Annotated in this window: 44 protein-coding genes, 1 tRNA gene and 2 pseudogenes (2 of these 47 only partly in view); 15 read left to right on the top strand and 32 right to left on the bottom strand. The window is 71.8% G+C overall.

Going from position 1 to position 57,671, the window contains the following annotated elements; translation table 11 throughout:
- Window positions 1-1,938 carry the 3' portion of a helix-hairpin-helix domain-containing protein gene (locus StrepF001_RS04750; RefSeq protein ID WP_129796991.1) on the top strand. 174 nt of this gene lie to the left of the window's left edge, so only the last 1,938 of its 2,112 coding nucleotides appear in the window; its start codon lies beyond the left edge, outside the window; the stop codon is at window positions 1,936-1,938.
- Between the two features lie 247 nt (window positions 1,939-2,185).
- Here the strand turns inward: StrepF001_RS04750 and StrepF001_RS04755 are convergent, their stop codons facing one another.
- A complete protein-coding gene (locus tag StrepF001_RS04755) occupies window positions 2,186-2,917 on the bottom strand; it encodes a hypothetical protein (RefSeq protein ID WP_129796992.1) in 732 nt (243 codons plus the stop codon).
- Window positions 2,918-2,964: 47 nt separating this feature from the next.
- On the opposite strand from StrepF001_RS04755, the gene StrepF001_RS04760 reads away from it, so the two are divergent.
- Window positions 2,965-3,153, top strand: a complete 189-nt coding sequence (locus StrepF001_RS04760; protein ID WP_129796993.1) for a DUF5703 family protein — start codon at window positions 2,965-2,967, stop codon at window positions 3,151-3,153.
- Between the two features lie 62 nt (window positions 3,154-3,215).
- On the opposite strand, the gene StrepF001_RS04765 is transcribed toward StrepF001_RS04760, so the two are convergent.
- From StrepF001_RS04765 to StrepF001_RS04775, 3 genes are all read right to left on the bottom strand, one after another.
- The gene (locus StrepF001_RS04765; RefSeq protein ID WP_129796994.1) at window positions 3,216-3,992 is read right to left on the bottom strand and encodes a chaplin; all 777 of its coding nucleotides are present in this window, start codon (window positions 3,990-3,992) and stop codon (window positions 3,216-3,218) included.
- Between the two features lie 112 nt (window positions 3,993-4,104).
- Window positions 4,105-4,338: a chaplin ChpH gene (gene chpH, locus StrepF001_RS04770; RefSeq protein ID WP_129796995.1), complete on the bottom strand. Its 234-nt coding sequence runs from the start codon at window positions 4,336-4,338 to the stop codon at window positions 4,105-4,107.
- Between the two features lie 157 nt (window positions 4,339-4,495).
- Complete coding sequence (locus tag StrepF001_RS04775; protein ID WP_129796996.1) at window positions 4,496-5,821, bottom strand: M20/M25/M40 family metallo-hydrolase; 1,326 nt, start codon at window positions 5,819-5,821, stop codon at window positions 4,496-4,498.
- 197 nt (window positions 5,822-6,018) lie between these two features.
- Here StrepF001_RS04775 and StrepF001_RS04780 point away from each other — a divergent pair.
- From StrepF001_RS04780 to StrepF001_RS04790, 3 genes and pseudogenes are all read left to right on the top strand, one after another.
- Window positions 6,019-6,106 (top strand) — tRNA-Leu (locus StrepF001_RS04780).
- A 278-nt stretch (window positions 6,107-6,384) separates the two neighbouring features.
- Window positions 6,385-10,249, top strand: a pseudogene (locus tag StrepF001_RS04785) (Pls/PosA family non-ribosomal peptide synthetase).
- A gap of 65 nt (window positions 10,250-10,314) precedes the next feature.
- Window positions 10,315-11,685, top strand: a complete 1,371-nt coding sequence (locus tag StrepF001_RS04790; protein WP_129796997.1) for a M1 family metallopeptidase — start codon at window positions 10,315-10,317, stop codon at window positions 11,683-11,685.
- Here the strand turns inward: StrepF001_RS04790 and StrepF001_RS04795 are convergent.
- The 21 genes and pseudogenes from StrepF001_RS04795 to StrepF001_RS04890 all read right to left on the bottom strand — a co-directional run bounded on the left by StrepF001_RS04795 (window position 11,682) and on the right by StrepF001_RS04890 (window position 41,501).
- A complete protein-coding gene (locus StrepF001_RS04795) occupies window positions 11,682-12,566 on the bottom strand; it encodes a peptidoglycan-binding protein (RefSeq protein ID WP_129796998.1) in 885 nt (294 codons plus the stop codon). The genes StrepF001_RS04790 and StrepF001_RS04795 overlap by 4 nt on opposite strands.
- Window positions 12,566-14,109, bottom strand: a pseudogene (locus StrepF001_RS04800) (DUF6519 domain-containing protein). Before StrepF001_RS04800 ends, StrepF001_RS04795 begins: the two are co-directional and overlap by 1 nt.
- 54 nt (window positions 14,110-14,163) lie before the next feature.
- Complete coding sequence (locus StrepF001_RS04805) at window positions 14,164-16,320, bottom strand: hypothetical protein (RefSeq protein WP_129796999.1); 2,157 nt, start codon at window positions 16,318-16,320, stop codon at window positions 14,164-14,166.
- Window positions 16,320-18,755 carry a putative baseplate assembly protein gene (locus StrepF001_RS47265; protein WP_240797282.1) on the bottom strand — a complete coding sequence of 812 codons (2,436 nt, stop codon included), beginning with the start codon at window positions 18,753-18,755 and terminating at the stop codon, window positions 16,320-16,322. Before StrepF001_RS47265 ends, StrepF001_RS04805 begins: the two co-directional genes overlap by 1 nt.
- Before the next feature lie 534 nt (window positions 18,756-19,289).
- Window positions 19,290-20,171 (bottom strand): hypothetical protein, encoded by an 882-nt coding sequence (locus StrepF001_RS47270; RefSeq protein WP_240797283.1) that lies wholly within the window; start codon window positions 20,169-20,171, stop codon window positions 19,290-19,292.
- Complete coding sequence (locus StrepF001_RS04815; RefSeq protein WP_129797000.1) at window positions 20,168-23,302, bottom strand: putative baseplate assembly protein; 3,135 nt, start codon at window positions 23,300-23,302, stop codon at window positions 20,168-20,170. The genes StrepF001_RS47270 and StrepF001_RS04815 overlap by 4 nt, the downstream gene beginning before the upstream one ends.
- Window positions 23,299-23,676, bottom strand: a complete 378-nt coding sequence (locus StrepF001_RS04820; RefSeq protein ID WP_129797001.1) for a GPW/gp25 family protein — start codon at window positions 23,674-23,676, stop codon at window positions 23,299-23,301. The genes StrepF001_RS04815 and StrepF001_RS04820 overlap by 4 nt, the downstream gene beginning before the upstream one ends.
- Window positions 23,673-24,008, bottom strand: a complete 336-nt coding sequence (locus StrepF001_RS04825; RefSeq protein WP_129797002.1) for a hypothetical protein — start codon at window positions 24,006-24,008, stop codon at window positions 23,673-23,675. The genes StrepF001_RS04820 and StrepF001_RS04825 overlap by 4 nt, the downstream gene beginning before the upstream one ends.
- A 20-nt stretch (window positions 24,009-24,028) precedes the next feature.
- Window positions 24,029-24,565, bottom strand: a complete 537-nt coding sequence (locus StrepF001_RS04830; protein WP_129797003.1) for a phage baseplate assembly protein V — start codon at window positions 24,563-24,565, stop codon at window positions 24,029-24,031.
- Window positions 24,566-24,595: 30 nt separating this feature from the next.
- Entirely contained in the window at window positions 24,596-25,735 is a 1,140-nt protein-coding gene (locus StrepF001_RS04835; RefSeq protein ID WP_129797004.1) for a hypothetical protein, read from the bottom strand.
- On the bottom strand, window positions 25,728-26,093 hold the full coding sequence (locus tag StrepF001_RS04840; protein WP_129797005.1) for a hypothetical protein: 366 nt from the start codon (window positions 26,091-26,093) through the stop codon (window positions 25,728-25,730). The genes StrepF001_RS04835 and StrepF001_RS04840 overlap by 8 nt, the downstream gene beginning before the upstream one ends.
- 10 nt (window positions 26,094-26,103) lie before the next feature.
- On the bottom strand, window positions 26,104-26,790 hold the full coding sequence (locus tag StrepF001_RS04845; protein ID WP_129797006.1) for a hypothetical protein: 687 nt from the start codon (window positions 26,788-26,790) through the stop codon (window positions 26,104-26,106).
- A 43-nt stretch (window positions 26,791-26,833) separates the two neighbouring features.
- Window positions 26,834-27,547 carry a hypothetical protein gene (locus StrepF001_RS04850; RefSeq protein ID WP_129797007.1) on the bottom strand — a complete coding sequence of 238 codons (714 nt, stop codon included), beginning with the start codon at window positions 27,545-27,547 and terminating at the stop codon, window positions 26,834-26,836.
- A 3-nt stretch (window positions 27,548-27,550) separates the two neighbouring features.
- Complete coding sequence (locus StrepF001_RS04855; protein ID WP_129797008.1) at window positions 27,551-34,417, bottom strand: DUF4157 domain-containing protein; 6,867 nt, start codon at window positions 34,415-34,417, stop codon at window positions 27,551-27,553.
- Window positions 34,414-34,692: a hypothetical protein gene (locus tag StrepF001_RS04860; RefSeq protein WP_129797009.1), complete on the bottom strand. Its 279-nt coding sequence runs from the start codon at window positions 34,690-34,692 to the stop codon at window positions 34,414-34,416. The genes StrepF001_RS04855 and StrepF001_RS04860 overlap by 4 nt, the downstream gene beginning before the upstream one ends.
- Window positions 34,683-36,122, bottom strand: a complete 1,440-nt coding sequence (locus StrepF001_RS04865; RefSeq protein ID WP_240797284.1) for an AAA family ATPase — start codon at window positions 36,120-36,122, stop codon at window positions 34,683-34,685. The genes StrepF001_RS04860 and StrepF001_RS04865 overlap by 10 nt, the downstream gene beginning before the upstream one ends.
- Before the next feature lie 563 nt (window positions 36,123-36,685).
- Window positions 36,686-37,549, bottom strand: a complete 864-nt coding sequence (locus StrepF001_RS04870; RefSeq protein WP_129797010.1) for a DUF4255 domain-containing protein — start codon at window positions 37,547-37,549, stop codon at window positions 36,686-36,688.
- A gap of 46 nt (window positions 37,550-37,595) precedes the next feature.
- A complete protein-coding gene (locus StrepF001_RS04875) occupies window positions 37,596-38,333 on the bottom strand; it encodes a hypothetical protein (protein ID WP_129797011.1) in 738 nt (245 codons plus the stop codon).
- Window positions 38,326-39,048, bottom strand: a complete 723-nt coding sequence (locus StrepF001_RS04880) for a hypothetical protein (RefSeq protein WP_129797012.1) — start codon at window positions 39,046-39,048, stop codon at window positions 38,326-38,328. Before StrepF001_RS04880 ends, StrepF001_RS04875 begins: the two co-directional genes overlap by 8 nt.
- Before the next feature lie 23 nt (window positions 39,049-39,071).
- Entirely contained in the window at window positions 39,072-39,596 is a 525-nt protein-coding gene (locus StrepF001_RS04885; protein WP_121894385.1) for a phage tail protein, read from the bottom strand.
- A gap of 39 nt (window positions 39,597-39,635) precedes the next feature.
- On the bottom strand, window positions 39,636-41,501 hold the full coding sequence (locus tag StrepF001_RS04890) for a phage tail sheath C-terminal domain-containing protein (protein ID WP_129797013.1): 1,866 nt from the start codon (window positions 41,499-41,501) through the stop codon (window positions 39,636-39,638).
- 364 nt (window positions 41,502-41,865) lie between these two features.
- Between StrepF001_RS04890 and StrepF001_RS04895 the strand changes: the two genes are divergently transcribed.
- On the top strand, window positions 41,866-42,288 hold the full coding sequence (locus StrepF001_RS04895; RefSeq protein ID WP_129797014.1) for a YchJ family metal-binding protein: 423 nt from the start codon (window positions 41,866-41,868) through the stop codon (window positions 42,286-42,288).
- A gap of 25 nt (window positions 42,289-42,313) precedes the next feature.
- Here the strand turns inward: StrepF001_RS04895 and StrepF001_RS04900 are convergent, their stop codons facing one another.
- Entirely contained in the window at window positions 42,314-43,015 is a 702-nt protein-coding gene (locus StrepF001_RS04900) for a FadR/GntR family transcriptional regulator (protein ID WP_129797015.1), read from the bottom strand.
- A 141-nt stretch (window positions 43,016-43,156) separates the two neighbouring features.
- Between StrepF001_RS04900 and StrepF001_RS04905 the strand changes: the two genes are divergently transcribed.
- Together StrepF001_RS04905 and StrepF001_RS04910 are read left to right on the top strand one after the other, a co-directional pair.
- The gene (locus StrepF001_RS04905; protein WP_129797016.1) at window positions 43,157-43,684 is read left to right on the top strand and encodes a gluconokinase; all 528 of its coding nucleotides are present in this window, start codon (window positions 43,157-43,159) and stop codon (window positions 43,682-43,684) included.
- A gap of 68 nt (window positions 43,685-43,752) precedes the next feature.
- Window positions 43,753-45,150: a gluconate:H+ symporter gene (locus StrepF001_RS04910; protein ID WP_129797017.1), complete on the top strand. Its 1,398-nt coding sequence runs from the start codon at window positions 43,753-43,755 to the stop codon at window positions 45,148-45,150.
- Window positions 45,151-45,262: 112 nt separating this feature from the next.
- Here StrepF001_RS04910 and StrepF001_RS04915 read toward each other — a convergent pair whose 3' ends face one another.
- Window positions 45,263-45,886, bottom strand: coding sequence for a cytochrome b/b6 domain-containing protein (locus StrepF001_RS04915; RefSeq protein WP_129797018.1), 624 nt, complete (start codon window positions 45,884-45,886; stop codon window positions 45,263-45,265).
- A complete protein-coding gene (locus tag StrepF001_RS04920) occupies window positions 45,870-46,595 on the bottom strand; it encodes a molybdopterin-dependent oxidoreductase (RefSeq protein WP_129797019.1) in 726 nt (241 codons plus the stop codon). Before StrepF001_RS04920 ends, StrepF001_RS04915 begins: the two co-directional genes overlap by 17 nt.
- Before the next feature lie 123 nt (window positions 46,596-46,718).
- On the opposite strand from StrepF001_RS04920, the gene StrepF001_RS04925 reads away from it, so the two are divergent.
- The 6 genes from StrepF001_RS04925 (at window position 46,719) to StrepF001_RS04950 (ending at window position 50,826) form a co-directional block, all read left to right on the top strand.
- Window positions 46,719-47,234, top strand: coding sequence for an NUDIX domain-containing protein (locus StrepF001_RS04925; protein ID WP_129797020.1), 516 nt, complete (start codon window positions 46,719-46,721; stop codon window positions 47,232-47,234).
- A 31-nt stretch (window positions 47,235-47,265) separates the two neighbouring features.
- On the top strand, window positions 47,266-47,658 hold the full coding sequence (locus StrepF001_RS04930) for a DUF202 domain-containing protein (protein ID WP_129797021.1): 393 nt from the start codon (window positions 47,266-47,268) through the stop codon (window positions 47,656-47,658).
- Window positions 47,655-47,978, top strand: a complete 324-nt coding sequence (locus tag StrepF001_RS04935; protein WP_129797022.1) for a DUF202 domain-containing protein — start codon at window positions 47,655-47,657, stop codon at window positions 47,976-47,978. Before StrepF001_RS04930 ends, StrepF001_RS04935 begins: the two co-directional genes overlap by 4 nt.
- Window positions 47,979-48,111: 133 nt before the next feature.
- Complete coding sequence (locus tag StrepF001_RS04940; protein WP_129797023.1) at window positions 48,112-48,408, top strand: hypothetical protein; 297 nt, start codon at window positions 48,112-48,114, stop codon at window positions 48,406-48,408.
- A 174-nt stretch (window positions 48,409-48,582) separates the two neighbouring features.
- The gene (locus StrepF001_RS04945) at window positions 48,583-49,605 is read left to right on the top strand and encodes a phosphotransferase family protein (protein ID WP_129797024.1); all 1,023 of its coding nucleotides are present in this window, start codon (window positions 48,583-48,585) and stop codon (window positions 49,603-49,605) included.
- A 6-nt stretch (window positions 49,606-49,611) separates the two neighbouring features.
- The gene (locus tag StrepF001_RS04950; protein ID WP_129797025.1) at window positions 49,612-50,826 is read left to right on the top strand and encodes an acyl-CoA dehydrogenase; all 1,215 of its coding nucleotides are present in this window, start codon (window positions 49,612-49,614) and stop codon (window positions 50,824-50,826) included.
- Window positions 50,827-50,876: 50 nt separating this feature from the next.
- On the opposite strand, the gene StrepF001_RS04955 is transcribed toward StrepF001_RS04950, so the two are convergent.
- From StrepF001_RS04955 to StrepF001_RS04965, 3 genes are read right to left on the bottom strand one after another with little or no spacing between them, the layout of a single operon-like run.
- On the bottom strand, window positions 50,877-51,470 hold the full coding sequence (locus StrepF001_RS04955; RefSeq protein WP_129797026.1) for a TetR/AcrR family transcriptional regulator: 594 nt from the start codon (window positions 51,468-51,470) through the stop codon (window positions 50,877-50,879).
- Between the two features lie 26 nt (window positions 51,471-51,496).
- Window positions 51,497-53,164: an AMP-binding protein gene (locus tag StrepF001_RS04960; protein WP_129797027.1), complete on the bottom strand. Its 1,668-nt coding sequence runs from the start codon at window positions 53,162-53,164 to the stop codon at window positions 51,497-51,499.
- Window positions 53,161-53,925 (bottom strand): SDR family oxidoreductase, encoded by a 765-nt coding sequence (locus tag StrepF001_RS04965; RefSeq protein WP_129797028.1) that lies wholly within the window; start codon window positions 53,923-53,925, stop codon window positions 53,161-53,163. The genes StrepF001_RS04960 and StrepF001_RS04965 overlap by 4 nt, the downstream gene beginning before the upstream one ends.
- Window positions 53,926-54,120: 195 nt before the next feature.
- On the opposite strand from StrepF001_RS04965, the gene StrepF001_RS04970 reads away from it, so the two are divergent.
- Complete coding sequence (locus StrepF001_RS04970) at window positions 54,121-55,359, top strand: DUF1343 domain-containing protein (RefSeq protein ID WP_129797029.1); 1,239 nt, start codon at window positions 54,121-54,123, stop codon at window positions 55,357-55,359.
- A gap of 56 nt (window positions 55,360-55,415) precedes the next feature.
- Here StrepF001_RS04970 and StrepF001_RS04975 read toward each other — a convergent pair whose 3' ends face one another.
- Window positions 55,416-57,671: the 3' portion of a penicillin acylase family protein gene (locus StrepF001_RS04975; RefSeq protein WP_129797030.1), read on the bottom strand. Its footprint extends 543 nt past the window's final position; 2,256 of the gene's 2,799 nt are visible here — the last part of the coding sequence; its start codon lies beyond the right edge, outside the window; the stop codon is at window positions 55,416-55,418.

The following is a 57,671-nucleotide window of genomic DNA, read 5'->3' on the forward strand; positions in this document are numbered from 1 at the left end:
GAGCGGGAGCGGATCGAACGGCGCAAGGCGGAGAAGAAGGCGCCCATCGAGGCCGGGACCAAGCTCAGCGGGACCGCCGCCGATCTGCTGGCAGCCGTCCGCGCCGTGGAGAGCGGCGAGAAGCCTCCCGCCGCCGTCTTCGAGGAGCCCCCGCCCCGGCGGCCGGCTCGGGAGCCGGTGCAGCGGCCGCAGCCGGTGACCCCCACCGCCGCCCCGGCCCCCGCGGCGGAGCTCGTGGAGTCCGTACGGCGGGTGCTGAGCGACGGTGGCGCTCCCGAGGCGCTCGGTCCGCAGGTCGCCGCGGTGCTGGGCGAGGGTGCGGACGATCTGCTGCGCGCCGATCCGTGGCAGTTGCTGCGGGTCGGCGGAGTGCGCCCCGAGCAGGCCGACGGGTTCGCGCGGGCCCTGCTGGGCGCTCGGTGCGGGCCCGACGACGAGCGGCGGGGCCGGGCCGTCACCGTCTGGCTGCTGGAACAGGCGGCGCTCGCCGGGCACACCGCCCTGGAGATGCCGGCGCTCGTCGCCGCCCTGGCCCAGCGGAGCGTGCCCGACCCGGACGCGGCCGTGCAGAGCGCCCTGGCGGAGGGCGAGGCCCTGGCGTTCCAGGACGGCCTGGAGGAGTCGGGCGAGGACGAGGAGGCGGGCGAGGAGCGCCCTGTGCGGGTGCTCGTCGGGCTGGAACGGTACGCGCTCGCGGAGGAGAGCCTCGCCGACGGTCTGGCCCGCCTGATCAACTCGGTGCCCAAGGAGGACGGTTCGGCCGAGGAGTGGGAGCGGGCCGCGCCGGCCGCCGAGGGGTCGGCCGCCGAGCTGATCCGCGCGGTCGCCCGGCACGGGCTGGTGCTGCACACGGGTGGTGAGGCGGGCCGGGCCGAGGCCGCGGCGCTGGTGGATGCGGCGCGTGGTGTGGGCCTGCGTGTCTGGGCCGCCACCCACAGTCCCGTCGGCCGGGGGCGGTTCGCGGAGCTGGTGCGGGAGGAGTCCGGGGTCGCCACCGTCGCCGGGCTGCTGTCCGGTGCCGAGGGGCCGGGGCGCGAGCCGGACGGTGCGCTGGACCTCGATCTCCTGGTCGTGCTCGACGCGCCCCAGCTCGATGTGGAGGCCGCGGCCCTGCTCACCGAGTCGCTGCCGGACGGTGCCCGGCTGGTGCTGTCCGGGGATCCGGCGGTGCTGTGGTCCGTGGGGCCCGGGCGGGTGTTCGCGGATCTGCTGGCGGTGCGCAGGTGCCCCCAGGTCGCCTCGCGGCGGCCGGACCCCGGTCCGCTGGGCGAGTTGGTCTCCGGCATCGGCGTGGGCGAGCTGCTCCAGGTCGACGCGCCGGGCAAGGAGGTCGTGATCGTGCCGGTGCGGGACGCGGGTGAGGCCGTGCACCGGACCGTGCAGCTCGTTGCGGACTCGGTGCCGCGGGCGATCGGCGTGCCCACCGAGCAGACGGTGGTCATCACGCCGGGGCATGGCGGCGCTGCCGGGACGCGTGCGCTGAACGCCGCGCTGAAGGAGCGGCTCAATCCCGGTCCCGGCCGGTTCGGCGGCTTCGACGCCGGGGACCGGATCGCCTACTCCCCCACGCCGGGACGTACGGTGCCGGGCCAGGTGGTCGGGGCCGACGCCGCGGGGCTTCATCTGTCGTGCTCCGGCGAGAGCGTCGTCGTACCGAAGGAGCGGGTGGAGCAGTCCGTCCGGCACGGGTGGGCGCTGACGGCGCACCAGGCGGTGGGCGGCCGGTGGCCCGCCGTGGTGGTGGTGCTGCCCGGGGATGCCGCGCAGGCCCTCAGCCGCCCGTGGGTGTACACGGCGTTCGGGCGGGCGCAGCGCCATCTGTCGGTGGTGCACGGTGTGGAGCAGGCCCTGCCGCGCGCTGTCGCAGAAACCCCGGCAAAGCCCCGCACAACCCGCCTGCCCCTGCTCCTGACCGTGCAGGTGCCGACGGCCGGCTGAGCGGCCGCAGGTGCGGCTTCAGGAGCCCGCCCACCGGCGTTGTGGCTGGGCAGGGCTGGGTCGCGCGGCCCGGCGCTGACGGGGTGCCCCCAGAGGGGGGACCCCAGCGCCCACCTCCCCCACGCTCGGCTTCGCTCGCGCCGGGGGGGAACCCCATGAGCGGGGCCCCATCGCCCTGGGGGCGCCTCCCAGGCCCTTAAGGCACTGGGGGAGGCATGACTGCCCGCAGCTCCACCGGGGGACGAGCTCAGCGGTCCGCGTCCAGAGGTTCCAGGTCCTCGTCCCCGTCCAGCTCCGGTTCGTCCTCGAGATCGTCGTCGGTCTCTTCCTCGTCCTCGAGATCCTCGAGATCCTCGATGTCCTCGAGGTCGTCGATCTCGTCGTCGAAGACCGCGCTGACGTCGAAGCGGCAGACCACGTGCTGCGGATCGATGCTCTCGAAGGGTGCCTCCAGCCACTCGCCGGGGCCGGCCGGTTCCTCCGCGGCCGTGACCCACAGTGTGGAGTCGCCTTCCTCCAGCCCGAACTCCTTGTGGCGGGAGGCGATCTCGTCCGGTTCGAACTCCCCGAAGAGGGTGCCCAACGCCCCGTGGACCGTGCCGACGGCCTCCTCGCCCGTACCCTCGTCGTCGGCCGCCTCGATCCGCTGGGCCTGCGCCAGCAGTCGCTGTGGTTCCGCCACCGCGTAGTCGCGGCGGATCAGCACACTGAGCGCGTTCGGTTCCTCGGGACCCGTGTACGGCGGCAGCGTTTCCTCCGCACCGGGGATCTCGAAGGGTGTGACCTCGTCGTAGCGGTCGTAGAGCAGCTCGTCGTACGCCTCTGCGGCCGCGGCCAGCTGGTTGAACGCCTCGTAGACGGCCGGGTCGTCCTCGCCCGACCTGCGTTCGACCGCGGCCAGATGGCGGTCGAGCGCGGTCTTGATCGCCTCGGCGGCGGCGCGTACCTCAGCAGCGGTGGGCTGCGCAGCATCAGACATAGTGCAGACGCTATCCGTACCCGGCCTGTGCCCGCACAATAGATTCGATGCCGGAATACGAATTTGTCGACGTGTACGTGCCGCGCGGGGTCTCCCGCAAGGACACCACACGCTTGCTGACGGACCATGCCGAGTACGGACACTGGGAGTTGCATCGCCTGAGCCTGCTGCGCGACGGCAGTCGCAGGGTGCGGTTGCGGCGGCGGATCATCCGCCAGGTGCGCGCCACCTGGTGAGCTGAGGTGCCGAAGTGGAGCGGACCCCCGTGGCGGGGCCCGATCCACTTCGGGTTGCGCTCTTATGCCGACGCCCGCGCCCGGCGGTACAGGACCGCCCCGCCCAGCAGCGCGCCCGCGCCCAGTGAGACGGCGGCGCCGATCGGCAGCTCGCTGCCCGTTTCGGCGAGCGCACCGGTGCCGCGGGGCTGCGCGACGGACCGGCCGCCGGGCCGGTTGCCGTCGGTGGAGCCGTCGTCACCCGGCGTCTCGCCGCCCGGCGTGGGCGGGTTGCTCGGGGTGCCGGGCTCCTCCGGGTCACCGGGGTTGCCCGGGTTGCCCGGGTTTTCCGGCGTCCCGGGCGGCGTCGTACCGTCGCCGCCCCCGGGCGGGGTGGTGTGACCGCCGCCGGAGCCGTCGTTCGCGCAGTCGTTGCCGACGGCGGTGTTGCCGACGCCGATGACATCGACGCTGTTGCCGCAGACGTTGACCGGCACGTGCACCGGCGCCTCGACGTGGTTGCCCGAGCCGACGCCCGGAGAGCCGTCGGCGTGCCCGCCGGCCTGCGCACCGGAGCCGTCCGTGTCGCCGTGGCCGCCGGACGAGTCGTTGTCGTTGCTGTGATTGGCGCAGGAGTTGCCGGCCGACGGGTTGAGCACCCCGACGACGTTGACGGTGTTGCCGCAGACGTTGACCGGTACGTGCACCGGCGCCTGCACGGTGTTGCCGGAGAGCACTCCGGGCGAGTTCGAACTGGAGCCGCTCGCACCCGAGTCGGCGTGGGCGTGGCCGCCCGCCGCGGCGAACACGCCGGTCGCGGCCGCCACGGTCATCAGGCCCTTGCGGGTAATCTGTCGCATTGCTGAATCTCTGCCTTCCCCCTCATGACCAACGTGAAAAGACCGGTCGGTCCCGGAGCGCATTGGGCGCGTTCCGGGACCGACGGCATGGACGAACCTCAGAAAGGCAGCGTCACTTGTTGATGCAGGTGTTGCCGAAGGCGGGGTTCAGCAGGCCGATCACGGAGACCGTGTTGCCGCAGACGTTCACGGGAATGTGCACGGGAGCCTGAACAACGTTGCCGGACGCGATGCCCGGGGAGTGCACGGCAGCACCCTGAGCACCGGAGTCGGCGACGGCCATGCCCGCGCCCGCGAGAACCAGCCCACCGGTGGCAGCCGCAGCAGCGACGACCTTCTTGATCATTATTCCTCCTTGTTGGCAATGCGATCACAAGTAGCTGATCGCATCACCTGTAACGAGGAGGAACTAATAGGGCTACGAGCTGATGAGCGCATTCACTCCTGCCGGTCAGGTCCGGTACACGCGGGCGATTTCCGAAGTGTCGTTTCAGCGGGCCAAATCAGGACGCATCGATGAATCGGTCGAGCACCCGCACGCCGAACTGCAGCCCCTCGACCGGCACTCGCTCATCGACCCCGTGGAACATGCCGGCGAAGTCCAGCTCCGGCGGCAGCTTCAGCGGCGCGAAGCCGAAGCAGCGGATGCCGAGGTCGTCGAAGGACTTGGCGTCGGTGCCGCCGGAGAGCATGTACGGCACGGCCCGCGCGATGGGGTCCTCGGCGCCGAGCGCGCTCTGCATGGCGTCGACGAGCTTGCCGTCGAAGTCGGTCTCCAGGGCCTTGTCGGCGTGCACGTCCTCCCGCTTCACGCGCGGGCCGAGCAGCCGGTCGAGGTCGGCGAGGAACTCCTCCTCGTAGCCGGGCAGGAACCGTCCGTCGACGTGGGCGGTTGCCTGGCCCGGGATGACGTTGACCTTGTAGCCGGCGCCGAGCATGGTGGGCGCGGCCGAGTTGCGCAGGGTGGCACCGATCATCTTGGCGATGCCGCCGAGCTTGGCGAGGGTCTCGTCCATGTTCTCCGGGTCGAGCTCGGTGCCGAGCGCGTCGGAGAGTTCGTCGAGGAAGGACCGCACGGTCTTGGTGACCCGCACCGGCCACTTGTGCCGGCCGAGCCGTCCGACGGCCTCGCACAGTTCGGTGATCGCGTTGTCGTTGTTCGTCATCGAGCCGTGGCCCGCGGTGCCGTCCACGGTGAGCCGCATCCAGTGCATGCCCTTCTGGGCGGTCTCGACGAGGTAGAGCCGCAGTTTCTCGTTGACGGTGAAGGAGAATCCGCCGACCTCGCCGATGGCCTCGGTCACGCCCTCGAACAGGTCGGGGTGCTTGTCGACGAGGTGGCGTGCGCCCCAGGTCCCGCCGGCCTCCTCGTCGGCCAGGAACGCCAGCACGATGTCCCGCGGGGGCTTGCGGCCGGTGCGCAGCCGGTCGCGGACGACCGCGAGGGTCATCGCGTCCATGTCCTTCATGTCGACGGCCCCTCGGCCCCACACGCATCCGTCGGCGATCTCGCCGGAGAACGGGTGGTGGGTCCAGTCGGCCGCGTTGGCCGGGACGACATCGAGGTGCCCGTGGATGAGCAGCGCGGGCCTGGACGGGTCCTCGCCCTCGATGCGGGCCACGGTGGAGGCGCGGCCCGGGTGGGATTCCAGGATCCGCGGTTCGAGGCCCACCTCGGCGAGCTTCTCGGCGACGTACTCGGCCGCCTTGCGCTCACCCGGACCCGAGTGGTCGCCGTAGTTGCTGGTGTCGATCCGGATCAGCTCGCGGCAGAGGTCGACGACCTCGTCCTGGCCGGTGACGCCTTCGGTCGTGCCCGTCTGGCTCACGCTGTTTCCTCCCGCAGTCGCCGCTGGTGGTCCCCCTCATCCTCCCCCCGAGGCGGGTCGCGCCCCAAGACCGGTCCCGGCCCGTCACACGGCGTTCACGACGTCCCGGGGACGCTCGGGGTGTGATCGGCCACCCTCGAAAGCCTGGTAATGTTTACGTCGTCGCCGCGGGGGAAACCCAGCGCGACAGACACCTTGTCCGGGTGGCGGAATGGCAGACGCGCTAGCTTGAGGTGCTAGTGCCCTTTATCGGGCGTGGGGGTTCAAGTCCCCCCTCGGACACCAACGAGACCCCTGTTCACCAGGGGTCTTTTGCTTTCCCGGTGCACCCGTCGACTGTGTGGGCCATCTCTCCCCCGGCGCGAAGATCCCGAGGTCACGCGGTACACCCGGCTGCCCGCGCACGCCTCGAACGGCGCCCTCAAGTGGCCGCCGAGCAACGGGAAACCTAACGTCGTACTAAAATTTCCGGCTTGTTACGGAGCTGGAGCCGGACAACCCCAGGCAGACCTGCGGGCCCGCCAGCGCCCCGGAGGCTTCCGGGATCGAGACGCGAGGACCCGATGGCAGCCATACACGAGAGCAGTGCTCTCGGCCTGCTCGACGAAGAGATCCGCGAGCGGTTCGGTGACACGGCACGTTTCTCCGGGGGGCCGGCGGCCTCCCCGCGCACCCTCGTCGACATCTTCGACGCGTCCGTACGGGCCTACCCGGACGAACTCGCCCTGGACGACGGCACCACGCGTCTCACCTACCGTGCGCTGGCCGTGCAGGTGGAGCGGCTGCGGGCCCGGCTCGCGGCGGCCGGGGTGGGGCTCGGGGACCGGGTGGGGGTGCGGGTTCCGTCCGGCACGAACGATCTCTACGTGGCGATCCTCGCCGTGCTCGCGGCCGGTGCCGCCTATGTCCGGTGGACGCCGAGGATCCGGACGAGCGGGCCGAGTTGGTGTTCGGGGAGGCGGACGTACGGGCCGTCGTCGGGGGGGGCACGAGGTGACCGTGGGCGGGCGGTCCGAGGCTCCCGCGGCCCGGCCCGGGGTCGAGCACGACGCGTGGATCATCTTCACCTCCGGGTCGACCGGGAAGCCCAAGGGCGTCGCCGTGAGCCACCGCAGTGCCGCCGCGTTCGTGGATGCCGAGGCCGCGCTGTTCCTCACGGAGGATCCGATCGGGCCCGGGGACCGGGTCATGGCGGGGCTGTCCGTGGCGTTCGACGCGTCCTGCGAGGAGATGTGGCTGGCGTGGCGGTACGGGGCCTGTCTGGTGCCCGTGCCCCGGTCGCAGGTGCGCAGTGGTGCCGATCTCGGGCCGTGGCTGGTCGAGCAGGAGATCACCGTGGTGTCGACCGTGCCCACGCTGGCCGCGTTGTGGGAGCCGGAGGCCCTGGGCGACGTACGGCTGCTGATCTTCGGCGGTGAGGCCTGTCCGCCCGAGCTGGTGCAGCGGCTGGTGACGGAGGGGCGCGAGGTCTGGAACACGTACGGGCCGACCGAGGCGACCGTCGTGGCCTGTGCGTCGCTGCTGGGCAACGAGGAGACGGTGCGGATCGGGCTGCCGCTCAGAGGGTGGGAGCTGGCCGTCGTCGACGAGGCCGGGGAGCCCGTGCCGATGGGTGGCAGTGGGCAGTTGGTGATCGGCGGGGTCGGGCTCGCCCGGTATCTCGACGCCGAGAAGGACGCGGAGAAGTACGCGCCGCTTCGGTCGCTGGGGTGGGAACGGGCGTACCGGAGCGGCGATCTGGTGCGGGCCGAGCCCGAGGGGCTGGTCTTCCTCGGGCGGGCCGACGAGCAGATCAAGCTCGGCGGGCGGCGCATCGAGCTCGGTGAGGTGGACGCCGCGCTGCAGGCGCTGCCCGGGGTCGCGGGTGCCGCGGCCGCCGTGCGGAGCGCACGGAGCGGGAACCAGCTCCTCGTCGGCTATGTCGTCACCCAGGAGGGATGGGACGCGGGGGCGGCGGTGGAGCGGCTGCGGGCCGAGTTGCCCGCGGCGCTGGTGCCGCTGCTCGCGCCGGTCGACGACCTGCCGACCCGCACGTCCGGCAAGGTCGACCGGAACGCGCTGCCGTGGCCCCTGGAGGGGCTTCAGGCCGGCGGCAAGGCCGAACAGTTGTACGGCACCGAGGCCTGGCTGGCCGAGCAGTGGACCGAGGTCCTCGGCATACCGGTCACCGCGGCCGCCGACGACTTCTTCGCGATCGGCGGCAGCAGCCTGGCCGCCGCTCAGCTCACGACGCGGCTGCGCACCCGCTATCCGAGCGCCGCCGTCCTCGACATCTATCAGCAGCCCACGCTGCGCAAACTGGCCCGCCGGCTCGAGGAGTCCGCGCAGGACGACGGCGCCGCCAGGGTCGTGGCGCCGGTGCCGCGGCGGGCGCAGACAGTCCAGCTGCTGCTGCTCGTACCGCTGTTCACGCTGCTCGGGCTGCGCTGGACCGTCGTACTCGCCGCGCTCGGGAACGTCCTGACCGCCTGCTCCTGGCTGCCGACCGCCCCGTGGTGGCTCATCGGGGCCGGTGCCGTGCTGTTCTTCAGTCCGCCGGGGCGGCTCGGGATCGCCGCGGGCGGGGCGCGGCTGCTGCTGCGGGGTGTGCAGCCGGGGCGGTATCGGCGCGGTGGGAGCGTTCATCTGCGGCTGTGGGCCGCGGAGCGGCTGGCGGAGGTCAGTGGGGCGACCTCACTGACCGGGTCGTGGCTGGAGCGGTACGCGCGGGCGCTGGGCGCCAAGGTCGGACCGGACGTGGACCTGCACTCGCTGCCGCCGGTCACCGGCATGCTCAAGCTGGGCCGGGGCGCGGCCGTGGAGTCCGAGGTCGATCTGTCCGGGTACTGGCTGGACGGCGACCGACTGGAGATCGGGCCGGTCAAGGTCGGTGCGCATGCCGTCGTCGGCACGCGCAGCATGCTCTTTCCGGGCGCCCGCGTGGGCAAACGGGCCGAGGTGGCGCCCGGTTCGGCCGTCGCCGGGCAGGTTCCGACCGGGCAGCGGTGGGCGGGTGCGCCGGCCGTGAAGCTGGGGAAGGCCAAACGGAACTGGCCGAAGGAGCGGCCGCAGCGGGGTGCCTGGTGGCGGGCGATGTACGGGGTGACGGGCTTCGCGCTGAGCGCCCTCCCCGTTGTCGCCGCCGCTGTCGCGCTGCTGGTGGCGGGCCTGTTCGTCGGCCCGGACGCCGGGCTCGCGGAGGCCCTGCGCGGGGCCGCGCTCGCGCTGGTGCCGGCGACGCTCGCCTTCGGGCTGGCGTACGCACTGCTGATCCTGGTCGCCGTACGGCTGCTGAGCCTGGGGCTGGGCGAGGGGACGTATCCCACGCACAGCCGGACCGGCTGGCAGGCGTGGACCGTCACTCAGCTGATGGACCGCTCCCGGGACACGCTGTTCCCGCTGTACGCCGGGCTGGTCACGCCGGTGTGGCTGCGGCTGCTCGGGATGCGGATCGGGCGCGGTGCGGAGGTGTCGACGGTGCTCGCGCTGCCCAGCCTGACCACGGTGGGTGAGGGCGCGTTCCTCGCCGACGACACGTTGACCGCGCCGTACGAGCTCGGCGGCGGCTGGATGCGGATCGGGCGCGCTCAGATCGGGCGGCGGGCGTTCCTCGGCAACTCGGGGATGACCGCGCCGGGGCGCAGTGTGCCGGACGGCGGGCTGGTGGGCGTTCTGTCCGCGACGCCGAAGAAGGCCAAGAAGGGCAGCTCCTACCTCGGGCTGCCGCCGGTCAAGCTGCCGCGCAGTGCGGCCGACGGGGACCGGAGCCGGACGTACGACCCGCCGGCGCGGCTGCTGTGGGCGCGTGGGCTGGTGGAGCTGTGCCGGATCGTGCCGGTGTTCTGCTCGGCGGGGCTGGCCGTGCTGACGGTGGCGGCGCTGTGTGCGCTGGGCGGCTGGGCGTGGCTGCTGGGCGGGCTGGTGCTGCTCGCGGCGGGCGTCGTGGCGGGTGTGGTCTCCGTGGTGGCGAAGTGGGTGCTCGTGGGGCGGCACCGCAGCGGGGAGCATCCGCTGTGGAGCGCCTTCGTGTGGCGCAACGAGCTGGCGGACACGTTCGTGGAGGTGCTGGCCGTGCCGTGGCTGGCGGGGTCGGTGCCGGGTACGCCGGTGATGACGGCCTGGCTGCGCGGGCTCGGGGCACGGATCGGCAGGGGTGCCTGGGTGGAGAGCTACTGGCTGCCCGAGGCGGATCTGGTGACGCTGGAGGACGCGGTCACCGTGAACCGGGGCTGTGTGCTGCAGACGCACCTCTTCCACGACCGGATCTTGCGGACGGATACTGTGGTTCTCCGTGAGGGCGCGACGCTGGGTCCTGGCGGAATCGTCCTGCCCGGCAGCACGGTCGGGGCCCGTACGACACTGGGTCCCGCGTCGTTGGTGATGGCTGCGGAGTCCGTTCCCGACGACACCCGCTGGCTGGGCAACCCGATCGAGGCATGGCGCCGCTGAGTGCTCTTACGGCGACGGGGGACGAGGAACGTCGTACGAGCACAGCGCAGGGAGCAGACGCAGCAGTGGCAGTTCAGCAGTCCGTGGGAGCGGACCCGTACTTCCCCGACAACGGTGATCCCCGTTACCGGGTGCACCGCTATGAACTCGCGCTGGACTACCGCCCGGGACCCAACCGGCTGGCCGGCACGGCCCGGATCAACGCGATAGCGGGGCGGGCGGCGCTCGCCGAGTTCCAGCTCAACCTGGCCGACTTCAGGATCGGCCGAGTGCGGGTGGACGGGCGGCAGGCGCACTACACCCACCGGGGCGGCCGACTGCGGATCCGGCCCGCCAAGCCGCTGCGGGCCGGGGCCGCGTTCACCGTGGAGGTGCACTGGTCGGGCAACCCCAAGCCGGTGAACAGCCCCTGGGGCGGGCTCGGCTGGGAGGAGCTGGCGGACGGGGCGCTGGTGGCGAGCCAGCCGGTCGGGGCGCCGTCCTGGTACCCGTGCAACGACCGGCCGGCCGACAAGGCGTCGTACCAGATCTCGGTCACCACACCGTCCGCGTACGCGGTGGTGGCGGGCGGGCGGCTGCTGACCCGGACGACGAAGGCCTCGACGACCACCTGGGTGTACGAGCAGTCGGCGCCGACGTCCAGCTATCTGGTGGGGCTGTCCATCGGGAAGTACCAGACGGTGCTGCTGGGCGATCCGGGGCCGGGCGGTGTGCCGCAGCACGGGCACATTCCGGCGCATCTGCTGCCGGAGTTCTCGCGGGACTTCGCGCGCCAGCCGGCGATGATGGAGCTGTTCCAGGAGCTGTTCGGGCCGTACCCGTTCGAGGAGTACGCGGTCGTCGTGACCGAGGAGGAGCTCGACGTCCCCGTCGAGGCACAGGGGTTGTCGCTGTTCGGCGCCAACCATGTGGACGGGGCGCGGGGTTGGGAGCGGCTGGTGGCGCACGAGCTGGCGCATCAGTGGTTCGGGAACAGTGTGTCCATCGCCGACTGGCGGCATATCTGGCTGAACGAGGGGTTCGCGAAGTACGCCGAGTGGCTGTGGTCGGAGCGATCGGGCGGGCGGACGGCGCAGCAGCACGCCGCGGCCGCGCACCGGTTGCTCGCCGGGAAGGCGCAGGATCTGAAGCTGGCCGATCCGGGGCGCAAGCTGATGTTCGACGACCGGCTGTATCAGCGGGGCGGGCTCGTCGTGCATGCGGTGCGGTGTGCGCTGGGTGACGAGGTCTTCTTCCAGATGCTGCGCGGGTGGGCGGGCCTGCACCGGGGTGGTGCCGTGACGACGGCGACCTTCACCGCGCATGTGGCCCGCTTCGCGTCCGAGCCGCTGGACGAGCTGTTCAGGGCGTGGCTGGAGGAGCCGGCGCTGCCGCCCCTGCCGGAACAGGAGCTGCGGATTCCGGTGCGGCCGGCTCATCCACCGAGCGCTTCCTAGGAGTTCGGCACCTTCAGCTTGTCCCAGCTGAACTTGCCGGGGATGCCGTCCGCGTCCTTGCCCTTGAAGCCGAGTTTCTGTTGCCAGGCCTGGTAGGAGCGGCGGTCGGCCTCCGTCCACTCGGGGCCCGGGCCCTCCTCGTAGCGGCTGCAGCCCTCGGCGACGAGACGGCGGCCCATGGCGGTGATGACCGGGGAGTTCTGGCCGACGTGGAAGAAGCCGCTGCCGGGGAAGGGCTCGTACGTCGGCCTGGGCTGCGGTTGCGGCTTCGGGTCGGGCGCCTGGGGCTTGCCGCCGAGCCGCTGGGCGATGCGCCTGCGCATGCCGTCCATCGTGAAGCCGCGCGGGTCCACCTTGCCCGGCTGCCACTCCTTGTGGCCGATGACGGAACGTTCGGACCAGCCGTGGTGGCGGCAGATCGCGGCGGCCACCTTCTCGATGGCCTCCTTCTGCGCCTCGGGCCAGGGGTCCTTGCCGTTGCCGAGGTTGATGCACTCGAAGCCGTAGAAGTGCCGGTTGCCGTCGGTGTCGGCCTCGTTGTCGGGCGGCAGTTTCGTCTCGTTGATCACCGCGCGCAGGACGTCGCTGTCGCCGAGCCCGGCGTGGTTGGCGCGGCCGTTGCCGACGAGGTGGATGTGGCCCTTCTTGTCGATGACGCCGTGGCAGAGGGGGCCGGGGAGGCTGGAGTAGCCGTCGTAGCAGATGTCGACGGACGCGGCGGTGCCCGAGGTGACGGTGTGGTGGATCATCACGCCGTTGACCGGGCCCCAGGGGCCCTTGCTGTTGCGGTTGTGGTTGCGCCAGTTGCGGACCTCGTGGACCGTCAGGCCCTCCGCGCGCAGGATCTCCACCATCTTGGACGCGCTCAGTGGCTTGGCCATCACTCGTCTCCTTCCACGGCGGCCTCCGCCTGTGCTGTGGTCTGCGACCGTCCGCCGGAGGGGTCGGACTCGGCCGCCAGTTCCTCACGGCGGGCCTGGTCCTCGGCCGCGAGCGTCGCCTCGTCGGCGGCGGGCATGCTGCCGGCCAGCGGGCCGAAGGCGAGGCGCAGATCGACCGCGCTGCCCTCGCCCTTGATCAGAGCCAGCGGGGCGTGGTGGCGGGCGATGCCGGCCGGGGCCTGGAGCAGCGGGCGGCGGGCCGGGTCGGCGGGCCACTCGACGCTGCCGGTGGCGGTGCGGGCGGGAATGATCCAGTGGTCGCCGGTGCGGTAGCTGCCGCCCTTGGCGAAGTAGACCTCGACGCCGTCCTCCAGGGGCAGCCACTCCCCTCGGTGACCGGGACGGCCCCGCCGCGCAGGGCGGTCGTACGGCCCTTGCGCCTGGGGCCCTCGTGGTGGTCCCAGCGGCGCAGGAAGGGGTGGAGGTGGGGCAGGCGGCCGACGCCCGGCGCGGGTTCGGCGGAGAGGCGGACGCGGCGGCCGGGGAGGTCGAGTTCCTCGACACGGAGCAGAGGCAGGGGTTCGAGGCGGGAGGCGTGGGCCGTGTCCGTGAACTCGACGTGGTCGCCGACGTCGAGGTCCAGTTTCCCGTCGTGGCCGAGGGTGGCCAACTGCACCCAGGTGCCGTCGAGTTCGTCGACCGGGAAGACCACGGAGCCGTTCTCCCGGGACCACTTGAAGGTGGCGTCCTTCGCCTCGCCGCCGGCGTGCACCTCGACGCGGTACAGCTGGTTCTCGGGGCCGCGGTAGCGGGCGTCGGGCTTGACCAGGCAGGGGTCCTCGTCGGCGTGGTCGGGGCGTTCGCTGCGGGCGGCCAGCCGGGCCGAGGGGGCGGACCGGCGCTGCGCCCAGTGGGCGAAGGCGGCGCGGACGACCTCCTTGGACGGGTCGGGCTCCTCGATCTCGAGGGCGGCCAGGGACAGCGGCAGGACCTGCCAGACGACCTTGACGCGGGCGGCGGTGTCGGGCATCGCCGCGCCGAGCGCGACCTCGCGCAGCGCCGGGTCCTCGGCCGCGGTCACCGAGCGCTCCCAGACGTGCAGGTAGACCACGAACGGCGACTGCGCGGGCGAGGGCAGCCGGTCGCCCGGCTTCTCCGGGTCCCGGAAGCCGTCGGGCTGGTCCCAGTACGTCCAGTGCCCAAGGGGTTCCGGGGTCTCCTGATCGTCCTCGTCCAGGACGGGGACGCCGGGCGCCGGGCGGCTCGCGTCGCACAGGATGCCGTCGACGTAGTAGCGGCCGCCGTGGATGTGCAGGGTGTCCAGGTCGTGCTTGCCGCCCACGTACTCGATACGGAATCCGGCGGCGTCGCGCGGCCCGCCGTGCGGTCCGATCAGGTCGGCGGCGAGGGTGCGGGCCTGGTGGAGCTGGATCGCGGCCTGCTCGTTGGTGTCGGCGTCGAGCTGGACGCGGCCCTGCTGGGCGACGACCGCGGAGTAGTGCCGTTCCGGGCGGAACGTGAAGCGGGAGAGGTCAGCGTGCATGAAGGGGGTCCCCCTGGTTCAGGAAGGTGCGTGTCAAGTCGGTGGCGGTGCGGCTCACGTCACGAAGAAGATCCCGGCGTCCGTGCCGGCGGGCGTGTACTCCGCGAGGCGGGCGCGCAGGCCGTCCTCGCGCTGCGGCCGGTACAGGTCGTGGAAGGCGCCCATCTCGGCGCCGTCGTCGGCGCCGCGCCGGAGCTCCTTGTCGCAGCGGTCGGCCAACTGCCCGTACCAGGGCGTCCCATAGCGCTGGGAGACGAACAACGGCCGTACGTGAGGGGCCAGGTCCGGTTGGCAGCGGTACCTGCGCGGCGTACGCGACCCGCTGGGGACGTACGAGAAACGCAGACAGCCGATACCGCGGCGGGCCACGTGCAGGCGTCCGGTGAAGACCGAGTTCTCGGCGATGCGGACGGCGTGCGTGTGGATCTCGCCGATGACGGTCGTGCGGTGCAGATGGAGCACCGCATGGGCGTGCCGGCAGTCCGGGGCGGACAGGGCCTCGCGGTCGTCGGCGGTGGCGTCGAGGATGCTGTCGCGCAGATGGATGTCGAGGGGCTCCTCGGTGACCTCGTCGCCGATGACCTCGATGGTACCGAGGATGCTGTGCTCGACCTGGAGGCAGGCGGTGGTGCGCTCCAGGACGATGCTGGGCTCCTCGGGCGAGTGCGGGTCGCACTCGGGTTCCAGGGACCAGCCGGGGACCAGGGTGCTGTGCCGGACCACGACGGCGCCCATGGGGCCGGTGACGTTGATGCCGCGGCCGGTGACGAGGAGTCCGTCGAGGGTGAGGCGGGGGCGTTCGTGCGGGGCGCAGTCGTCGGACACCGCGCGGATGTTGAGGGCGTCGGGGCGGTTGCTGTACCAATCGAGCAGGCGGATGACCGGGCGGGTGCCCTCGGCGGCGCGCAGCTCAAGCCGGTCGCCGGGGTCGAGGTCGAAGTCCAGCTGTTCCTGGTAGGCGCCGCTGTGGGTGATCTCGATGATGCCCTCGGGGCCGGTGCGGTCCGCCCGGCGGTCGTGCTGCCAGGCCCGGTAGGCGTCCATGATCTGCCGGTACGGCTGCCCGGGCCCGACCCGGTAGAAGGTCGCGTCGGGGCGGGGCACGCGGTCGTCCCGGGTGTACTCGCCGCCGCCCAGGTCGGCGCCGGACGCGTAGTGGTAGTCCACCCAGACGCCCTGGCGGGGCGCGGAACGGGAGCCGAAGGCGATGCGGCCCAGCTCGGGGTCGACGGCGACCTGGCCGCGCCTCGGCCGGTAGCGCCAGTCGGACAGGTCGGCGACGACGATGTCCGAGGGCGGCACCGGTGTGTCCTCGCCGTCGCGCCGGATGACGAAGCTCTTGCCGGGGCCGTAGTGGTCCAGCAGCCGGTCGTGGAGCTGTCGGCGGCGGATGAACGCCGGGACGTTGTCGACGGTGGCGATGTGTGTGGGCGACGGCTCCGGGAAGGGCTTGGTGACCAGCGGGGTGTCGTTGCCGAGGATCGAGAAGGTGTAGAGGTTGCGGGCGCGGTCGATGCAGTAGGCCGGGGCGGACGTGAGCGAGTACGCCTTGAGACGCCAGACGAAGAGGGCGACTCCCGCGGGGGTCCAACCGCCCTGCCGGTGATGGGAGTTCGCCCGTCGCACGTCGACCGTACGGGCCGTCGGGGAGAACGGTGCCGGAAGGTCGAGCGCGGCACCGTCGCGGAGGTCGGCGAGACGGCCGCGCTCGATGCGGTGACCCGCGCCGAGCTTCACGGGCTGGTGGTGGGCCACGAGCCGGGACAGCTCCACTGCCCGCGCGGGCCAGCCGGCGACCTGCTCGGACAGCTCCTCCAGCAGGTGCAGCGTGCCTTTGCGGCGGCGGCTCGCGACGGTCGCCGCCACGTCGCGGCGCGGGGCGACGGCCTCGGCGAGCGCGGGGCGGCCCCCGTCGTGCAGGCCGGTGGTGAGGACTCGTTCGTAGCCCGGCAGGGTGTGGTAGCCGACGAGGTCGCCCAGGTACGGCAGCACCCAGGGCGCCGCCGTCTCCACGAACAGGTCCTCATAGCCCTGCTCGACGCCGTCCCGGACGCGGTCCAGCTGCTCGGCCATGACGGCGAGCAGGGCACGCAGGGGCCCGCCCTCCTCGGCGTCGCGCAGCAGATGCCAGCGGGGCAGCAGCGCGGCGAGCGCGTCGGGATCCCTGGATGCCGCCGCTGTCGTGCTCTCGAACTCGACGTCCGGGGACATCACTTGACCTCCGTCAGAATCAGGGTGTCCGCGGCGCGCGGCGACAGCAGGGCGAGCTGGGCCGGGCGGATGCCGCGGAAGACGTACACCGACCGGCCCCTGGGCAGGCGCCGGGTGTCGGTGATGTCGGGGTTGAGGCGCAGGAGTTCGGCGAGCGGGATGCCGTGCCGGGCGCAGATCGCGGAGAGGGTCTCGCCGTCGGCGGCGCTCACGGTGTGGGTCCGCTCGTCGTAGGTCGCCGGGTGGGCCGGCACGTGGGGTTTGGGTGTGCCGGGGTGGGCGAGCAGCTCGGTGAGCTGTTCGGGGGTGGCGGACGCGGGGACGCCGGTGAAGACATCGACGTCCACGTAGTCGACTCCGGGCACGGAGTGCGCGGCGGCGAGGACCTCCGACAGCCGGGCCGGCTGTCCCAGTTCCCGCCCCTCGAAGCCGAGCCGGCGCAGCAGGGCCTGGCGCAGGCGCGGTGCGACGGTCTGCCAGGCGTGGTCGGGGGCGACCTTGACGCGGGCGGCGATGAGCAGCAGCACCAGTTCACGGACGTCCACGCGGACGGGGAGGTTCGGGTCGCCGTACTCGGTGAGGGCGCTCCGCAGGGCGCGGAGCGTGTTCCCCTCGCCGGTGGAGTCGGCGATCGGCACGTCGTCCGTGCCGGCGACCGTGACGTGCAGGACGCGCCGCCGGCCGTCGAAGAGTTCGCGTGCGGCGGCCCGGCCGATGCCGGCGCGGGAGCGGGCGAAGTCCTCGTAGTCGCCGGCCGAGACGAGCCGGTCCAGGGCGGAGACGGCAAGGGGGATGGTACGGCGGGTCAGGCCCGGTCCGTCCCCGTCCGAACCGCCGGTCGCCGGGCGCGGGTTGGTGACCGCGGTGACGCCCAGCGGTCGGGTGAGGGGCTGGGTGATGCGGTCGGCGGCGACGTTGGCCGCGCGACCGGTGCCGAAGCGGTAGCGGGCGCGGACGTTCTCGTGACCGGTGGGCAGCCGGGCGCCGTTGATGCCGTCGCCGAAGGTCACCGTCGTACGGCCGTCGGCGGTGCTGCCGGTGATGTAGACCCGCTCGCGCGGGCCGCGTCCGGCGAGGCTGTCGACCTCGTGCCAGAGCACGCCGTCGATGCGGATCTCCAGGACCGGTGTGGCGCCATGGGGGTCCCCCCGGTCGAGCGAAGTCGAGACTGGGGGAGGGTTGTCGTCGGCTAGCCAGGTGAGGGGGGTCTGCCAGAGGGCGAAGATCTGGTTGACGCGGTCGGAGTCGCCGCTGCCGATGGCCTCCTCGCGGCTCTCGCCGTGGGTGGCCTCGACGACGTTGCCGAGGATCCGGACGGTGTCGCGGCGGTAGCGGTGGGCGAGGTCGGCGGTCAGGGTCAGCCGGGTGTGGACGTGGTCGCCGGGCAGTTGCGGGTCGACGGCCGGGTCGGCGGCGGCGACGGTCACGACCTCGGTGGCGGTGACGCCGGCCACCCCGGGGATGTCGCTGCGCTCGCCGGTGACGACGAGGGTGCGGCCGGGGCGCAGTCCGTCGTACAGCTCGGCGAGTTCGATCTCGTTGCCGTGCACGTCCTCGCCGAGCGGTTCGTCGGCCAGGCGCAGCGGTTCGCCCGCCGCGTGCACGGTGGTGTCGCGGATGTGCGAGAGGAGGACGTCGAACTCGTCCAGCCAGGGGTCGGCGAGGATGAGTTCGGTGCCGCGGCCGGTGATGCCGTAGTTGGTGTACGCGGCGGTGCGGGCCGCGACGACCTGGGTGGTGACGAAGGCGAGCTTCGCGTCGCCGGGTATGCCGCCCTGGGCTCCCTTGGCGGGGCGCCGGATCGCCACCCAGCTGCCGACGGTGATGCCGTGGTGGACGGTGTCGAGCTGGAGCACACGGCGGTCGACAGGCTGCGGTTTGCTTGCGATGACCACCTCGACGTTGGGCTCGGCACTGCCCACCGTGTACCGGATGCTCACCTCGTACTCGCCGTGCGTGAACTGCTCGGCGCTGCCCGGTCGCAGGGCGATCTGCTCGGAGGTTCCGTTGTGCACGCCGACGTGGACCAGGCCGTCCGCGTCGGGCCGGGACACGAACAGGGTGCGCTCGGGCAGACCGGAGTGCAGACGGGCGGTGACGCCGGGGTCCTGGGAGTCGGTGGGGCGCCGGTTCAGCCAGCTCAGGTCGCGGTCCTGGCCGGAGCGCACGGACAGGTCCACCTGGCCGGTGCCCAGCGGGAAGGTGATGAACTGCGGGACGGGCAGGTTCTCGGCACGCTGGTCGGAGCTGCTGCCCTCGACGTACTGGAACTCCGCCCGGACCGGGACCTTGCCGCCGGTGTCGTACACGACGCGCAGGGTGACCAGCGCCGCGCCGGTGAGCGGCCAGTCCGCAGTGCGGATGACCCGGCCGCGGTTGTCCTGCACCGGCTTGAGCGGGGCGGTGGCGCCGAAGGGGGCGGCGGTGACGCGCATCGCCAGCAGCTCGCGCAGGAGCTGCGGCGTGCCGGGGGCGGCGGCTGTGCGCCAGGCCGGGTAGAGGATGCCGAGACCAGGGTTCAGGGCGGAGAGCAGGCGCGCTGTGTCGCTGCCCGGGCGCTGGGGGTTGGTGTCGCCCTGGGGGCGGGGTTGAGGCGCGCAGGGCTGGGAGTACAGCGCTCAGGGCTTTGAGAGCGGCGGTGCGCGAGTCGCCCTCAAGGGGCGCGGGCCGTGTCGATATGCGGCTCCGCCGCGCGGGCGCGACCAGCCACGACGGCGCCACAGACAACCGACCACCTGGCTCGGCCGTTTGCGACGGCGCCAACTCCAAGGCCCGCTCGGCCAGTTCCGCCAGCACCGCCTCCAACTGCTCGAACCAACTGGCAACGTCGTCGTACGGCTCGGCCAGCACCTGTGCCTCGCCGAGTCGCGCGACGGGCTCCGCGAGGCGGGCCGCGAGCCGCTCCGGGGTCCTGAGGGCGTCCAGGTCGGCTCGCAGCGGGGCGAGCACCTGGTCCTCGAAGTCCTCGATCACCGGCTGACCGGTCGCGGGTTGGGCACTTCGGGGGTGGGCGGCTCGTCGCCGGGCTCGCCCGGGGTGGCGGGCTCCGCGGTCCAGCGGCGCACCTCGTCGACGATCTCCTTCAGCGTCGGCGGGGCCGACCTGGGCAGGGAGATCGCCGTGATGCCGTCCTCCCGGTCGACGCGGGCCGCGGCGACGGGCAGCAACGTCCGTTCGCCGCCCGCCTGTTCACCGAAGACGAAGAGGAGCTGGTCCCCGGTCTGCAGGGAGTTGGCCGTGCCCTCGACGAACAGCTCCGAGCGGCGCTGAAGGTCCTCGGGGGTGACCAGCAAGGGGCGCCGGCGCCGTACCTTCAGCTCGTTGAAGTCCCAGCGGGCCGTCAGGTCGTGGCTGGTCTCGAAGGTCAGGGACTCCTCGTCGGCGGAGGCGGGCACGCTGTGGCTGCGCGCCCCGCGCGGGATCAGCACCGGCAGGGTCTCGGCGCGCGGGTCGCGTTCGAGGATGTACGCGAGATGGGTGGCGGCGGCCACTCCGGGGCGGGGCCGGTGGCCGACGAGCCGGCCGAGCAGCACCAGGGAGCGGTGTTCGTCGGCGGTGCGGAGGTAGGCCTCGTCGGCGATGCGCTCGGAGTGGAAGGTGAGCAGGTCGCCGAGGACGGCGGTGGCGTCGAGCAGGCCGATCGCCGGGTCGTCCGGGGTGCGGACGGTGAGGCCGTCGAGGGCCGGGTACGCGGGCGAGGCGAGCCGGTCGAGCAGGGCGGTCAGGAAGGAGCCGTACGCGCCGACGCGGTAGTCGAGGGCGGTGCGGCCGGGCGGGTTGTGCAGGGGGGCGGGTGCCAGACGTTCGTCATGGCCCCCACACGCCCCACCACAGGTGCAGTGCTCGCTCATCGGGCACCTCCCAGGGAAATCGCCAGCCGGCCGTTCTCCGGCCGGTCGGGGTCGTTGTCGCAGGTGGCGATCTCCAGCGGGCCGAGCCGCAGCACGCCGTCCTCCCTCTCTCCTCGGTCCTGCTCGAACAGCCGGCGCAGCCGGGTGACGTGCACGCTCTCGACGCCCGGGACGGCCGCGGCGACGGCGACCAGCCGGCTCAGCCGGACCGGTTCGCCGAAGGTCAGCGCGTCCGGGTGGAAGAAGCCGCGAGGGCCGGCGCCGAGCACCCGGTACAGCTCGGCCAGGATCTGCCCGTGCTGGTGTCCGGGCGCGGCGCACACGGTGAGCGCGATGTCGAGCGGCACCAGCCGGGCGGGGCCGACGACGAGGTCGTGGCCGATGCGCCGGTACGTCTCCAGGGACTGGGCCACGGCAGCGAGCAGCTCGTCCGACGGGGTGCCGTCGCCGAACGCGTCGACGGCGATGTGCGCCTCCTGGACGCTGCCGGTCCAGCGCAGCTCGGCGGCCGCGCGCTGCACTCCGGGCAGGGCGGAGGCGAGGGCCGCGTAGTCCTCGGCGGTCACCGCGCGCAGGCGGGTGCGGCGCAGGTCGAGCGGGGCCAGCTGGCGTACCTGTTCGACGGGTTCGGGTTCGGTGCCGCCGGTGGCGGGCAGCGGGTTGCGGACCACGGCGGCGGGCGGTGCCGCGCAGTCGTCCGCGACGACGAGGTGGTTGATGGCCTCCGCGCCGACGTTGCCCGCGCTGCCGCCGCCGAGGCGGTAGTGGATCCGCAGGCGGGCGCCCGGGGTGGGGCGGGCGCCGTGCCGGCCGTCGCCGAAGCGGAGGGCCAGCCGGCCGTCGTCCTCGAGTTCGCCGACGAAGTGACGGTCACGGGGGGCACTGTCGAGCAGGTCGCGGCGGGGCTCCCAGACCTCGTCCCCGTCCTGGAGGCGTACGGCGGGCAGGGCCCGGCGCGGGTCCTGGGTGAGGGCGCCGGTCGCGGAGCCCCGCAGCACCGGCTCGTCGGGGTGCAGTCCGGCCGCGTACGCCGGTCCCCAGCTGTGCGCGATCTCCCACGCGATGTGCCCGTCGAGGACCGTGCCCGCGCGGGCGCGGGCGGTGAGAACCTCGGTGCGGCGGAGCTTGGCGTCGAGCAACTGGTCGCTGCGGTGCAGGAGTTCGCGCAGCGCACGGACGGGGTGGAGGCGCAGTTCGAGGCGCTCCAGGATCTTCAGGCCGTAGATGACGGCGAGTTCGGAGATCTCCTCGTCGCCGAGCCCGTCGCGGTCGCGGGCGCTGCGCCACAGCTCGACGAGCCGCTGTCGGACCCGCGCCGGGATGGCGGCGATCCGCTCGGCCTGGCCCGCGGCCACGGACCGGGAGTCGGGGAACGGCACGGCCTGGGCGACGGGGGCGCGGCCGAGGACCGGGCGGAAGCGGGGCCGGACACCGGGGTAGACGGACTGTGCGAGCAGCGTCCGCAGGGCGGTGGCCTGGGCGTACGCCGTGCCCGGCACCACGCGCTCGTGGCGCTGTCCGGCGCGTTCCAGGCCGAGCCCGGCCCGGGTGGTGGCGGCCAGGCCCACGACGTCGAAGAGTTCGCGCACGTCGTCGGGGGTGAGGGCGTCACCCGACTCCGCTCGGTCCGTGAGGAAGTTGATGAGCCGCGCGGGCGCGTTGCCCTCCGTCCGGTCGGCGCAGGCGAAGGCGGGCGAAGCGAGATGGGGGTACCCCCGGCCGGAGGCTGGGGGAAGGTCGCAGGGTGTGACGACGGCGGGCTCGGGCGGCACGGTGACCGTCTCCGGGGCGGGCAGGGAGCGGCCGTGGTCGACGAGGACGACGTTGCCGCGGGCCAGGGTCACGTCGTCGATCGGGAGGCAGTCACGGCCGCCGTGCGTGCTCAGGCAGAACGGGAAGCGCAGGGCGTCCTGAGCCGCCCAGGTGACCTCCAGGACGGGCTGGTCCTCGATGCGGTCGACGGCCGGGAGCACGGAGGTCAGACGGACGGCCTGCCGGTGGCTCGGGTCCGCGTCGCCGGGGGTGCCGGTGCGCGGGCCCTTCACCTCCTCCAGGACGAGCAGATCGCCGGGCTTCAGGTCGAGCCGGCGTTCGCGGCAGGTCTCCGGGTCCACCCACTCGTCACGCAGGGTGGCCGAGGTGGCGCCCTTCGGCAGGGCGCACGCCTCGCCGCCCCACGTCCACAGCCGGATCGCGTTGTGCGCGACGCGCAGCTCCAACCGGTCGGCGGCGACGACCGGTTCGAAGACCTCCACCGAACCGCGCTCGTCGAGGTCGGCCAGGTCGCCGTCCCCGATGACCGTGCCGGGTTCGGGCCGGTCGTGCGGGTCGAGGGCGCGGACGTCGACGGAGGCGAAACGGTACGTGCCGGGAGCGAGCGTGTGGTCCCCGGCGGTTTCGACGGTGACGTACGCCCGGGCGGTGCAGCCGTCGTGCATCGCGTAGTCGATGAGCCGCACATGACGGCGTACGGAGACCCGGCGGCGCGCGGTGTCGAGGTAGGCCTCCGTGGCCACCGCGTCCTGCTGGTAGCTGATCTGGTCGCCCGTGTACGCCAGCAGCTCGACCAGGGTCGTGCCGAGGTCGGCGGGGTTGCGTTCGGCCCAGTCGGGAGTGGTGAGCGCGAGGCGGTCGAGGAGCAGCTTGCGGATGGTGTCGTAGTCGCGCGCCGTGTAGTCGATGACGGGCGCAGCCGGAAAGGCCGGCTCCTCGGAGTGGTCGTCCTTGCAGTCGAAGGGAGTCGGACAGTCGGGCCGGAAGGAGAAGGACGCGCTGTGGTAGCGCTGGTCGAAGCCGCGGAAGGGCTCGGTGCCGGGACGGCCGTACGGGTCGGTCTCCACCAGACAGAGGCGGTAGCGGGAGGTGTCGCCGGCCCGGTCGAGGGTGACGTAGAGCCGGTCGTCGAGCTCGGGGTCGTCCTCGCGTTCGATGCTGACGTCGGTCGCGGTGATGCCGGTGATGCGGCGGCCGCCGTCGATGCGGACGTTCTCCGGGGTGAGGCCGTGCGGGGCCTTGCCGAGGAAGGTGACCGTCAGGAGCAGGCCGTCGTCGCTGACCTCGACGGCGTCGACTCCGTTGAGCTGGGCCGCTCTCACCTTGTTCCGGCGGGATGCGGTGGTGCCGGTGGTCATGCGGCCCTCCCTGCGAAGACGTCGTCGCGGCGGGTGCCGGTGGCGCGGACGACGTACGACAGATACACCCGGACGACGGTGTCCTCACCGACCACGTCGAGGGCCTCCACCTCGATGAGGCCGCCGAGCCAGCGCTGCAGGGCAGCCTGGACGGACAGCTCGAGGGTGTTGATCAGCTCAGGGCTGTTCGGAGCGAAGACCAGGTCGAGGAGCCCGCAGCCGAAGTCGGGGCGCATGACGCGCTCGCCTGGGCTGGTGAACAGGAGTTGCTCGATCAGGTCGTGGACGTGGTCGCCGTGCCGGGCGTGGGCGGTGCGGCCGCGGCGGTCGGCGCGGAAGGGGAAGGCGATGTCGGTGGTTTTCGTGGCGCTCATCGGACGGTGACCTTTCGCTGCGCGGCCTGGACGACGGGCGGTCCCTGCGGCACCAGGGCCGCGGTGAGGCACTGGGCCGCGGAGGTGTCGAGCAGCACGGGCGCGCCGTCGACCGTGACGCCGGTGCTGTCGGCGGTCCAGCGGACCGAGACGCAGGGCAGGGGCACACCGTCGACGGTGTGCGGGCAGCCGGTGACCACATAGCTGTGGGCGGCCGTGGCGACGGGGACACCGTCGCTGAACACGGCCCCGGCCGGTGTGGTGGCGGCGGTGACGCGGCCGCCGTGCGGGCAGCCGATCACGGCACCGGCGTCGAGCAGACTCGCGGACAACGTGTTTACTCCCCCGTCTTCTATCGCTTCGAGAGCACGGTCAACTGGCCCTCGTTGATGGTCACTTCGCGGCCGCGCAGAACGATCTCGGCGCCCGCGCCGGTCGCGATGACCACGGCCTCCTCGGTGATACGGATGTAGGCGCCGCCCTTGGCCCGGAGCAGGATCCCCTCGTCGGTTCCGGGCGTGTCACTCATGACGAGCTTGTGCGCCAGGGGCGTCTGGACGACGACCGGCTTGTTCGCCGCGTTCGCCCGGAGCTCGCGGCGCGCGTCGGGCGGCAGTTCCTCGGCGGCACCCCACCAGCACCCGGTCCACACCGGGAAGCTCGGGTCGCCCTGTTCGAACTCCACCCACACTCCGGTGCCGGGCGGCGGTACGACGAACTGTCCCGACTCGGGTCCGGTGAACGGCAGGCAGGGCAGCGCCCACGTCGACGGCTCGCCGCCGAGGACGTCCGGGACCTCGACGGTGATCCGGCCGATGCGCAGCGGGTCGTCGTTGTCGACGACCCGGCCGCGGTACTTGCCGAGGTAGCGATTGCTGGGTGCCGCCATGGGGAACTGCTCCTGCTGGTCTCTGGGTGGTTACGGCCGGACGTGGGTGCTGCGGGCTTCCAGGCCCTCGCGGGAGAGGGTGAAGTTCTGCTGGAACGAGCCCGGGCGCAGGTTGTGCGTCACGGACTTGACGTAGTAGTCGCCGTCGTACGCCCGTCCCGCGCCGCGTACGCCGACGAGCCGGCGCGGCTGGAGGAGGTAGCCGTGCCGGTTGACATCGAGGGAGCCGGAACCGGAGACGACGTCGGCGGAGGTCGCGGCGCGGGCGAGCAGCTCGGCCTCGGCCTGCCCGCGTTGCTGCTTGGCGGTGCCGGACAGGGTGCGGCGCTTGAGGGCCGGGGTGGGCCGCTTGCCGAGAGGCGGGCGCAGCGGGCTGATCGGCGGCTGCGGGAGGAGGGTGGACAGCCGGGTGTCCGGGTCCTGCCAGCGGGCCTGCGGCTCCTCGCGGGCGGTGCCGTCGTAGGCGAAGGTCAGCTGGTCGACGGTGGAGTTGGCGTCCATGTTGACGTTGAGGGCGTGCTGGCGGATGCCGAGGCGGACCTCCGGACCCCAACGGGCGGAGGACTGGCCGGGGTGGGGCCCTGGCTCCAGGTAGAAGGTGTAGCCGTTGGCGCGGGCGAGCTCGGTGACGTACTGGAGGTCGGTGCCGGTCTGGTAGTGCACGCGGAGGTCCTGGTGCGGGGGCTGGGCCACCGTCTCCGTGTAGACGTCGGGGCGGATGCCGTAGTCGGAGTAGCGGCGCAGGATGGCCAGCACCCGCTCGGAGGGCCGCAGGTTGGGGTAGCGGGTGGTCCGCTCCTCCAGGTCCATGAGGAGGGTGAGGTCCTCGCCGGTGACGGTGAGGGTCGAGTGGCCGGGCTGGTTGCTGGCGCCGACCTCGTGCCGTACGACCAGGCCGTCGAAGAGCACGTCGGAGGTGCCCCTGACGGTGACGGTGACGATGAGGCGGGTCTTCGGGTCGAAGAAGCCCTCGGGCAGCAGCCGCCGGCTGATGAGGCCGTTCTTGGTGAGGTCGAAGGCCAGCTGGAAGCCGCTGCGCTCACCGGCGGTGGCGGTGATCTGGGCGGACAGCAGGGCCTCGGTGACCTCGACGGGGACGGGCCGGGCGAGCTTGGGCCCCATGAGGAGCGTGATGTGCACGGGGCCCTGCCCCACGGGCAGATCAAACACGCCGGTCCCCCCGGGGGAAGCCGCCCGCGAGCGGCACGTCGATGGTCCGGCCCGCCTCGTCGGTCAACTCGCGTGGATCCAGTACGGGGTTGGCGTCGGCGATCTGCCACCACTGGGCGGGGTCTCCGTAGTACCGCTGCCCGAGCAGATCGGGGCGGTCGCCGGCGGCGACGGTGTGCTCCTGGGTGTCGCCGCCGTCCAGTGGTGGCAGCAACCGCCGCTTGATGTACCGGACTTCGGTCCCGTCGGGCCCGCGGTGGATCCCGATCTCGGCATCGTGGTAGCGGCTGGTGCGCGGGTACGGGTGGGCGCCCGGTATCGCGTCCAGTGCGCTCTCGTACGGCTCGATGTCGGCCATGGTGTGCTGCTCAGCCCCTTCCGATCACAGCGTTGGTTCCGGTGAGTCCGAGCGAGCCCGCACTGCCGCCGCGCGCCGCTGCAGCGAGGCGCTCCTTCTGCGCGAGGTGCGCCATGTACAGGTCGGCGCCGCGGTGGCCGACGGGCAGGTCGCTGACGGTGAGGATCTTCATGCCGATGCTCAGTGAGGCGCGGATCGGATTGAGGTTCACGTCGAAGGCGGACTCGTTGACGGAGAGCTCGGTGAGCCGCACGGGCATGACCCGTTTGCTTCCCCACGTGAACAGCGTCAGCGGCATCTCGATCGGGCTGATCTCGATGGTGCCCTTCTGCGACAGCCTGCTCGCGGCGCGGAGTTGGGCGACGGTCGGCTGCACCAGCATTTCGAGGGTCGCGAGCTGCGGGTGGATGCCGTCGGGCGCGGCGATCTCGAACTGGTCGGTGGCGTCGATTTCTGCCGTGAACTTCCAGGTCTCCTGGGCGGGGCCCTTGAGCCGGAGGGCCTCATTGCGGTCCCCGCTCCCGGTCCCGCCGCCTCCGGCGTCGCCGCTGTCGCCGGCGGACTGGGGGGCGACGCTGCGCTCCAGGGTGTCCGGGTTGAACTGCAGCACGATGATCCGCTGGGGAGTGCCGGTGTCGGGGTTGACTACGACTATTCCGGAGCGGATGGGTTTGGGGATGTCGGCGTAGCGGGTCAATGGACCTCACCTCTCGGAAACAGGACGATCATGGTGGCGCCGACTATCTGAGCCGTGCGGCCAGACGACGCCGGAGTGGCTGGTAGTCGTATCCGGGAAAAAGTTCGGGAAACACCGTCAGCATGTCGCTGAGCCGCCTACCGGTCTCCCCGAAGTCATCACCCCGCAACGACACGTCCGTGAAGAGGTACTGCCAACCGAAGGTGCCTTTCGTCACACGCAGCGTTTCCATGTAGCCGCGGTAGTCCAGGTCCAGCTTCCAGGCCCCTCGCCGACCGTGATCGAACCAGATCTCGGGGTTTGTCACGCCGGGTAGTACGCGTACGGCGGCCAGCGTTCCCACACCGCTGTCCGGTGTGCCGTCGATGGTCCGGAGCTGGTACATGAGATGCGGGTCGTCGATCGGTGACTCCCTCCAGCCCAGTTCCGGCGGCGCCTGCTCGATCTCCAATTGGACACTCGCGATGTGGAACTCGCCCGAAATGAAGGGGTACTCCTCCGTGGTCCGCCAGGAACTGCCTATTCCACCGAACCGTGTGTACGTCTCATGGAAGGACGCGTCGAGGTGGATATCGTAGTCCTCGGCGATCTCGCTCATGGCCGCCGACGCATCGCCCAGAGTGTCGTCGATCGGGTCGTTGTACTCCTTGTACACATGGATCGCCGGAGAGTTCCTCAACTCTGCGAGGACACCCAGCCACAGGTTTTCCTGGGGAGTGAGAGAAGTCATTCCTGGTTCCGTTCCGTAGGTGCGCATTGCTCAGTTTCCGAAGGTGAGCTTGCCACCAGCCTTCCTGATCAGCTCGACCACCTTTTGCCGCTCCTGGTGGTTCCTGCCGCTCTGCGCACCGTTGGTTCCGAGGTCCTCCCCGGATTCCAGCGCGGCCGCCAGTTCCGTCGCGTTGTTGAACTTCTGTCCGTTCGCCTTCCGTTTCCTGGCCAGCATCACGATGACCTGGGAGAAGTAGTCCGAGATTTCGGGCAGTACCTCTTGCAGCTGACCTTGGGTGGTCTTGTTCACATTCACCTTGCGGCGCCTGGCCGAAGTGCTCAGATCAACCGGCTCGGGCTTTTCGAAGGATCCGGGCCAATTGTCGATCTCGTCGTCTCGCTTCCAGTGCCCTCCCTCGGCCTTGTAGCTGCCCCAGTGCACATGGACGGACTTCGGGAATCCGGGATAACCAGCGTGGTACTCGATCTTCCTGACGTCGTACCAGACCATCTTCTGCAAATTGGCCGGCAGTTTGTGATTGCCCAGAGACTTCCCGTCGTCTCCTGTCTTTCCGACGGCCAGTGCCGCAGGGTGCTCGACCTTTTCCACATCCTTGTTCTCTGATTTCCTGGCGGGCACCAGGTTCGAGGTGGTGGCGTGGCCGCCGAGCCGCGCGGGCAGCATGTGCATACGGACCCAGTTGGACTTCCGGGCATCGACGGTCAGTTTGTCCCAGCCCAGGGGCGAGACTTTCTGCCGCTCGCCCATGTCGGTGCCCTTCGGCGTGTCCTGCTGGATGTAGTGAGCTCTGAACTCGGCTGCCAGCGGACCGTCCGCGAAGGGCGGAAGGATCGTCGGCGGCAAGGGGGGTACGTCCGCGACCGACCCCCTGGCCTCGAGCAGTTCGGCCAGCTCTTCCATGTGCTGCTTGAGCCTGTTCAGCTCCCGTTCGAAGGCCGCGTCACCTGCCTTTCCGACGAACACAGGGGTGCCGTAGTCAGGCAGTTTGCTGGACCGGTCCTCACGCACGGAGTTCGGGAGGCTGTCCTGTGCGCTCTCCACCACGTCGTACTGGGCCCTGGCCGCTTTGAGCGCCCGCTCCTGTTCGGCGAAGCGATCGGGGTCGGACTCCCTGAGCAGGTCGTTCTCCTTGGCCCAGCCGCCGAAGAATTTGCTCATGGCCTGGGGAGTGCTCCGGACGGTCAGATCGGCCCTCCGGCCCTTGCCGTTGAACAGCAGGGTGTGCAGCTCTCCGTCGTCCGTGCGGAAACGCACCGTGGGAAGGTCGTAGTCCTTCCTGCCCTCCGGCTCCGGCTGCCGGCCCCGGTCCCGCGTCCCGTCCCGGTCCCTGTCCCGGTCCCGTGTCCGGTCCCTCTCCTGCCGGCGCCGCCACTGGTCGCGCAGTCGCCGCAGCCGGTCGTTCAGCCTGTCGCCGACCTTGCGCCGGGCCTTGCCGAAGAGCTTGCCGACGGCGCGGCGGGCCCTGTGGACAGCCGACTTGACGGTCTGGCGGGCGCGCCGGACGCGGTTGCCGGGGCGGCGGTCCTTGTCACGATCCCGGCCGGTGTCCCGGCGGCGGTCGTCGGCGCGCTTGTCGTCGGGGCGACGGTCGTCCGTGCGGCGCCTGTCCCCCGCACGGCGCCTGTCGTCCTGGCGGCGGGAGTCGTCCCTACGCCTGTCGCCGGGGCGACCCCGCCCGGGGCCGCGACTGTCCGTACGCCCTGTGTCGGGGCGGCGGCGCGACGGGGCGTCGGGGCCGTCGTCCTTGTCGGTGCGCGTGCGCCGCTCCGCGTCCCGTATCCGCCTGCGGGCCGCGTTCACATCGCGGCCCTCCTCGCGGCGCCGCTCGTCGTCGCGGCGCTTCTTCGGGCGGGTGGTGTGCGAGGGGCGCTTCTTCTCCGGGGCGGAGCGCTTGCCGGGGCGTGGCCTCGTCGGTGGGCGGGACTTGTTGTCCGTGGATGGCTTGCGCGGCGTCGGACGGTCGTCGTCGCGGTCGGTCGGGCGGGCCGGGTCCGGTGACCGGTCGTTGGTCGTGGGTGCGGGTTCCTGGTCCTTGGGCTTGCCCGGAGCGTTCGGCTGTGCGGGCGGTGCGTCGGAGCCGTCCGGCTTGTCCTTCTTCTTGCGGAGGTTCTTCAGCATGTCGCCGAGCTTGTCGGCCACCTTGCCCATGAACCTGCCGACGCCCTCGATCAGGAACTCGTAGATCAGCTCGAGCAGGGCGACGACACCGGCCGCCACCGCCTTCGCGAAGGGCAGGGCGCCGTTGCCGCTCTTGACCGACTTCAGGAAGTCCATGAACAGGCCGAAGGCGGCGAGGATCTCGCTCAGCGCGCCCCATGCCGTCTTCAGGGCGTCGATGATCGCCATGACCCAGCCGGCCCCGGGGATCAGCTTCGCGACGACCTTCTCCACGACCAGCACACCGATGATGACCGGGAGTTGGGGCAGCGCCTCGTCCCACGCCATCTGAGCCATCTGCTCGACGGTCACCCCGCCGGAGACCAGCTCCTGGAAGTCCTCCATCGGGATGCCGATGACCTCCTGGACCTTCTGGTTGAACCAGGCCTTCACCGCGCTGGTGACCTCGTTGAAGAGGTGCTCCCTGGCACCGGTGTCCGCGGCGGCCCCCGCCTTGCTGATCCAGTCGCCGGGGTCGGAGACGATGTCGTTGAAGATGGCGGCCCATTCACCGAGGCCCTCCACCACGGCGGCGCCGAACTCCAGCGCACCGACGGTGGCGGTCTCGGCGACCTCGACGGCCGCCAGCATCCCGGTCTCCAGGACGTCGAGCCCCGCGAGCAGCGCCCCGCACAGGCCGTCGAGCAGCTTCCCCGCGATCTCCTTGAGCCCGTCCGCGATCTGGTTGACCTTGTCCACGGCCCAGTCGCGCGCACCGTCGATGGTGTTGCGCCACTTGTCGCGCATCGCCGGGTAGTCGGCGAGGAGTTCGTCACCGAGGGCGATCAGCGCGTCCGCGAACTTGTTGATCTTGTCGATCACCCAGTTGCGGGCGTCGTCGATGAGCTTGAAGACCTGCTGCTTGAACTTGTCGATGAGGTCGGTGACGATCTGCCGCGCCTTCTCGAAGACGCTCTTGATGGCGTTCTTGAGCTCCTCGAAGAACTGCTTCAGCTTCTCGATGGCTTCTTCGAGCCAGTTGTCGGCGTCGTCCTTGCCCTCCTCCTGCTTCTTCTCGGCCTCCTTCTCGGCGTTGGTCTGCTCGTCGGTGATCTTCTTGTTGTCGTCCTGGGTCCGCTTGTCGACGTCCTTGTCGGTCTGCTCTTCCTTCTCCTTGACGTCCTTGCGGACCTCGTCGTACTTCCTGCCCTTCTTGCCGTCGATCTCCGCGGTCTTGTCGTCCTGCTCCTTGCGCCACTTGTCGCGGGAGTCGGCGATGTCGGAGCGGCCCTTGTCCCGGGCGTCGGCCTGCTGTCTGCTGCTTCTGTCGACCTCGCGCTTGAGGTCCTGATCGTGCTTCTGCCGGTCCGCCTGGGCCTTGTCGTCCTTGGCCCTGCGCTCCTGCGTCATCTTCTGGCGGCCCTCGGTGAAGCCGGCCTGGATCTGCGGACCGCGGTCGTGCTCGGCCACGGCGGACGCGGACTCGATCGGCACCCCGCCGCCGGACATCGTGCGCCCGGCACCCTTGGCGTTCCTGCCGTTGCCGCCGGGCACCTTGCCGGTCAGGGTCTCCTTGGGCACGTCCGGGTAGATCTGGTCCTCGCCCATGGGGCGGGCCGCGTCCTCCCGGCCGGAGCGGTGCAGCTCCGCCTTCCGCTCGTCGAGCTTCTGGCCCTGCTCGTCGGTGCGCTGGGGGTCCGAGTCGTTCTCCAGCGGCAGCCGCGGTGCGTCGCCCACCTTGGCGTTCTGCAGGCCCTCGTCCTTCGTCGGGAGCCCGAGGATCGAGTCGATCAGGTCGTCGAGGGGCAGGATCTCCTTCAGGAGCTTGCCGAAGAGCTGGGCGCCGATGGTGACGGCGATGTCCCACCAGCTCGGCTCGGGCACGTTCGCGCCCGGTACCTCACCTTCCGGTTTCTGCTCGCCGGTGATCTCGGGCGTTTTGCCCGGTGCGGCCTCGGTACGGGCCACCTTGGCGTTGGTGTACGTGCCCGGGGCCGCCGGCGTCGGACCGCCCGGCACCGTCCGCGGGGAGCCGGACGGGCGCTGCTCCTTCGGCGGCGCCTTGCGCAGCGCCGTACGCTCCTTGTCGACCGAACGGCCGACCGCACCGTTCACGCCCCTGAGCGTGTCCAGCATCTGATGCGGCTTCAGGCCTGCGGCCGTCGCGAGTCCCGCCTCGGGCGTGGCGTTCGAGACGTCCGGTGCGGCGGCTTCCTTCTTGGGCTTCGCCGGGGCGGATGCGCCTGCGCGTCCGCCGCCGGCCCGCGTCGGCGCGGGAGCCGAGGACGAGCGACCACCGCCGCCCCCGCCGCGGCGGGCGTTGCGGGCGGCCTGCCGTGCGGTCTGCCGTTTGCTGCCCGACGGCTTGGACCGGGCGGCGGATCCACCGCCGCCGGAACCCGAAGTGCCGGACGTCTTGGGGGTGTTGGTCTTCGCCTCCGAGGCGGACAGGGGTGAGGGGCCGATGCCCGGCGCCAGTTGCGGAGCGGAGCCGGGCCCCGGTGTGGAGACCTTGTCCGGGCCGGTTTCCGGTCCGGGGGAGGTGGCGTGGCCGTTGCCCTCGGTGATGCCCTGGGCGTCGGGGGTCGGGGTCGGCTTGGTGCCGGGAGTACTGCTCTGACCGGTGCCGCTGCCAGTGCCGCTGCCGCCCGCCGTGTCCTCGCCCTTGTCTGCCGGCTTGGCGGACCCCTTGTCCGCTCCGGCGCTCGGCTCCGTCTCGCTCTTCGCGGGGGCACCCGCCGCCTGCGATCCCTGCTTCGCGGTGCCTTCGGCCTGGCCGCCGCCGTCCGCCGGCCTACCGGACGCCTGGGACGAACCGGCGTCCTGGGTACGGGCGTCCTCGTCCGCCTTGGCGAGCCGCTCGGGCCCGGCCGGCTCACCGGGCGGCGGGGTCGCGCCGGCTCCCGCCCCATCGGCGGTGCGGGCCTCCTCGTCCCGTCGGCGGGCCTCGGCGTCCTCCGCACGCTGCTCCGCCTGCACCTTGTCGCCGATGCCTCCGGCGGAGTCCGCCGAGGCCGTCGTGGTGAGCCCGGACGCATCGTTCCCGGTGCCGGTCACCCCGCCGGCTCCGTCCGGCCCGAGGTCCTGCTCTGCGGACGCGCCGGTGAACAGGTCCTGGTCGGTGAGTCCCTGGGGCTCGTCGTCCGCCCCCGAACGTGCGGGAGCGTCCTGCGGTGCGTCCGCCACCTCTTCCGGTGCCGGTCCGGCATCCGTGGACGGAAGGGAAGGCCGGGAGGCGTTGCCCTTCTTCCGCTCCTCGACGATGCCCGGGTTCTTCGCCGCCTCCGTGTAGCCGACGAGGTCGATGTCGGGGACGGGCTCGTTGCCGCGGGCCGCGGGCGTGTCCTCGTCGGCGCCCGGCTCCTGCTCCGCGGGCTCCGAGTCCAGCCCCAACGGCTCGTCGTCCGCGTCCTGTTCGTTCTCCGGGTCGCCCGCCGAGCGGGTCGGGCCGCTGTCGCCGCCGGTCCGGGGCTTCTCGCCGGGCTCGGCGCCGCTCCGGTCGACGGGCGCCGGGGCGGCCGCGGTGTTCGCGGAGACCGCCGGGCCCTCGTCCTGGCGCGTCTGCTGCTCGCCCGCCTGCCGCTCCGGCTCCTGCGGGGCCTCCTCCTGACGTCCGGCCTCTTCCCGCTCCTCCTCGGCGGCGGCGTCGTCCTTCTTCGCCTCGTCCTGCTGCGCGCCGTCGTCCTCGGCCTTGCGCTGCTCGTCCTGCGCGGAAGCGTTCCGGTCCTCGCGGGCAGCGGTGTCCTTGTCCTCCTGCCCGGACTCCGACCGGTCCTGCTCCCGTGCCCCGGCCTCCTCCTGGTCCTGCGCAGCGGCCTCTTCGGAGGACGTACCCCCCTTCCCGCCGCCGACCGCTCCCTCACCGGGCTCACCGGGCTTCTCCTGCTCGCCCTCCCCGCCGGCTTCCGGCCGCTCGCGCGCGTCCGGGCGTTCCCCGGCGGTCTCGTCGCGCCGGCGCTCCTCGGCGACCTCGTCCGCCGCCCCGGGCACGGCCGAGGGCGCCGCCGCCGCGTCCAGCGGCAGCGGCCCCGTCTGTTCCGCCTCCTCGACGAGGTCCAGCACCCGGTCGAGTACGGGCGCGGGCAGCCGTATCTCCAGCCGGTCGAGGACGAGGTCCTGCACCTGCGGTGCCAGCCGTGCCAGCTGGAGCCGGACCCGGCCCGACCGGTCCTCCGGGTCGCCGCGCAGGGAGCGCAGGACTCCGTTCGCAACGCGATCGACCAGGGTCGCCGGGTCCAGCTCCTCCATGCGGCGCCGGTCGGCGTTCACGGTCGCGTACCGCAGCCATCCCGGCGTGGCCTGCCCCGGCTCGATCTGCGGAGCGGGCTCCTCGTCCCGTACGAGGTCCTGGGCCGCCCCCTCCGCCTCCCGCTCGATCGGCTGGTGCGGCAGGCTCACCGCGCCGAGGTCACGGCCGACGCGCAACGTGCCCAGGCCGTGCGGGTTCTGGACGGTGTGCAGGAGCTCGTGGGCGAGCAGGCGCCGGCCGTCCGCCGTGCCGGGGCGGAAGGTGCCCTCGCGGAAGAAGATGTCCTGTCCGACCGCGACGGCGTCCGCGCCGAGCAGTTCCGTCAGCTGTCCGGCGTCGCGGCCGGTGTGCAGCCGTACGCGTCCGAGGTCGTGGCCGAGCCGCTCCTCCAGCTCCCGCCGGACGCCGGGGTCGAGGGGCTGGCCCGCGCCGCTGACGATGTCCTTCGGCTCCGGTGTACGGGACTTGGCGGCACGCTCCCTGCGCTTGCGGCGGCGCTGTTCGGCCGCCTGCTCGGAACGGGCGTCCTGGCTCTGCGTGTTGCTCACCGGGTCACCTCCCCATGGCCGCTGAGCCCTTCGTGCACGGCGCGCGCCAGCTCCTGCCCGAGCCGCCGTGCGGACAGACCGGCGGGCAGGGGCGGCAGTCCGGACAGGGCGTCCACAGTCAGCGGCCCACCCGTCGCCAGCGGTACGCCATGGGTCCGGATCAGGCGGGTGAGCTCACGCTCGAACGCGGCTGAGACCCGCTCCGGGTCCACCCGGAAGCCGCTGAGGGCCAGTTCGCCCACATCCACCCGGATCTCACGCGGGGTCACACCCATCCGCGCACCTCCGTCGGCGTCAGGGACCGCTCGAGCTTCAGGTACTCGGTGCGGGCCGCCGCGAGCATGTGCCGCATCTGCAGCCGGTCGCCCTCCTCGGCGGCGAGGAACGCTCCGGACAGGGCGATGTTGCGGATCGAGCCGCCCGCGACGGTGAGCTGGGCGAGCAGCTCGCAGTCGATGTCCTTGACCGGGGCCTGCGGCGGCAGAACGCGGCGCCAGATCTCGGCTCGTTCGTGTTCGGCCGGGAAGGGAAAGTCGACGACGAAGCGGATGCGGCGCAGGAAGGCGGTGTCGAGGGCCTTCTTCATGTTGGTGGTGAGGATGGCGAGGCCGCGGTAGGCCTCCATCCGCATGAGCAGATAGCTGACCTCGAGGTTGGCGTACCGGTCGTGGCTGTCCTTGACCTCGCTGCGCTTGCCGAACAGCGCGTCGGCCTCGTCGAAGAGAAGCAGCGCGCCGCCGCGCTCGGCGGCGTCGAAGACCCGGCGGAGGTTCTTCTCGGTCTCGCCGATGTACTTGCTGACCACCTGGGAGAGGTCGACGACGAAGAGGTCGAGGCCGAGTTCCTTCGCCATGACCTCGGCGGCCAGCGTCTTGCCGGTGCCGGAGCCGCCCGCGAACAGCGCGGTCACGCCGAGTCCGCGGCGCAGCGTGCCGGCGAAGCCCCACTCCTGGTGGACGGTCGGCCGCTGCCGTACATGGGCGACGATCTCGCGGAGCACGCCGACCTGCCGCTCGTGCAGCACCAGATCGTCCCAGCCGGCCTGCGGTTCGATTCGCCGGCCCAGCTCGTCCATGCCGATCCGGGCCTCGGCCAGCCCGGCCCGCCAGGCGAGTCGGGCCGCGGCCGGCTCGTCCTCGGTGGGCAGGTCACGGCGTACGGTGGCGGCCGCGGACCGTACGACATGCGGCGGCAGCTGGAACTGGGCCACGAGCGACCGGAGTTCGAGCTCGTCCAGGTCGATGTCCGCGAACGCGTCGGCCCACAGGGCGAGTTGTTCGTCGTCGTCGAGCCGGGGCACGCTCACGCGGACGCCGTGCGGCCGGTCGGAACGCAGCGGGTCCTCGCTCGACACCACCATGGGTACGGCCGCCTGGGCCAGGAACGCCTCGGTCGCCGCCCGCTGGTCGCGGTCGAGTTCGCCCACCTCGACGAGCAGCGCGGCGGGCAGCAGGATCGCCTCGCGCTGCCAGAGCCGGGCGAGCCGGTCCCGTTCGGCGGGGTCGGTGGGCAGGTCCTCGGCGCTGATCGCGTAGAGGCCGAGCCCGGAGCGGGCGGCCGCGGCGGCGGCTATGTCGGCCCGGCTGCGCAGGTCCCCGCCGGTCAGCTCGACCAGCAGGGGCGCATCAGGACTCGCTCCCGCCGTCCAGCCCGCGGCGACCCGGTTCGCGGCCAGGTCGTACGAGGATGGCAGCCGGTCCGGCACCGGGGTGCGCCGCAGCCGGCCGTGCAGCCGGGCGTCCAGGTAGGGCGAGCCCAGCAGGAAGTGCAGGATGCGTTCGTCGAGCCGCAGCCGGGAGGTGGTAAGTCGGGACTCGTCGTCGAGCTCGACGATCCGCCAGCGCCGCAGCGGGGCGACGGGGGTGAGCGCGCTCCAGTGCGGCTCGGCGAGGGCTGCCAGGGCGAGCGAGAAGGTGGGGTACGCCCGCTCCGGGTCACCGCTCGCGGCGGCGCACCGGGCGGCCGTCGTGGGGTCCAGGTCCTGGGCGGCGGTGAGCAGGACGAGGTCGCGTTCGAACGGGGTGAGTCCGAAGCAGGTGATGAGGGCGTCGAGGGGGCGGCGGGCTGTCGTACGGGAGCGGGGGCAGCGTCGGGCTCGGATTCCGTCCGCTGGGCGCCCGGCTCGGCGGCGCGTGCCGCGTGGGCGTCGACGCGGGCCAGGACGCGCCCGATCTCCGCGATCAGCGTCGTGCCGCTGTCCCGCTCGCCGGCCGCGTTCGGCTCGTGTGCACCCATGTCCTCACCTGCCCCCGTCGCGCTCATCCCGTGTCACTTCTCCGTGTTCTCGCCCGCGCCGTCCGAGTTCCGTGGGCCGGGGCGGGCCGGCCGAGGAGTGCGGGAGGTCGTCCTACGGGTGCGCGCCGACGTCTTGGCGACGGCCTTCGCGGCCTTCTTGGCGACAGGCTTCTCGGTCTTCTTGGCGACGGCCGGTGCTTCGTCCTTCGCATCCTCCGTCCCCGGAACAGGGCCTGACGGCTCGTCATTGCTCCGCTCCCTCCCCGGAGGGACCGGCGCGCCCGGCGCCCCGAACGGCAGCACCCGCACATCCGTCCGTTCGACCGGCTTCCGCGGCACCGGCGTCTCACGCCCGTCGATGAAGACCAGCGCCGCCTGATAGACGACCGACAGTGCGTACGGCGTCTGGTGGAGCATCCCCCACAGCTTCGACGTCTCGTCGACGTCCATCGCCGTCGGCGTGAACCGCACCCGCTGCGCCGCCTCGACGAGGTCGCTGCCCGCCAAGTACGGCTTCTCACCGGCGAGTTCGATGACATCCTTCGGCAGGATCGGTGTCTCGTGCAGGGTGCGCACCACGGAGCCGATCAGGCGCTGCCCGACGAGTTCCGTCTCGTCGCCGTAGGCGCTGATCAGGTAGTGCAGGTCGAGTGCGGCGGCGGGCCGTTTGACCAGCGTGCCGTCGGCGGTGCGGGTGGGCAGGTCGTTGTTGCGCTGTGAGGTGTTGGGCGTGACCTGGTAGAGGAAGACCGAGATGGTGGGCTGCTCGACGGACGGGTCGGCCGGTGGCTTGCGCGGTTCGACCTTCACCGCCATGTCGGTCTCGGGTCCGATGTGGGACTCGATGAGCAGGGCGAGGGCCTGGGTCACATGGGCGATGGCAAGTGCGTTGCTCATGGCGTGAGTTCCTCGGTCCCTGTCGTCCTGATGCTTCCTGTGCGGCTCATTCACGCCCCCGGGCCAGGTACTCCGCGAGGCTCACCGTCGCGCCCGGCCGCTCGGTCCCGGGCGTCCGCTGCCGAGCGCCGCCGGACGGCGACGGTGCCGCGGTCACCTCGAGCCGCCCGATCTGCACCTGCACCACCTGCTCGGGCGCCCGCGCCGACCGGCGGGCCGCGGCCTGCCGTACGGCCTCGCGTGCCGCCACCGTGTCCGCCGCCCTGGGCCGTGGGGCGGCCGGCGCGGCGGGGGAAGCGGCGTCCGTACCCGGGGGGATGGGTACGGACGCCGCGGTCGGGGCGGCGCGCTCCGGGCGGCCCGGCGTACGCCGCCCGGCATCCGGGACCGGCCGGGGGCCCGGCACGACCGGCGCCACCGGGCGCAGCAGCGGCGCCTCTGCCACGGCCGGTGGCGCGGGGGGCTGCGCCGGGTCGGCGGGCGGTCGTTCGGTGCGTACGACGGTCCGCTCGCGTTCCGTGTGCAGCCGTGCCGCGCGGGCGGCCAAAGCCGCACGTGGGGTGTCCGTGCGGGGTGCGGCGGACGGCGTCGAAGAGGGCCACACCGGCTCGGCGTCCTCGCCCGCGTTCCGCGCCCGTACCGCCTCGATCCGTTCGAACGGGCCGGGCAGCCGAGGCCGGACCCGCACCACATCCGGGCGCGGGCCGGTGGCGGCCGGCGTGTGCCGGGCGATCAGCCGGTCGAGGAAGTCGGGCACCTCGGAGCCGGGCGTGGACTCAGACATCGGCGCACATCTCCAGGTAGTAGCGGCGCCGCAGCGGGCTGAGCGCCAGGATCTCCGGCTCGCTCCAGCCGTACGCGGTGGCGAGCAGATGGACGTCGAGGAGCAGGTCCCTCGCCCAGGAGTCGAGTTCGGTCCACAGGTACGAGGCGATGTCCAGCTCGGCCCGGGTGGCCCGCCCGCACTCGGGGCAGGCCACGTTGAGCGTCACGTCGGCCCCCGGGTCGGCGGCCTCCACCGCCTCGGCGATCCGGCGCTGCACGGGTGCGGGCAGGGCGTCGGCGGTGACTGCCGCCCCGTCGTGCACCGCCGAGACGAGGCAGCGCGCGAGCAGCGCCCCGCGCGGATCCACGTCCCGCGCCGCCGCGGTCAGGTCGCCGGCGCCGGGCAGCCGGAACTCGACCTCCCAGCCGTCGTGGGCGACCCGTACGAGCGTGTCACCGCGGACTCCGGCCGAGCGGGCGAACTCCCCGGCGTCCAGGTCGAACTCCATGTCCGCCCCGCACTGCGCGCAGTCGAGCCGCACCTGCATGCGCTCGCCGAACAGGGCTCGGCGCAGTGCGAACAGGTCCGCCTCGCGCTCACCCACCGGAAGGGCGGGCAGTGCCCGGGTGTCGAGGTCCGGGCGCGCGGTGCGGTGCAGCAGCAGCGCGCGCCCGGCGGACGCCTCGGCGAGTCCCGCCTCCCAGATGGCCAGCAGATCGGCCGCCCCAGCCATCAGCTCCCCCAACCTCCTTCAGTTCAGGCCGGGTTCAGGAACGAGGGCTCCTCCGGCTCGGGCACCTCGTAGTCCCGCTCCCAGCCCTCGCACTCGAGCTTCAGCGACTGTATGGCCACCGCGTTGGCGTTGGCGTCCAGCTCGCCCAGGACCTGGTACTCGCTGGGCCAGGTCCGGTACAGCTTGTGCGAGACGGCGACCTGGCCCGCCTCGTTGAGGACCTGGATGACGATGTCCTTGCGGAAGTCGGCGAGGGACACCTCGGCGCCGAGACCGGCCCCGACCTGCCAGACCTTGTTGGCCCAGCGGTCGAACTCGGGGTCGTGGGTGACCCCGCGCTCCAGGGTGATGCCCTCGAACTCCGAGCGGCCCGGCGACTTGCGCGGCGAGGAGGGGTCACCGCCGTGCCGGTGCTTGACGACCTCGGTGGTCCGCTTCAGGGGACTGATCTTGCTGATGCCCGCGACCGTACGACCGTCCCACAGGACCAGGAACTTGAAGTTCTTGTACGGGTCGAAACGATGGGCGTTGACCGTGAACTCAGCCATCGCAATTCCTCGGCATTCCTCGGTTTTCCATGAGCGCGATCAGAGCGCGAACTGCCCGGACGTCTGCTGGATCCTGACGATCACGAACTCGGCCGGCCGCACGGGCGCGATGCCCACCAGCACGTTCACGACGCCGTTTGCCACGTCCTCGTCCGTCGTCGTCTCGTGGTCGCACTTGACGAAGTAGGCCTCGCGCGGCGTGCTGCCCTTGAACGCGCCCTGACGGAAGAGCGTGTGCAGATACGAGGAGGCGCTCAGCCGGATCTGCTGCCACAGCGACTCGTCATTGGGCTCGAACACGACCCACTGCAGGCCGCGTTGCAGACTCTCCTCCACATGCAGCGCGAGCCGGCGCACGGGCACGTACTTCCACTCGCTGTCGAGCGCGTCGGAGCCGGCGAGGGTGCGCGCGCCCCACACCAGCGGGCCGGTCAGCGGGAAGGTGCGCAGGCAGTTGACGCCGAGCGGGTTGAGCAGCCCCGTCTCCCGGTCGGTCAGCTCGACGGTGAGCGAGTGCACGCCCGCGAGCCGCGCCTCGGTGCCCGCCGGCGCCTTCCACACACCGCGCTCGGAGTCGGTGCGGGCGAAGACCGCGGCGACCGCGCCGGACGGCGGGAAGGAGCGCAGCCGCCCGGTGAGCGGGTCGGTGAGCTGGAGGTGCGGGAAGTACAGGCCGGCGTGGTCACCGCGCACGGCGTCGAAGGCGGCGAGCCCCGCGCGGGCCGTGTCCACACTGACCCAGGTGCTCGGGGCGTCGACGAGCAGGAAGATCCGTCGCTCCTGGCACAGCCGCTGGGCCGCCGAGACGACGGTGAGCATGTCCTCGGTCTTCTCGTAGGAGGCCAGCTCGGGCAGCGCCAGCAGGTTGACGTCGGCGACGCCGCGCAGGGCCTGGATGCCGGTCTTGTCGGCCTCGGAGCCGATGAGGTCGCGCGGTCCGGGCGCCGCGCCGTCCTCGCCGCCGTCCAGCGGGAACACCGGCGGGTTGACGGAGGCCTCCAGGCCCAGGTCGTTGGCGCACTCGCCGAGGAAGCGGACGACGTCCTCGGGGTCGGTGGAACCGGCGACGACCTGGATACGCCGGCCGAAGGCGGTCACCTCGGCGCCGGCGAAGGCGTGCTTGCCCGGCGCGTCGGGCAGGGCGCGCAGCTTGCGCTCCAGCAACAGCGCCAACTCGGCGACACCGGACGGGGCTTCGCCGTCGCAGTCGGGGTCGTGGAGCCGGAACTCGCGCTCCACGTCGCCGATCTTGACGGTGAGGTCGACCTCCAGGTTCGGCAGCTCGTCCCCGAACGGCTTGGAGACGGTGCCGGACGGGTCGGGGCGGCCCTCGCCGACGGCGTCGACGCGGATGAGGCGCGAGCCCGCGTTGATCACCGTGGACGCGTAGCGGCCGTGCCCGGTGTCCATGGACAGGCCGGTGAAGCTCTCGCGGGTGTCGCCCTTGGCGTCGTACACCCGCAGGTTGAAGGTCTCGTCGGGGTGGGGCGTGTCGTAGTCGACGGCGACGCGCAGGCCGTTGCCCCAGACTCCGGGTTCCTTGGCGTGGACCTCGAGAACGCGGCTCTCGCTGTGGCCCTCGGTGGACTCCAGGACGACGCAGGCAGCCTTTCCGCTGCCGGCCTTGGCGACCCGGACGATCACGGCGACGCTGCCGCCGCCCGCGAAGAACTGGTGCACCGCGTAGGCGACGGCGCTCTGCGAGCTCAAGCCCCCGAAGCGGCGCTCGAACTCGGCGGAGCCGGTGACGCGCACCGGTTCGTTGAGCGGACCACGCCGGGTGTGACCGACGAACGCGGTCACCGACGTGGTCACGGCGGAGATGGTGCGGCTGCTGCTGGGAAGCTCTTCGACGTAGACGCCTGGATACGTCGGCCGGGCGGCGCTCACTGCATTCGTCGGCATTCCCCCTCCAATCCCTGTCTCGGGCACCGGACGAAGGCACCAAGAGATGACAGAGGAAGACTTTCCGGACCGGTGCGCCAGAACGCCACCCACACGGGCGACAGTGATCACGCGTACCGCATCAGTTCCCCCGTCAGCACCCCGGGCGGTCGGTCGCCCGGCCCAAGCGCACGCTTGTGACTCCTGATGCTCGAGTGCTCAACCCACCTTGGAGAGTGAGGAGTTGCTCTAGCAAGGCGTGTTCACGCCAGCCCTGGGGGAGGTTCGATGAAGGGCGGCGAACATGACTCGCACACGATGTGCGCGTGTCGGGGCGGGTGATCCACCGCTTCTGCACAGCCGGTGTTGCAGCAGAATGGAGCGCATGTCCCGACGCCCCGCCAGGCCCCGCCGGCCACACCCCTCCACCCCTTCGCACAACCCTTCGTGCCCTTGCGGTCTTGCGGAGACATACGAGATGTGCTGTGGCCGATTTCATCGGGGTACGGCCTCGGCGCCGACCGCCGAGGCGCTCATGCGGTCGCGCTACAGCGCTTTCGTGAAACGGGACGAGGGCTATCTGCTGCGGACCTGGCATCCACGGACGCGCCCGCCGCGGGTCGAGTTCGAGCCCGGTATGCGGTGGACCGGCCTGGAGATCCTCGACACCGGCGACGGGACCGCGTTCCACACGACCGGGACCGTGACCTTCCGGGCGTCGTTCAAGGGCGGGGCACTGCACGAGCGGAGCCGGTTCGAGCGGGTCGACGGGGCGTGGGTGTACGTCGACGGGGATTTCCTCGACTGAGGAGCGGCCGACTGCAGCGCGGCCGTCAGGGCGCCAGGATGTCCAGCTCCTGAAGCGCGCCCACCGCGATCTCCCGGGTCAGCTCCTCCGCGCGGGCGGCGTCGCGCTCCCGGACCGCCTCCGCGAGCTTGACGTGCAGGGTGACGGCGGCCGGGTCGGGATCCTCGAACATCACGTCGTGCTGGGTACGACCGGTCAGCACCTCGGCGACGACATCGCCCAGGCGGGCGAACATCTCGTTGCCGGAGGCGTTGAGGATCACCCGGTGGAAGGCGATGTCGTGGAAGAGGTAGCCCTCCAGCTGGTGACCGCGTGAGTGCGCGACCATGCCCAGGGCGCACTCGGTGAGCTCCTTGCACTGCTCGGCGGTGGCGTTCCTGGCGGCGAGCCCCGCGGCGACCGGTTCGACCGCCGAGCGCAGCACCGTGAGCGAGCGCAGCTGGTGGGGCCGGTCGGCGCCGGCCAGTCGCCAGCGGATGACCTGCGGGTCGTAGACGTTCCACTCCGACCTGGGGCGGACCGTGACGCCCACCCGGCGGCGGGACTCGACCAGGTGCATGGACTCGAGCACGCGGACCGCCTCGCGCATCACGGAGCGCGACACATCGAAGCGCTGGGCCAGCTCGTCGGTGCGCAGAACGCTGCCCGGCGGGTACTCACCCGCGGTGATCTCGGGGCCGAGGGTGTCCAGTACTTGGCCGTGCAGCCCCCGGCCCGGTGTGCTCATGCACTCAGCGTACGTGCCGGATCACGGGAACAAAAAGTCAGACTTATTTGTCACAGGCTCTTGAATTCGTCGTACCTAAAAGGTTTCATTTGGCCGACGTCGGAAGCGACGTCGTATGTCGAGGTAGACAGCGAGGCAGACATGCGTACCCCCCACGTCGTCGTGGTGATGGGCGTCGCCGGAACGGGCAAGACCACGATCGGTCCGCTGCTCGCCGCCCGGCTCGGCGTTCCCTATGCCGAGGGCGACGACTTCCACCCCCAGGCCAACATCGCCAAGATGTCGGCCGGTACCCCGCTCGACGACGACGACAGGTGGCCCTGGCTGGACGCCATCGGCGCCTGGGCGCACGGGCGGGCCGGGCTGGGCGGGGTGGTCAGCAGTTCGGCGCTGAAGCGGTCGTACCGCGACCGGCTCAGGGCCGCGGCCCCCGACATCGTGTTCGTGCACCTCACCGGCGACCGGGCCCTCATCGAGGACCGGATGGCGCACCGGCAGGGTCACTTCATGCCGACGGCCCTGCTGGACTCGCAGTTCGCCACGCTTCAGCCGCTCCAGCCGGACGAGACCGGAGTCGCCGTCGACGTCTCCGGCACGCCCGAAGAGATCACCGAGCGCGCCCTGGCCGCGCTGGACGGGCTGGAGCAGACGGCCCCGCAGACCTCGTAGAACTCCCGCAGTACCCCCTCGCAGTACCCCCTCCCCTCCCCATCCCCTCCACTGACAAGGGAACCCCCGTGACCAGACTCAGCGTCGAGATGCTGGCAGCGGACACCGTCGAGCCGATCACCTCGGCCGGCCACGCCCAGCTGGGCATCGCCGTGCTGGCGGGTATCGCGCTCATCGTCCTGCTGATCACCAAGTTCAAGCTTCACGCCTTCCTGGCGCTGACCATCGGGTCGCTGGCGCTCGGCGCCTTCGCCGGGGCACCGCTCGACAAGGCCATCACCAGCTTCACCACCGGCCTCGGCTCCACGGTCGCCGGCGTGGGAGTGCTGATCGCCCTCGGTGCGATCCTCGGCAAGATGCTCGCCGACTCCGGCGGCGCCGACCAGATCGTCGACACGATCCTCGCCAAGGCGAACGGCCGCTCGATGCCGTGGGCGATGGTCCTCATCGCCTCCGTGATCGGTCTGCCGCTGTTCTTCGAGGTCGGCGTCGTCCTGCTGATCCCGGTCGTGCTGATGGTCGCCAAGCGCGGCAACTACTCCCTGATGCGCATCGGCATCCCGGCGCTCGCGGGCCTGTCGGTCATGCACGGCCTGGTCCCGCCGCACCCCGGTCCGCTGGTCGCGATCGACGCGGTGGGCGCCAACCTCGGTGTGACCCTGGCGCTCGGCGTGCTCGTCGCGATCCCGACGGTGATCATCGCCGGTCCGGTGTTCTCGAAGTACGCCGCCCGCTGGGTGGACGTCCCGGCCCCGGACCGGATGATCCCGCAGCGGGCGTCCGAGGAACTGGAGAAGCGGCCCAGCTTCGGCGCCACGCTGGCGACCATCCTGCTGCCGGTCGTGCTGATGCTCTCCAAGGCCCTCGTCGACATCATCATCGACGACCCCGAGAACACCGTGCAGCGCGTCTTCGACGTGGCCGGCTCCCCGCTGATCGCCCTGCTCGCCGCCGTGCTCGTCGGCATCTTCACGCTGGGCCGCCCCGCCGGGTTCTCCAAGGAGCGGATCTCGTCGATCGTCGAGAAGGGCCTCGCGCCCATCGCGGGCATCCTGCTGATCGTCGGCGCCGGCGGCGGCTTCAAGCAGACGCTGATCGACTCCGGTGTGGGTCAGATGGTCCTGGACATCTCCGAGGACTGGTCGATCCCGGCCCTGCTGCTGGCCTGGCTGATCGCGGTGGCGATCCGGCTGGCGACCGGTTCGGCAACCGTCGCGACCATCTCGGCGGCCGGACTGGTCGCCCCGCTCGCGGCCGACATGTCCACCACGCACGCCGCCCTGCTGGTTCTGGCCATCGGCGCCGGTTCGCTCTTCTTCAGCCATGTCAACGACGCCGGCTTCTGGCTGGTGAAGGAGTACTTCGGGCTGAACGTCGGCCAGACGATCAAGACCTGGTCGATCATGGAGACGATCATCTCGGTGGTCGCGGGTGCGCTGGTGCTGCTGCTGTCCCTGGTCATATAGCGGCTGTCCCCGGGACAGCCACAGAGCAGCCGCACACAGTCCGGCCACCGGCCGGACCCGGGCCCGGGGCAACCGCCCCGGGCCCGGGTGTTTTCCTGCGGTAGGCCGGAGCTCAGCGTCGCCAGAGCGGATGCTCCCGCTCCGCCCACTCCCCGCTCACCGACCCGGTCCGCATCCCCCGCCGGGCCTCCGGATCCGCCAGCGCCATGCCGATGTGCCCGGCGAGGACGATGCCGATGGTGAGGGCCAGCCAGTCGTGGACGAAGGTCGCGCTGGTGCGCCACACCAGCGGGGTGAGGTGGGTGAACCACATGATCAGGCCGGTGCCGAGCATCACCAGCGTCGCCCCGGCGATCCAGGCAGCGTAGATCTTCTGCCCGGCGTTGAACTTCCCCGCCGGACGCGCCGCGCGCCGCTTGTCCCGGCGCAGCGCGGCGCGCAGCCAGACCCGGTCGTGCGGGCCGAAGCGGTTCAGCAGCCGCAGGTCACCGCGGAAGGCCCGGGAGGCGAGGCCGGCCAGCACGGGCACGGGCAGGGCGAGCCCCGCCCACTCGTGGACGGTGACGACGAGGGCACGGCGGCCGACCAGCTCCGCGAGCTCGGGGATGTACAGACAGGCCGCGGTCAGCACGCACACGCCCATCAGCGCGGCCGTCGTCCGGTGCACCCACCGCTCGGCCCTGCTGAACCGGCGGACCGTCGTAGCGGCTGCGGGGGCGTCAGCTCGTAGGCTCATCGTCCCGCCCGTTCGAACGGCCCACCCAGGCGTCGATGTCGTAGCCCCGCTCTTCCCAGTAGCCCGGCCGCACGTCTTCGGTGACGGTGATGCCGGAGAGCCATTTCGCGGACTTGTAGAAGTACATGGGGGCCACATAGAGGCGTACGGGTCCGCCGTGGGCGTGACTGAGATCCTCGTCCTGCATGCGCAGGGCCACCAGGACGTCGGCGCGGCGGGCCTGGTCGAGGGTGAGGCTCTCGGAGTAGGTGCCGTCGAAGCAGGTGAAGCGCACCGCCCCGGCCGACGGGCGCACTCCCGCGGCGTCCAGGAGCCGGGACAGGCGCACCCCCTCGAACGGTGTGTCCGGGACCCGCCACCCGGTGACGCACTGCACGTCGCGCACCATCCGGGTCTGCGGCAGGGCGCGCAGGTCGGCCAGCATGTAGGTGCGCGGTCGGTCCACCAGTCCGTCGACGGTGAGGCGGTAGGTCGTGGCGTTCTTGTGCGGTACGGAGGAGGCGACCGAGTAGTAGCGGAAGCCGCCGCCGTTGGGCAGCAGGCCGGTCAGGCCGGTGGGGTCCTTGTCCGCGGCGCTGCCGAGGAAGGACTCCAGTCCGCGCTGCAGGGTGGGCGCGGCCACCACGCCGAGGGCACCCAGGCCGAGGGTGCCGAGCAGGACGCGACGGCCGATCGGCCTGCCCTCCTGCTCGGGTTGTCCGGTATTCACCCAGCCATTCGAGCACCCGGGACCCCGGCGCCGCCAGGGAGCGCGGACGCCCGTCAGAATTCCGTAACCCCCGCTCGACCACCGCTGCCGAAACCACCGCTCCCCCCCTGCTTGGATGGCCCCATGAGCGCTGCTGACGAGATCCTCGACATCGTCGACGAACACGACCGCGTCGTCGGGCAGGCCCCGCGCGGGGAGGTGTACGCGCAGGGTCTGCGTCACCGGTGCGTGTTCGTCCAGGCCCGGGACGCGGCAGGCCGGATCTTCGTCCACCGCCGCACGCCGGCCAAGCTCGTCTTCCCCTCCTTGTACGACATGTTCGTCGGCGGCGTCGTCGGCGCGGGCGAGGCCTACGACGATGCGGCGTTGCGCGAGGCCGAGGAGGAACTCGGCGTCACCGGGCTACCGCGTCCCGCGTACCTGTTCAAGTTCCTGTACGACAACGGGGCCGGCCACAGCTGGTGGTCCGCCGTCTACGAGGTGCGCTGCGACCTGCCGGTCCAGCCGCAGGTGGAGGAGGTCGCCTGGCACGACTTCCTGCCCGAGCAGGAGATCGAGCGGCGTCTCACGGAATGGCAGTGGGTCCCGGACGGCCTGGCGGCCTACGCGCGCCTGAGCGCCTACCGGTCGGCGGGCTGATCCGACCGCGCACCCCGATAGGGTCGTGCACGTGATCGAACTCGTACGGAACGTCCGCCTGTGGTTCGCACCCCAGCGGATCCGGGCGGAGGGCGTCACGCCCGACTACCGGTTCTCGCTGGCGAACGAGCGCACCTTCCTGGCCTGGCTGCGCACCGCACTCGCGCTGATCGGCGGCGGTTTCGCGGTGGACCAGTTCCTGCCGGACCTGAGCCGGGGCTGGCGGGTCGGGCTTGCGCTCGCGCTGCTCGCGGCGGGCGTGCTGTGCTCCCTGCGGGCGGTCAACCACTGGATGCGCTGCGAGCGCGCCATGCGCCGGGGCGAGGACCTGCCGGTGTCACGGTTCCCGGCGCTGCTGAGCCTGGTCGTCGCGGTGGTGGCCGTCGCGATGGTCGTGGTCGTGCTGGTCGGGTGGGAGGGATGAGCGCCGTCGCCGCCCCGGAGCGGGATCCGGGACTGCAACCGGAGCGGACCCGGCTCGCCTGGCGGCGCACCACGCTGTCGGGCACCGTCGCCGCCGTACTCGCCGTGCGGACCGCACTGCACGGCGGGGCGTCGGCCACCCGGCTCGTCGTCGGTGCCCTGTGCTGTGCCCTCTGGCTGGGCTTCCTGCTGGTCGCCCACCGCCGGATCCACGCGCTCGCGGCGACCGACCGCCCCACGGCCCTCACACCCCGGTACGCCGCGGCCGCGGCCCTGTGCACGGTCGCCCTGGCCGCCTGCGCCTCCGCGCTGGTCCTCTAGGTCCTGACCGCCGGACAGGCACCGGTCAGCCGCGGGTGGGGTACTCGGGCGCCACGCATGCCGGATGCCCGGATATGTTCCGTTCGCGTGGCAGCCTGTCCGTCGTCATCACCCGCACCCGAAGGTGAGCGCCATGACCACCCTGCACCAGGAACACACCTCCCACACGCACACCCACGGCCCCGCCTGCGGGCACGCCGAGGTGCCGCACGGCGACCACATCGACTACGCGCACGACGGCCATCTGCACCGCGCCCACGACGGCCACTGGGACGAGTGCGAGCCCGCCGCGCACACCGCCCACGAGGGGCACGACCACCGGCACGGCGAGGACTGCGGCCACATGCGGGTCCAGCACGGCGACCACGTCGACTACCTCCACGACGGCCACCGGCACGCCGCGCACGGCGACCACTGGGACGACCACTGAGGTCCTGACGCCCCGGCACTGGCCGACAATCACCCCTCGACAGCTCCCCGCCGACCCACGCGGGGAGCTGTCGGCCTATCGTGGCTCCGATCACGTTCAGGCGATGCTCTGGACTACATACCGACCGGTCGGCATCATAAGTCGGGTCCTGTTCACACGTCCGTAGGAGCGACGATGGTTGCCGACCACCCGCCAGGCCTCGATCCCGACCGGCTGCGCGGCCTGCTCGACCGTGAGCGGCCCGGCCTGGTGCGCGGCCCGCTGACCGGCCGGCTGATCGAGGGCGGACGGTCGAACCTCACGTACATCGTCTCCGACGGCGTGTCGCAGTGGGTCGTACGACGGCCGCCGCTCGGTCATGTCCTGGCCACCGCGCACGACATGAAGCGCGAACACCGGGTGATCAGCGCCCTGCACCGGACGAAGGTGCCGGTGCCGCGTCCGGTGCTGCTGTGCGAGGACGAGGAGGTGCTCGGAGCGCCGTTCTACGTCATGGAGTTCGTGCCCGGCACCCCGTACCGCACCGCCGAGCAGCTCGCCCCGCTCGGCCCGGAGCGCACCCGGGGCGCGGTGCTGTCGCTGGTGGACACGCTCGTCGACCTGCACGCGGTCGACCCCGACGAGGTCGGGCTCGCCGACTTCGGCCGGCCCGAGGGCTTCCTGGACCGGCAGCTGCGCCGCTGGGGCAAGCAGCTGGACGCCTCCCGCAACCGCGACCTGGCCGGCATCGACGAACTGCACGCCGCCCTCGGCCGGGAGCTGCCCCACTCCCCCGCGCCGGCCGTCGTGCACGGCGACTACCGGCTGGACAACGTCCTGATCGGCGAGAACGACCGGATCACGGCGGTGCTGGACTGGGAGATGTCCACGCTCGGGGATCCGCTGACCGACCTGGGCCTGCTCGTGATGTACAGCATGCCGCTGGGCATGTCCGACTCGCCCGTCTCCACCACCGCCGAGGCCCCTGGGCACCCGGATCCGGCCGAGATCGTCGAGCGGTACGCCGCCCGCTCCGGGCGCGATGTCTCGGCGATCTCCTGGTACACGGCGTTCGCCTGGTTCAAGCTCGCCGTGATCCTGGAGGGCATCCACTACCGCTACACCCTCGGCCAGACCGTCGGGCGCGGCTTCGACCGCATCGGCGACCTGGTTCCCGTCTTCATCGAGCACGGCCTGACCACCCTTCAGGAAGGCTGATCCGCCATGGACTTCGCTTTCGACGCGCGCACCGAGGAGCTGCGCGCCAAGCTGCTCGCCTTCATGGACGAGTACGTGTATCCGGCCGAGCAGGTCGCCCACGAGCAGCGTGAGCGGCTCGCCTCGCCGTGGGACACCCCGCCGATCGTCGAGGAGCTGAAGACCGAGGCGCGCCGCCGGGGCCTGTGGAACCTCTTCCTGCCCGACGCCGAGCACGGCGCCGGGCTGACCAACCTCCAGTACGCTCCGCTCGCCGAGATCACCGGCCGCTCCCCGCAGCTCGCGCCGACCGCGACGAACTGCGCCGCGCCGGACACCGGGAACATGGAGGTGCTCGCGCAGTTCGGTGACGAGCAGCAGAAGAAGCAGTGGCTCCAGCCGCTGCTCGCCGGTGAGATCCGGTCGGCGTTCGCGATGACCGAGCCGGAGGTGGCCTCCTCCGACGCCACCAACATCACCACGCACATCGAGCGGGACGGCGACGAGTACGTCATCACCGGCCGCAAGTGGTACATCTCCGGGGCGATGAACCCGGACTGCAGGATCTTCATCGTGATGGGCAAGACGGACCCCGACGGGGCGGACATCCGCCGTCAGCAGTCCATGGTCCTGGTCCCTCGCGACACACCCGGCGTGACTGTCAAGCGCGCCATGCAGGTCTTCGGCTACGAGGACCACTGGCACGGCGGCCACGCCGAGGTGATCTTCGACCACGCGCGCGTGCCGGTGTCGAACCTGATCGGCGAGGAGGGCGGCGGCTTCGCCATCGCCCAGGCCCGGCTCGGTCCCGGCCGGATCCACCACTGCATGCGGCTGATCGGCATGGCCGAGCGGGCGATCGAGCTGATGTGCCGACGGGCCGTCTCCCGCACGGCCTTCGGCAAGCCGCTGGCCCAGCAGGGTGTGGTCCACAACTGGATCGCGGACGCACGGGTCGCCGTGGAGCAGCTGCGCCTGCTGGTACTGAAGACGGCCTGGATGATGGACACGGTCGGCAACCGGGGCGCCCACACGGAGATCCAGGCCATCAAGATCGCCACGCCCCGCACGGTCGTCGGCATCCTCGACAAGGCGATCCAGCTGCACGGTGCGGGCGGTGTGAGCCAGGACTTCCCGCTGGCCGAGCTGTACGCCGGTGCACGGACGCTGATGATCGCCGACGGCCCCGACGAGGTGCACCAGCGGTCGCTGGCGCGGCGGGAGCTGAAGAAATACCTGTGAGCGCATGGGTAAGGGGCGCCCTCCCTGGAGGGCGCCCCTTACTTCCACGTTCAGGGTCGCAGCGCACGCAGCAGCAGATCCGCCAGCTGGTCGGCGACCTCCTGCGGGCTGAGCGGACCGTCGGGCCGGTACCAGGTCGACAAGTGGTGCACGGACCCGAAGTGGTAGTCCACCACCAGGTCCGCCGGGGTCTCCTTGGAGAAGACGCCCGCCTCCTGGCCCTCCTCGATCAGTGCACGGAAGCGTTCGTGATAGCGGCGGCGCTCCGCGCGCACCTGCTTGTTCTTCTCCGGGCTCAGGTGGTGCATGGAGCGGAAGAAGATCATAGCGTCGTCGAGGTTCTCGATCGTCGTGACCACGACGTCGGCCGCGGCGGCCCGCAGCCGCTGCTCCACCGGCTCGTCGGCGTCCGCGAAGGCGTCGAGACGCTCCTGCTGGACGCGCAGCACGCGGGCGTACACCTCGTGCAGAAGGTCGTCCTTGGAGCCGAAGTAGTGGTACAGCGCCCCCTTGGTGACGCCGGCCGCCTCGACGATCTCCTGCACCGAGGTGCGGTCGTAACCCCGCTCCGCGAAGAGCCGGGTGGCGGCGGCCAGCAGCCGCTGCGGCACAGGAGCCCCGTCCCCGTCCGTCGTCCTGGGCACTGCCGCCACCTGCCTTCCGTGATGTCCTACTGACTTTCGTGTGAACGGGAACGCAATTCCCGACGGAGGATCTTCCCACTCGCCGTCTTCGGCAAGTCGGGCAGGATCTCCACCTGCCGCGGGTACTTGTAAGCGGCCAGTCTCTCCTTGCAGTACGCGGCGAGCGCATCCGGGTCCGGATCGGCCCCCGGACGGAGGCTGATGTAGGCCTTGACCGTCTCACCGCGGTACCCGTCGGGGACGCCGACGACGGCCGCCTCGCGTACCGCCGGGTGGGTGTAGAGCACGTCCTCGACCTCGCGCGGCCACACCTTGAAGCCGGACGCGTTGATCATGTCCTTCTTGCGGTCGACGACATACAGCCAGCCCTCGGCGTCCATGAACCCGATGTCCCCGGTGCGCAGCTCGCCGTCGGGGAAGGTCTCGGCGGTGGCGTCGGGGCGCCGCCAGTAGCCGGGCACGACCTGGGGCCCACGGACGACGATCTCACCCTGCTCCCCGAACGGCATCTCCGCCCCCCGGTCGTCGACGATGCGTACGACGGTGTCCGGCCCCGGCACACCCACGGCCAGCGTCCCCGACGCCGGGTCGACGGGCGCCTCCCGGCCGGGCGGGACGGAGGCACAGGGGGCGGTGCACTCGGTGAGCCCGTAGCCGTTGCGGATGTACGGACCGAAGCCGGCGCGGAACTTCTCCACCAGGGCGGGCGGCAGTGGAGCGCCGCCGGAGGAGATGACCCGGAAGGAGGAGAAGTGGTCCGGGGTGACGGACGGGTGGGCGGCCAGCGCCATGAAGGCGGTGGACGGGCCGACCGTGTAGTGCGGCCGGTGCGCGGCGAACGCGTCGAGCACGACGCCCGCCTCGAACCGGTACGCCAGCACCAGCGTGCCCGCACTGTTGAGGCAGGCGCCGAACTGGCACACCATGCCGGTGATGTGGAACAGCGGCGCCATCGCGAAGTAGACCGGCGCCTCGGGCAGCCCGAGGCCGGTCCGCTGCCGCTCGGCGTTGTACATGATGTTGCCGTGGGTGTTGGTGGCGCCCTTGGGGGTGCCGCTGGTGCCCGAGGTGTAGCTGATCAGCGCGATGTCGCCCGGGCCCGGATCGCGGCCCTCCGGCGCCTTGTGCCCCTGCCGGGCGACGGCCGTGAGGTCGTCGGCGTCCGGGGCCTGCGGCAGCCGCTCGAAGCCCAGCACGCGCGCGTCCTGCCGGGTTTGGAAGTCCAACTCACAGGCGGTGAGCACGATCCGCACCGGCGAGTCCGCCGCCGTGTCGCGCAGATACGACTCCCAGGCCCGGTCGGAGCAGATCAGCGCGGCCACCTCGCCGTCCCGCAGGACATGGCCGACCTCCCCCGCCTTGTACATGGGGTTGACCGGCACGACGACCGCGCCCGCCTTCCAGGCGCCGAGCACGGCAAGCACGAAGTGCGGTGAGTTCTGCAACAGGACGGCGACCCGGTCGCCGCGCTCCAGACCGCGCGCGGCGAGGTGCCCGGCGACGGAATCGGTGAGCTCGTCGACGTCGCGGTACGTCAGGCGCCCGTCGAAGTAGGCGAGGAACGTACGGTCCGGCGCTTCGCCCATGACCCTGCGCAGGGCGTGCACCAGGGAGCCGGCGGGGTCGATCGGGGCGCGCTGGGCGTCGTCGAGCAGGTCCAGCCAGGGCTTGGCCTCGTACCTGGAGCCGGTCACCGCGCCGCCTCCCACTTCTGCTGGATGTGGTTCATGCTGGTCAGCCAGCGGTCCGGGTCGGTGGCCCGGGCCTGGTAGTACCCGGCGACCTCGGGGTGCGGCAGGATCAGGAAGCGGTCCTCCTCGATGCCCTTGAAGAGGGCGTCCGCCACGTCCTCGGGCTCGATCGCGGTCGGCACCAGCACCAGGTCACCCGCGCTGCCGGTACCGGCCAGCATGTCGGTGCGCACACCCTGCGGGCAGATCGCGTGGACCTTCAGGCCCCGGTGGCGGTAGGTCAGGGACAGCCACTCGGCGAAGGCATAGGCGCCGTGCTTGGTGACGGCGTAGGGCGCGGCGCCGATCATGGTGAGCAGCCCGGCGGCGGAGACGGTGGACACGAAACGCCCGCTGCCGCGCTCCAGCCAGTCCGGCAGCAGCGCCTGCGCTGCACGGACGTGAGCCATCACGTTGACGTCCCAGGCGAGCGCCCAGACGTCCTCGCCGGCCGCCTCGGAACCGCCGGAGGCGACGCCGGCGTTGGCGCAGTAGACGTCGACCGTGCCACCGAGCGCGTCCCGCGCCGTGCCGACGATCGCGGAGGCGTCGCCGGGGACGGCGATGCCGCCGATCTCCTCGGCCACCGCCTCGGCCTTGCCGGCATCCAGGTCGTTGACGACGACACGCGCCCCTTCGGCGGCGAACCGACGGGCCAGGGCGGCCCCGATCCCGCCCCCTGCTCCGGTGACGACGACTCCGGCACCCTGCACGGCTTCCACCATCGGTCTCCTTCGACACGACACGACACGGCTCTGCGGACCGCCAGACTAACCGGTCGGTATGTAGTAAAGGAAGGGCACCGGCAACGCCTCAGGGGGGCGGGGCTGTATCGATATGCGGCTCCGCCGCGCGGGCGCGACCAGCCACGAACTACCGGTACCTTCCCCACAACCTGCAGCAGCAATACCGTGCCCCCCATGCGCCTATCCAGACGAGCCCTACTCGCAGCGACAACGGCAGCAACCGCCCTCACCGCCGCATCCCCCGCCCACTCGGCCGAGCGCCGCAGGCAACTCCGTACCGGATTCGAGAACCTTGCCGCAAGCTCCTATGCGCAGCTCAGCGGCCAGCGCACCGGCATCGTCACCAACCCCACCGGCATCACCCGCGACGTACGCCACATCGTCGACGTCATGCATGCCGACGACCGGGTGAACCTGACCGCCGTCTTCGGCCCGGAGCACGGTTTCCGCGGCACCGCCCAGGCCGGCGGCTCCGAGGGCCGCTACGACGACCCGGCGACCGGGCTGCCGGTGTACGACACGTACCTGAAGAGCGGTCAGCCCCTCGCCGACATCTTCACGGCGTCGAACGTGGACACCGTCGTCTTCGACATCCAGGACGTCGGCGCACGCTTCTACACGTACATCTGGACCCTCTACGACTGCATGGAGGCGGCCAGGCTCGCGGGCAAGCGGTTCGTCGTGCTGGACCGCCCGAACCCGGTGACCGGGCGGTCGGCCGAAGGACCGGTGCTGCACAAGGAGTTCGCGACGTTCGTCGGCCGGCAACCGATCTCCCAGGCGCACGGGATGACGGTCGCGGAACTGGCGCGGCTGTTCAACGAGGAGTTCCTGACCGCGCCGGTGGAACTGGACACCGTACGGATGACCGGCTGGAAGCGGTCGGAGTTCTACGACGCCGCCGGGCTGCCATGGGTGCCGCCGAGCCCCAACATGCCGACGCCCGGCACCGCCCTCGTGTACGCGGGAACGTGTCTCTTCGAGGGCACCAACCTCTCCGAAGGGCGCGGCACCACCCGCCCGTTCGAACTGCTCGGCGCCGAGGGCATCGACGGACGCTGGGCCGCCGCCGCGAACGAACTCGCCCTGCCGGGTGTGCACTTCAGGGAGGCGTACTTCGCGCCCACCTTCTCCAAGTTCCAGGGGAAGACCGTCGGAGGCGTGCAGCTCCACGTGCACGACCGGAACGCCTTCGACCCGGTGCGCACCGGAGTCGCCCTCCTCGTGACGGCCAGGAAGGTCTGGAGCGGATTTGCCTGGCGCTCCGACAACTGGATCGACAAGCTGACCGGCTCCACCCTCGTCCGCACGATGATCGACGCCGGTGCGAGCGCCGGCGAGGTGGTGGCGGGCTGGCAGGAGGAACTGGCGGCGTTCCGGCGGGTACGCAGGGAGTACCTGCTCTATCGCTGAGCGGCGCCGGTCCGGCGCGGCGGGCCGTGTCGGACCACCGCCGCGCCGGACGAGGGTCACCGGTGTGAGGTGAACTCCACGACCTGCTGGTACGTCGGCCGGTTCTGCCAGCTGATTCCGCGGTGACCGATGCCGCCGAGCGCGCGGTGGACGACCGAGTCGGCGCACCACTGGTCGCCCGCCGAGCAGGCGTCGTCACCGGGGTAGACCTGGGCGGCGGTCCGGCCGGCCGCCTCCTTCAAGGTGCTGATCAGGGTGTCCCGGCAGGCGCTGAGGCTGCCGTCGCCGCAGTACGTCCTGGCCAGCGGCCCCTGCACCTGCTCGCCGAGCACCGACCGGATGTCCTTGTCGACATAGCTCCACCACCCGTACTGGTAGGCGCTTCCGGCGTGTGCGCCGGTCGGGCCGTGGGCGGCCGACGGGGACTCGTCGACCGGGAGGTTGGCGGTGAAGGCGCTGTACAGGTCGCTGCCGAGGCCGGGTTCGAACTCGGCCTTCACCAGCAGCGGCCACCAGGCGTCCAGGATGCGGATCGCGTCGGCATGGGCGTAGGTGCGCGAACCGGCCGAGGTCTCCGTACGCCGTGCCCCGGCCGACACCCACGCGGACAGTTTGCTCACCGCCGCCGCGGCCGCCGGGTCCGTCACCGGCGAGCTGTTGATCACCTTCAGCAGCTTCGGCAGCACGTCCTGAGCGCGCAGGTCGGCGAGCCCCGCCTCCGCCATCGCCTTCACCAGCGAGGCGCGCGTCACGCCACCGGCGTCCACCAGCTTCTTCACCCGGTCGTCCAGCAGATTGCCGCGGTGCACCGACCCGTTGCCCCAGGGCGCGGCGGCGTAGTCCTCGGCCTGCTTGTTGTTCCAGGAGATGTAGTAGTCCTGGTCGATCGAGTTCGGGTGCTGGGAAGGCGGTGTGTAGGAGGCGGTGTTGGTGTCCGGGTTCCAGTTCCGCCATTCGTACGCCGGCTGCGCCCAGGCCGGGAACTCGGCGTCGACGCCGTTCGCGCGCACCGGGTTGTCGCCGCTGTTGTAGTACGCGGTGTGCTCGGAGTCGGCGTAGAACCAGTTGAAGGTGTAGTTGATGTGCTGCACCGCGCTCTGGAAGCTCTCCGGGCCCTTGACGTGATCGGGGTCGTTCAGCATCTGGAAACCGATGATGGAGTCGGCCTCGTGCAGGAAGGAGGAGCGCAGGGTGGTGTAGGCGACCTTCTTGCCGTCGACGGTCGCGCGATGGGTGACCGGGCCGTACTTCGTGCGCCAGACGCGCATCGTGTACGAACCGGCGGCGGTGCCGTCGGCCACGGTCGGCTTCCAGGCGTTCTTCTGCTCGACCTTCTCCATCGGCGTACAGGTGCCGCGGTACAGGTAGTGGTGGTCGTCCTGGCACAGCTCGACTGCGTACGTGTCGATGATGTCCTGGCCGGAGGTGGTCGCGCTCCAGGCGTAGTCCTGGCCGCGGCCGAGTTCGACGTAGAAGCTCAGGCCCGCGAAGGACGCGCCGCGGGCGCTGATGCCCGGGCCCTGGATCTCCTGGAGCATCAGCAGCTGCGGAGCGAAGTAGCCGGTCTGCGGGCCGAAGACGGCAACCGGGTGACCGCTCGCGGTGTGCTCGCCGCTCACCACCAGGGCGTTGGACATTCCGCGCTTGGCGGAGGTGACGGCGTTCGCGGCGGCGTCGGCCGAGGCGCCGGTGGCACCCGGGGAAGCCGCGCTGCCCGTACGGTCGAAGACGAGCTCCTCGCGGGTCACCGAACCGGCGTCGGGCAGGGCCTCGCCCTGTGGGTCGGCGGGCTTCCGGCCGTACGGGAAGCTGCCGTCGTGAACGGTGAGGACGGCCTCGGGGTCGTTGCGCTCCCGGAAGGACTCCCACACCTTGGTGCCCTCGGTGACGCCGTACTTGGACTGGGCGGCGAGCAGCGAGAGCGCGTTGCCCACCTCACCGCCGCCGCCGGAGCCGAACAGCGCGCCGATGACGGAGGCCAGCGCGACCAGGTCGGTGGGCTTGAAGTGCGCGATCGTGCCGGCGTTGGTGACGGAGTCCTTGTGGCCGGTCAGGACGTACTCGCCGGGGAAGTAGCGGCCGCTGTCGGAGGCGTCGATGTAGGCGTTGATGCCGTCGACGTAGGCGTTGACGTCGGCGAGGGCCTGCCGGCCGCGCTCGCCGTTCGAGGCGGCGGCGTTGTCTATCTGCGCCTGCAGATCGGCCTCGGTGTAGGGCGCGTTGCGCCAGAACTCCTGCTCGAGGCCCTGGTTGGAGGCGGCGCCGCCGGCGAAGGAGGTGAGCTGTCCGCGCCCGACATGACGGAAGACGTC

The organism is Streptomyces sp. F001 (assembly GCF_004187715.1).
GTDB classification, from domain to species: domain Bacteria; phylum Actinomycetota; class Actinomycetes; order Streptomycetales; family Streptomycetaceae; genus Streptomyces; species Streptomyces flavusporus.

Coding starts and splice junctions, on each gene's coding strand:
- StrepF001_RS04915 (WP_129797018.1), bottom strand. CDS start 45,886: ATGAGCCTACGAGCTGACGCCCCCGCAGCCGCTACGACGGTCCGCCGG.
- StrepF001_RS04880 (WP_129797012.1), bottom strand. CDS start 39,048: ATGGCTGGGGCGGCCGATCTGCTGGCCATCTGGGAGGCGGGACTCGCC.
- chpH (WP_129796995.1), bottom strand. CDS start 4,338: ATGATCAAGAAGGTCGTCGCTGCTGCGGCTGCCACCGGTGGGCTGGTT.
- StrepF001_RS04755 (WP_129796992.1), bottom strand. CDS start 2,917: ATGTCTGATGCTGCGCAGCCCACCGCTGCTGAGGTACGCGCCGCCGCC.
- StrepF001_RS04840 (WP_129797005.1), bottom strand. CDS start 26,093: ATGGCCGACATCGAGCCGTACGAGAGCGCACTGGACGCGATACCGGGC.
- StrepF001_RS04815 (WP_129797000.1), bottom strand. CDS start 23,302: ATGACCACCGGCACCACCGCATCCCGCCGGAACAAGGTGAGAGCGGCC.
- StrepF001_RS04900 (WP_129797015.1), bottom strand. CDS start 43,015: ATGAGCACACCGGGCCGGGGGCTGCACGGCCAAGTACTGGACACCCTC.
- StrepF001_RS04765 (WP_129796994.1), bottom strand. CDS start 3,992: ATGCGACAGATTACCCGCAAGGGCCTGATGACCGTGGCGGCCGCGACC.
- StrepF001_RS04805 (WP_129796999.1), bottom strand. CDS start 16,320: ATGTCCCCGGACGTCGAGTTCGAGAGCACGACAGCGGCGGCATCCAGG.
- StrepF001_RS04925 (WP_129797020.1), top strand. CDS start 46,719: ATGAGCGCTGCTGACGAGATCCTCGACATCGTCGACGAACACGACCGC.
- StrepF001_RS04940 (WP_129797023.1), top strand. CDS start 48,112: ATGACCACCCTGCACCAGGAACACACCTCCCACACGCACACCCACGGC.
- StrepF001_RS04890 (WP_129797013.1), bottom strand. CDS start 41,501: ATGCCGACGAATGCAGTGAGCGCCGCCCGGCCGACGTATCCAGGCGTC.
- StrepF001_RS04795 (WP_129796998.1), bottom strand. CDS start 12,566: ATGGCCAAGCCACTGAGCGCGTCCAAGATGGTGGAGATCCTGCGCGCG.
- StrepF001_RS04870 (WP_129797010.1), bottom strand. CDS start 37,549: ATGAGCAACGCACTTGCCATCGCCCATGTGACCCAGGCCCTCGCCCTG.
- StrepF001_RS04965 (WP_129797028.1), bottom strand. CDS start 53,925: ATGGTGGAAGCCGTGCAGGGTGCCGGAGTCGTCGTCACCGGAGCAGGG.
- StrepF001_RS47270 (WP_240797283.1), bottom strand. CDS start 20,171: ATGAGCGAGCACTGCACCTGTGGTGGGGCGTGTGGGGGCCATGACGAA.
- StrepF001_RS04945 (WP_129797024.1), top strand. CDS start 48,583: ATGGTTGCCGACCACCCGCCAGGCCTCGATCCCGACCGGCTGCGCGGC.
- StrepF001_RS47265 (WP_240797282.1), bottom strand. CDS start 18,755: ATGCGCGTCACCGCCGCCCCCTTCGGCGCCACCGCCCCGCTCAAGCCG.
- StrepF001_RS04850 (WP_129797007.1), bottom strand. CDS start 27,547: ATGCGCACCTACGGAACGGAACCAGGAATGACTTCTCTCACTCCCCAG.
- StrepF001_RS04820 (WP_129797001.1), bottom strand. CDS start 23,676: ATGAGCGCCACGAAAACCACCGACATCGCCTTCCCCTTCCGCGCCGAC.
- StrepF001_RS04935 (WP_129797022.1), top strand. CDS start 47,655: ATGAGCGCCGTCGCCGCCCCGGAGCGGGATCCGGGACTGCAACCGGAG.
- StrepF001_RS04905 (WP_129797016.1), top strand. CDS start 43,157: ATGCGTACCCCCCACGTCGTCGTGGTGATGGGCGTCGCCGGAACGGGC.
- StrepF001_RS04860 (WP_129797009.1), bottom strand. CDS start 34,692: ATGGGTGTGACCCCGCGTGAGATCCGGGTGGATGTGGGCGAACTGGCC.
- StrepF001_RS04895 (WP_129797014.1), top strand. CDS start 41,866: ATGTCCCGACGCCCCGCCAGGCCCCGCCGGCCACACCCCTCCACCCCT.
- StrepF001_RS04830 (WP_129797003.1), bottom strand. CDS start 24,565: ATGGCGGCACCCAGCAATCGCTACCTCGGCAAGTACCGCGGCCGGGTC.
- StrepF001_RS04970 (WP_129797029.1), top strand. CDS start 54,121: ATGCGCCTATCCAGACGAGCCCTACTCGCAGCGACAACGGCAGCAACC.
- StrepF001_RS04885 (WP_121894385.1), bottom strand. CDS start 39,596: ATGGCTGAGTTCACGGTCAACGCCCATCGTTTCGACCCGTACAAGAAC.
- StrepF001_RS04875 (WP_129797011.1), bottom strand. CDS start 38,333: ATGTCTGAGTCCACGCCCGGCTCCGAGGTGCCCGACTTCCTCGACCGG.
- StrepF001_RS04760 (WP_129796993.1), top strand. CDS start 2,965: ATGCCGGAATACGAATTTGTCGACGTGTACGTGCCGCGCGGGGTCTCC.
- StrepF001_RS04950 (WP_129797025.1), top strand. CDS start 49,612: ATGGACTTCGCTTTCGACGCGCGCACCGAGGAGCTGCGCGCCAAGCTG.